Raw genomic sequence first — 56,218 nt, forward strand, 5'->3', positions numbered from 1 at the left:
CGAACCGCGCCGAACGCATAAAACGCCGGCGGGCGAAACCTCGCCGGCCGGCGTGCGCCCAAGGGCGCTGCCTTCACGTCCTTCACGGAACGATCGCGGCGGCCCCTAGCCCAGCCCCGGCGGGGAAGCAAGGTTTAACCGCTTCTACACGCCTGTCGGCGCATTGCCGGCCCATGAGCCATCCCACCAGAAACGGATCGCGCGCGCCCGCGGCACGCGCCGCCGCACCCGTGCGCGCCGCCCGCCGCGACCTGCTGACCGGCGGCATCACCGTGGCCGCGATCCTGATCTTCGCCGCCACCGGCAGCCGCGCCCTCACCGCCTTCGTGGCGCTGCTCGGCGGCAGCGGCGGCGGCATCGATGCGATGCTGGCCAGCGCGGTGCTGCTCAACATCGCGCTGATGCTGTTCGGCTGGCGCCGCTACCGCGACCTCTCGGTCGAGGTGGTCGAGCGCGCCGCAGCGGAGGATCGCGCCCGCACGCTGGCCGCCAACGATCCGCTCACCGGCCTGCTCAACCGCCGCTCGCTGGCGGAAGGCGTCGCCAGCCTGCTGGGCCGGGCCGAGCAGCGCGGCAAGACGGTGGCGATGCTGATGATCGATCTCGATCACTTCAAGACGGTCAACGATCTCCACGGCCACGCCACCGGCGACGCGCTGCTGCGCGCCGTCGCTATCGCGATCGAGGAGCTGCTGCCGCCCAACGCCCAGATCGCCCGGCTGGGCGGCGACGAGTTCGCCTGCGCCTTCCTCTACGATGCGGTGCGCCCCGGCACCGTGGACATCGTCGCCGAGCGGATCGTCGCACGGCTGGCCATCCCGTTCGAGGCCGGCGGCGTCCGCGCCCACATCACCGGCTCGCTCGGCATCGCCCGATCGGATCAGGACTGCACCACCGGCGAGGCGCTGATGCGCCGGGCGGATATCGCGATGTATGCCGCCAAGAAGGCCGGCCGCAACCGGCTCGACTGGTTCGACCCGGCGATGGAGCGGGAACTGCACGCCCGCAACGCGATCGAGGCAGGCCTGCGCGCCGGCATCCCCAAGGGCGAGATCGTGCCCTATTACGAGCAGCAGATCGATCTCGTCACCGGCCGGATCAACGGCTTCGAGGTGCTGGCCCGCTGGGAGCACCCCACGCGCGGCCTGATCCCGCCCGACATGTTCATCCCCGTGGCCGAGGATGCCGGGCTGATCGGCGATCTCTCCCTCTCCGTGATGCGGCAGGCGTTCGAGGAGGCGCGCGGCTGGGATCAGGAGCTCACCCTCTCGGTCAACATCTCGCCCGCGCAGCTGAAGGACCCGTGGCTGGCGCAGAAGATCGTCAAGCTGCTCGTCGAAACCGGCTATCCGCCGCAGCGGCTGGAGATCGAGATCACCGAGACCTCGCTGTTCGAGAATCTCGGCCTCGCCCAGTCGATCGTCGGCAGCCTGAAGAACCAGGGCATCCGGCTGGCGCTCGACGATTTCGGCACCGGCTATTCCAGCCTCGCCCACCTGCGCGCGCTGCCATTCGACCGCATCAAGATCGACAAGAGCTTCGTCATGTCGATGGTCGACAATTCGGAGAGCGCGGCGATCGTCAACGCCATCACCAAGCTGGGCGACAGCCTGGGCCTGCCGATCACCGCCGAGGGCATCGAGGACGGGGCCATCGCCGAGCGGCTGAAGGCGATCGGCTGCCACAAGGGCCAGGGCTATCATTACGGCCACCCGATACCGATCACGCAGGTCCGCAAGCTGCTGGCCGACCGCTCCCTGCTGCCGAGCGGCCGCGCAGTGGCGGCGGAGCCGGCCCGGACCTTGCGGCGAACGGGCTGACGTCGCACCGGGAGTGCCGGCGCCGAATACCCGCACCTAAATCAGCCCTCGCAGGCTGGTAGAGAGCGACGGCAAGTCCTCACAAGACGAGCGCCGCGTGTAAGCTGCGTTCGCAAGGCTGGCGCGGCCCAACCTGACAGTTTAAGAACGAGGCGTTGCTGATTCGAGACGATCGAGTATTCACCGTTACTGGCATCACACAGCCGATATGGTGACGAAACATTCCATTTCGGTTGAATGATCCCGAATACCTATCATCTCGAATTGCAGCAAGCATCGCGGATTTTCGTTTTGGGAGGGTGAGCGGTGACGATCATCGTCAAGGGTGGTGGCGAGAAGGGCCAGCCGAGCCATGTCAGCCATGAACAGGCAGGCAAATATTATGCCTCGGCCATAGCCTATCTCAGCAAATCGCCGGTCGCCAAACATGTCTACGAGGCGCTGGAGTCGCTGCCCAACGAGATCCCCGTGTTCGTCACCAATTGCGACGGCGAGGATTATTACGCCCACGCCCACGCCGGCGGCGGCTTCATCAGCTGGGATCCGCTGAGCGCGCTCGAGGTCGTCCACGGCGGCTGGCAATCGCCGGCGGTCGCCCTGATCCACGAGATGTATCATGCGTATCAGGAATATGTCCTCAAGGACATCTACCCCAACATGCCGAAGAAGCTGGTCTCCACCGGCCCGGGAACGGTGAAGGCCGAGATCAGCAAGGAGGAGGTCGACACGGTCGTGTTCGAGGCCAAGGTGTGCAAGCAGCTCGGCATGGTCGGCCACGGCAACGAAACGGCGCGCGCCTCCTATTTCCGCTGCATCTCCGCACGTCCGGTCAAGAGCCCCACCGCCACCGGCGCCTGACGCGCGGGCGGCGCATCGGCCGCTGTCGAAACGCTTTCCACGTTGGCAGGCGTTCACCTGCCCCCGAACTCGCTTCAGTCGCGCGGCACCTGCCACCGGATCGTCATCCAGTCCCTGCCGGTGACGGGAAGCCCGGCCGCGTCCCGCGCCGGCCGGTAGCTGCCCCGGGCGATCGTCAACACGCAGGCGCGCCGATCGAGCTCCGGCTTCTCCGAGGGTCGCCGCGAGGATGGCGGCTCGTTGCGGGAATGTCCAATATGCCGCGCTCGCCTTCCCGGTGCCGTCTGCCGCGATGGACATCCCTCCGCCCCGTCCCTAGATCGCGCGCATGGCGCTTCGCTTCCACAAGATGCACGGGCTCGGCAACGACTTCGTCGTGATCGACGCGCGCGAGGCGGCGGTGGCGCTGGATGCCGGCCGCGTCCGCGCGCTCGCCGACCGCCGCATCGGCGTCGGCTGCGACCAGCTGATCCTGATCGGCCCCGGCCGCGATACGGACGTGACGATGCGCATCTGGAACGCGGACGGATCGGAAGTGTCCGCCTGCGGCAACGCCACGCGATGCGTGCCCGTGCTGCTTGGCCGCGACTGCACGATCGAGACCGCCGCCGGCATCCTGACCGCCACCCTCGCCGGGGACGGCGCGACCGTCGACATGGGCGTTCCCCGGTTCGACTGGGATGCGATCCCGCTCGCATACGCGGTGGATACGATGCGGCTGCCCACCGGCTGGGGCCCGCTGGACGGGCCGGCGGCGGTGAACGTGGGCAATCCCCACCTCGTCTTCTTCACCGAGGACGCTTACGCGATCGATCTCGCCGCGATCGGCCCGGAGATCGAGACCGATCCGCTGTTCCCCGAGCGGATCAACGTCAACGTCGCCACCATCGTCGCCCGCGACCATGTGACGATGCGCACGTGGGAGCGGGGCGCCGGCCTCACCCGGGCGTGCGGCACCGGCGCCTGCGCCACCTTCGCGGCCGGCCGCCGGCTCGGCCGGCTCGACCCCGCCGTCCGGCTCGATCTGCCCGGCGGCACGCTGAGCCTCGCCGAGGGCGCGGGCGGCCGGCTGCTGATGAGCGGCCCGGCCACGCACGTCTTCACCGGCGAGACGGGCCTGTGAGCGGGCCGCAGCTCATCACGCTCGGCTGCCGCCTCAACATCGCCGACAGCGAGGCGATGCGGGCGATGGCGGCGGATCAGGACGATCTCGTCATCGTCAACACGTGCGCCGTTACGGCGGAGGCGGTGCGGCAGGCGCGCAAGGCGGTGCGCCGCGCGCATCGCGAGCGGCCGGACGCGCGCATCCTCGTCACCGGCTGCGCCGCGCAGATCGAGCCGGCGGCGTTCGCCGCGCTGGCCGGCGTGTCGCGCGTGCTCGGCACCGGCGACCAGAAGGCCGCCGCCTTCCGCTTCGCCAGACCGGGCGCGGCCGACATCGTCGTGTCGGACGTGTTCGCCGTGCGCCAGCACGCGCCGCATCTCGCCACTGCCTTCGCCGAACATGCCCGCGCCTTCGTGGGCGTGCAGACCGGCTGCGATCACCGCTGCACCTTCTGCGTGATCCCGCAGGGGCGCGGCGCCAGCCGCTCGGCGCCCGCCGGGCTGGTGGTGGATCGCATCGCCGCGCTCGTCGATGCCGGCCATGCCGAGGTGGTGCTGACCGGCGTCGATCTCACCAGCTACGGCGCGGACCTGCCCGGCGCGCCGACCCTGGCCGGCCTGGTCGAGCGGATCCTGCGGCACGTGCCGGCGCTCGCCCGGCTGCGGCTCTCCTCGCTCGATTCGATCGAGATCGACGAGCGGCTGTTCGAGGTGGTGACGGGCGAGGCGCGGATCATGCCGCACCTCCATCTGTCCCTTCAGTCGGGCGACGACATGATCCTGAAGCGGATGCGGCGCCGCCACCTGCGTGGCGAGGCGGTGCGGATGATCGCGCGGCTGAAGGCGGCGCGGCCGGAGATCGCGATCGGCGCGGACCTGATCGCCGGCTTTCCTACCGAAACCCCGGCGATGGCGGCGAACACGCTGGCGCTGATCGACGATTGCGACGTGGTGTTCGGCCACGTCTTCCCCTTCTCGCCGCGCCCCTTCACGCCGGCCGCGCGCATGCCACAGGTGGCGCCGCAGGTGGTTCGCGCCCGCGCCGCCACGCTGCGTGCCGCCGCCGCCGCCCGGCGCGCGCGCTGGCTGGCGGGCCTCGCCGGCACCACGCAGCGGGTGCTGGTGGAGCGGGACGGCCGATCCGGCCACGCCGCCAACTTCGCCCGCGTGCGCCTGACAGCGCCGTGCCCGCCCGGCGCGATCGCCGCCATCCGCATCTCCCACGTCGAGGACGATAGCTTGATCGGTTGCCCCGCATGACGCAGACGCCCCCCGCCCCGCGCGCCTGGCACGAGAAGATCCTCGGCGGCTTCCGCCGCACCTCGGACAAGCTCGGCGAGAATCTCGCCGGCCTGTTCACCAAGGCGCAGCTCGATCGCGAGACGCTGGACGGGATCGAGGAGGCGCTGATCGCCTCCGATCTCGGCCCCGCCACCGCCGCCCGCATCCGCGACCGGCTGGCCGACGAACGCTACGATCGCGACATCGACGAGGCCGGCGTGCGCGCCGTGATGGCGCAGGAGATCGCGGCCATCCTGGCCCCGGTCGCCAAGCCGCTGGAGATCGAGGCCTTTCCTCGCCCGCAGGTGATCCTGGTGATCGGCGTCAACGGATCGGGCAAGACGACGACGATCGCCAAGCTGGCGCACCTGCTGCAGGAGCAGGATTATTCGGTGATGCTGGTTGCGGGCGATACCTTCCGCGCCGCCGCGATCGGCCAGCTGAAGGTGTGGGCGGAGCGGATCGGCGTGCCGATCATCTCCGGCAAGGAGGGCGGCGACGCCGCGAGCCTGGTGTTCGAAGGCGTCAGGCAGGGCACCGAGACCGGCATCGACGTGCTGATCGTGGACACCGCCGGGCGGCTGCAGAACAAGGCCGGGCTGATGGACGAGCTGGCGAAGATCCGCCGCGTGCTCGGCCGGCTGAACCCGGCCGCGCCGCACGACGTGGTGCTGGTGCTGGATGCCACGACCGGCCAGAACGGCCTGAACCAGATCGAGGTGTTCCGCGACAGCGCCGGCGTGACCGGCCTCGTCATGACCAAGCTGGACGGCACCGCGCGCGGCGGCCTTCTGGTGGCGGCGGCCGAGAAGTTCGGCCTGCCCGTCCACGCGATCGGCGTCGGCGAGAGCCTGGACGACCTGCGCCCGTTCGACGCGCAAGAGGTGGCGCGCGCGATCGCGGGGGTCGAGGCATGAGCGAGGCGCGAAAGGAGGCGAGCCCCGGCATGCGCCTGGCGCTCGATCTCGGGCCGCTGGCGATCTACTTCCTGGCCTATTCGCTCACCGGCAAGAACATCTTCGTCGCCACCGGCGTGTTCATGGCGGCCACCTTGGTGGCGATGCTGTGGTCGCTGGCGCGCTATCGCCACGTCAGCGCGATCCAGTGGTTCTCGGCGGTGATGGTGCTGCTGCTCGGCGGCCTGACGATCTGGCTCCACAAGGAGTGGATCATCAAGGTGAAGCCGACGATCTACTATCTGACCGTCGCGGGCATCCTGCTGTTCGGCCTGCGCACCGGCCGGCCGACCTTGAAGCTGGTGCTGGGCGGCGCCTATCCCGGCCTCACCGAGCGGGGCTGGACGCTGCTCTCGCGCAACTGGGCGCTGTTCTTCGCGGCCATGGCGCTGGCGAACGAGGCGGTGTGGCGCACGACGAGCACCGATTTCTGGCTGGGCTACAAATTGTGGGGCGCGATGCCGGCGACCCTGATCTTCGCCCTCGCCAACATCCCCATGCTGATGCGCCACGGCATGAACGCCGAGGTGGAGGCCCGGGAAGGGCCGCCGCTGCCGCCGCAGGAGTGAGGCGGCGCTCTCCGCCTAGCCAGCGCGGTCAGCCGGCGGGCACCAGCAGCGCCATGAACAGCAGGGCATCACCGAGCGCCAGCGCCAGCAGCATCGATCGCGCCGCTACCCGTTCCATCGTCCGCACGCTCCGTCTCCCTCTTTCGCGAGGGGTGTCGTGGCGCCGTGACCTTGCCGGGGTTTCCCAACGCTGAAATGTTCGCCCGCGGCCGTGCACTCGGCAGCGAAGGTCGAGGGACGGGACGATCCACTTGGAGATCGTCCCTCCGCCGGGCTCAGGCAGAGACCTTGGCGGCCTTGCCGGTCGCCGTCTTCGCCGCGGCCTTCTTCTTGGGCGCGGCCTTCTTCGGTGCGGCAGCGGCGGCTGTCGCGGCCTTGGCCGGCGCCTTCTTCGGCGCTGCCTTCTTCACCGGCTTCTTGCCCTTTGGCGGTCCCTTGGCGGCCCGTTCCGCCAGCAGGGCCAGCGCCTCCTCGAAGGTCATCGTCGCCGGGTCGGCCGTCTTGGGCAGGGTCGCGTTGGTCACGCCGTCGGTCGCATAGGGGCCGAAGCGGCCTTCCATCAGCTTCACCGGCTTGCCCGTCTCCGGGCTGTCGCCGAAGCTGGCGAGCGGTTCCTTGGCGGCGCCGCGCCCTCGCCCGCCGCCCGCCGCCGCCTCGGCCAGCTTCACCACGGCCGCGTTCATGCCCGTCTCGAACACGTCGGCCGTGGTCTGCAGGCGGCCATATTTGCCGTCATGCTGCAGATAAGGGCCGTAGCGGCCGATGCTGGCGGTGATCGGCTTGCCCGTTTCCGGATGCTCGCCGATCGTGCGCGGCAGCGAGAGCAGCTTCAGCGCCCAGTCGATCGCGAAATCATCGCCCTGCGGCACGTCCTTGGGGATCGAGGCGCGCTTCGCCTCCTTGCCGTCGCCGAGCTGCACATAGGGGCCGAAGCGCCCGCTGCGCCTGGACACCTCCTCGCCCGTCGCCGGATCGGTGCCGAGCACCACCGGCCCGGCATCCGCGCCCGCGTCCGCAGCACCGCCCGCCTGCGCGAAGCGACGGGTGTATTTGCAGTCCGGATAGTTGGAGCAGGCGATGAACGCGCCGAACTTGCCGCCGCGCAGCGCCAGCTTGCCCTGGTGGCACACCGGGCAGAGCCGGGGATCGCTGCCGTCCCCCTTGTCCGGGAACAGATATGGCCCGAGGAACTGGTCGAGCGCCGCCGTCACTTCGGACGGCTTCTGCTCCATCACCTCCATCGTCTTCGGCTTGAAGTCCCGCCAGAAGGCCTCCAGCACCGCCTGCCAGCCGGCGCGCCCGCCGGACACGTCGTCAAGGCTTTCCTCCAGCCCGGCCGTGTAATCGTAGCTGACATAGCGTTCGAAGAAGCGTTCGAGGAAGGCCGTCACCAGCCGGCCGCTCTCGGCGGGGATGAAGCGGTTCTTATCCACCGTCACATATTCGCGGTCCTTCAACACCTGCAGGACGGACGCGTAGGTGGAGGGGCGGCCGATGCCCAGCTCCTCCATCTTCTTGACGAGGCTCGCCTCGGAATAGCGCGGCGGCGGCTGGGTGAAATGCTGGTCCGCGGTGACGCGCTTCTTGGCCGGCGTGTCGCCCTCCTTCAGGCGCGGCAGGCGGCGGCTTTCGTCGTCGTCACCGGCGTCGGCCTGCTTGCCGGAGCCGGCACCAGGAACGTCGTCCCGACCTTCCTCATAGAGCGCCAGATAGCCGGGGAACAGCACCACCTGTCCGGTGGCGCGCAGCGCCTGCTGGCCGATGCCGTCGGTCAGCTCGATCGTCGTCCGCTCCAGCCGGGCGGACGCCATCTGGCTCGCCATCGCCCGCTTCCAGACGAGATCGTAAAGCCGCGCATGATCGCCCGAGCCGGCCCGGTCGCGGCCGAAGTCGGTCGGCCGGATCGCCTCGTGCGCCTCCTGCGCGTTCTTCGCCTTCGTCTGGTAGATGCGGGGCTTGTCCGGCACGTAGCTGGCATCGTAGCGGTTGGCGATCGCGCCGCGCGCGGCTGAGATGGCGCTGCCGTCCATCTGCACGCCGTCCGTCCGCATATAGGTGATGGCGCCATCCTCGTAGAGCGCCTGCGCCAGCCGCATCGTGTGGCTGGCCGAGAAGCCGAGCTTGCGCGCCGCCTCCTGCTGCAGGGTGGAGGTGGTGAACGGCGGCGGCGGATTGCGCGTGAGCGGCTTGGTCTCGACGCTGGCGACGGAGAAGCGCCCGGCCTCCACCGCCGCCTTGGCCGCATCGGCGTCGCCCTTGTTGCCGATCGTCAGCCGATCGATCTTGCGGCCCTGCCAGCGCACGAGCCGGGCGACGAAACCGACCCCGTCCTGCTCCATGTCGGCCGCGACCGACCAATATTCCTGCGGCACGAACGCCTCGATCTCGCGCTCGCGGTCCACCACCAGCCGCAGCGCCACCGATTGCACGCGCCCGGCCGATTTCGCCCCCGGCAGCTTGCGCCACAGCACCGGCGAGAGGGTGAAGCCGACCAGATAGTCCAGCGCGCGGCGCGCCCGGTAGGCGTCGATCAGATCCTCGTCCAGCGCGCGCGGATGTGCCATCGCGTCGAGCACGGCCGGCTTGGTGATCGCGTTGAAGGTCACGCGGCGCACGTCTTTCGGCAACGCGCGGCGCTTGCGCAGCACCTCCTGCACGTGCCAGCTGATCGCCTCGCCCTCGCGATCGGGGTCAGTCGCCAGGATCAGCGTCTCGGCGCCTTTCGCCTCGTCGGTGATCGCCTTCAGCTGCTTGGCCTTGTCGGCGTAGTTCTCCCACTCCATCGCGAACCCCTCGTCCGGGTTCACCGATCCGTCCTTGGCGGGCAGATCGCGGACATGGCCGTAGGAGGCGAGCACGCGGTGGCCCGGCCCGAGATACTTCTCGATGGTCTTGGCCTTGGCCGGGGATTCGACGACGACGAGCTTCATCTTGACACGGGTTCCTTCGTACGTACGCGCGAGGGTGACGAGCCGGCGGCAGTGCAGTCAAGAGGGCGGCTAGCGCCGGCACGTTACAGGGTGGCGATGAACGCGGGGCGCGGGCGGTGGTTCACCGCCCCCTTCCGGGCTCGCCGTCTCAGCCCGTCACGCTCGCCCGGCCGCCGGCGTGCCGTTCCAGCCGGCCGGCGAGTTCCAGCTCCAGCAGCACCGTCTGCACGATCGCCGGCGGTAGAGCGGAGAGGCGGATGAGTTCGTCGACCGGCACCGGCACCGGCCCCAGCAGCGCGATCAGCCGCCGCCGCTCCGCGTCCGAAGGGTCGGCGGCGATCGGTGCCGGCGCGTAGCCGCCGACGCGGGCGAAGACGCCGCCGCCGATCGATCCCAACGCCTCGGCCACATCGGCGGCGGACTGGATCAGCGTCGCGCCCTCGCGGATCAGCAGGTTGCACCCCTGCGCGCGCGGATCGAGGGGGGAGCCCGGCACCGCCATCACCTCCCGCCCATAATCCCCGGCATGGCGGGCGGTGATGAGCGAGCCGGACTTCGGCGCCGCCTCCACCACCAGGGTGCCGAGCGACAGGCCGGCGATCACGCGGTTGCGATAGGGGAAGTGGCGGGCGCGCGGCTCGGTGCCGGGCGGCTGCTCGGCGATCAGCAGGCCCTGCGTCGCGATCGCGTACTGGAGGGCGTCGTTCTCGGGCGGATAGACCACGTCTATGCCGCCGGCGACGACGGCGATCGTGCCCGCCGCCAGCGATCCGGCATGCGCCGCCGTGTCGATGCCGCGCGCCAGGCCGGAGACCACGACGATGCCGCGCTCGCCAAGCTCGGCCGCCATGCCGCGCGCGAAGCGGACGGCGGCGGCCGAGGCGTTGCGCGCGCCGACCATCGCCACCGCCGGCCGGTCGAGCAGGTCAATCCGGCCGCGCACGATCAGCACCGCCGGCGCGCCGTCGATCTGCGCCAGCAGCGGCGGATAGGGGGGATGGCCGTGGAACAGGTGACGCGCGCCCAGCGCCGCGACGCGCTCCATCTCCCGCCGGGCCAGGTCCACGCCGGCCAGCGCGGGTGCCGGCCCGCCGCCGCGCCGGGCGAGATCGGGCACCGCCGCCAGCGCGCGGCGAGCGGTGCCGAAGCGGGCGATCAGCTGGGCGCAGCTGACCGGGCCGATGCGCGGCGTGCGGATCAGGCGAAGATGGGCGATCCATTCCTCGTCGCCCAGGCCGCCGCCGGGCGTCTCGCCGCCGTCAGCCAACCGGCGGCTTCGCGCCGATGCGCGGCTCCGTGCCGGCGAGCAGCCGCTCCAGATTGCCGCGATGCTTCCACAGCACCAGCAGCGTGAACACGAGGAACAGCAGCACCAGCCCGAACTTGCCGAGCACCGCCGCGCATACCGGGGTTGAGACCGCCGCCGCCATGCCGCCGACCGAGGAGATGCGGGTGACGAGCACCGCCCCCAGCCACACGGCGGCGAACACCAGCCCGCACGGCCAGCTCAGCGCCAGCGAGATGCCCAGCAGCGTGGATACGCCCTTGCCGCCGCGGAAGCGCAGCCACACCGGATAGCAGTGGCCGAAGAAGGCGCCGAGCGCCGCGAGCGCAGCATAATCGGCCGAGAAGCGCGCGGCGATCAGCACCGCCACCGCGCCCTTTGCGCCATCCAGCAGCAAGGTGAGCGCCGCCGCTGCCTTGTTGCCGGTGCGCAGCACGTTGGTGGCGCCGATATTGCCCGATCCGATCGTGCGCAGATCGCCCCCGCCGGTCGCCCGCGTCAGCAGCACGCCGAACGGGATCGATCCCAGCAGATAACCGGCCAGCAGCGCCAGCAGCGCGCCGACCCAAGGCTGAACGATCACTTCAAGGCTCCCCGATCGCCGTTCATAATAAAGGAAAATCGCGCCACCGCAATGACGCCGCCCGGCGGCTCGATTGCGTGCGCGGCGGCCGCGCCCTAGATGCGCGGTGATGGCCGACGATCGCCCGCTGCTCTTCTTCGATTCCGGCGTCGGCGGCCTTTCCGTACTGTCGCCCACGCGCGCGCTGCTGCCGGCGGCGCCGATCGTCTACGCGGCGGACAATGGCGGCTTCCCCTACGGCACCCGCAGCGAGGCCGAGATCGCGGCGCGCGTGCCGGCACTGCTCGGCCGGCTGGCGGAACGGTTCGATCCGCGCCTCATCGTCGTCGCCTGCAACACGGCCTCCACGATCGCGCTGGCGGCGGTGCGCGCCGCGCTCGATCTGCCGGTGGTGGGCACGGTGCCGGCGATCAAGCCGGCCGCCGCCCTCTCCGCCACGCGCGCGATCGGCGTGCTGGGCACGGAGGCGACGGTGCGCCAGCCCTATGTCGACGATCTCACCGCCCGCTTCGCCGCCGACTGCCTGGTGCTGCGCCACGGATCGGCCCGCCTCGTCACGCTCGCGGAGGCGGCGCTGGCGGGCGAGCCGACCGACGCGGCCGATTATGCCGCCGTATTGGCCGGCCTGCTGGACCAGCCCGGCGGCGAGCGGATCGATACGGTGGTGCTCGCCTGCACCCATTTCCCGCTGGTGTCCGATCGGCTGGCGGCCGCGGCCCCGCGCCCGATCGCCTTCGTGGACGGCGGCGCCGGGATCGCCCGGCGGGTGGCGCACCTCACCGCCGGGCAGGCGTGGCCCGATGCGCCCGGCCCCGGCACCGCCATGTTCACCGCGCCCCGGCCGATCGGTGATGGCCTGCGTGCGTCGCTGGGCCGATACGGGCTGAACCACATCGCTTTTCTCTAGGCCGGATCGACATTTAGCTTTCTGCCTGTCCGCTCCTGAGGAGGGGCTGAGCGGAGGCGAAGCCCCGTCTCGAAGGACGGCCCGTGTCCTTCGAGACGCCATTTCGACACGCTCAATGGCTCCTCAGGATGAGCGGTGTGCATAAATGCGAGCAAATCGACTTGGTTCGGTGAATGTCGATCAGGACTGGCGCGCCACCCCCTTCTTGCGAACCGTTCGCGCTGGAAATGCCCCGGGCGAACCGCTAAAAGCCCGCGCAATATCGGGGGAGTGAGCCTCTTGGACTATCAGCGCGTTTTCGCTCAGGCGATCGATCGTCTTCATGCCGAGGGCCGCTACCGCGTCTTCATCGATATCCTGCGCAACAAGGGCGCCTTCCCCAACGCCCGCTGCTTCGCCGGCCACAACGGGCCGAAGCCGATCACCGTCTGGTGCTCGAACGACTATCTGGCGATGGGCCAGCACCCCGATGTGATCTCCGCCATGGAGGAGGCGCTGCACGATGTCGGCGCCGGATCAGGCGGTACGCGCAACATCGGCGGCAACACCCACTATCATATCGACCTTGAGGCGGAGCTCGCCGACCTGCACGGCAAGGAGGGCGCGCTGCTCTTCACCTCCGGCTACGTCTCGAACGATGCGACGTTGACGACGCTGGGCAAGGTGCTGCCCGGCTGCATCATCTTCTCGGACGAGCTGAACCACGCCTCGATGATCGCCGGCATCCGCAACTCGGGCTGCGAGAAGCAGGTGTTCCGCCACAATGACGTGGAGCATCTGGAGCAGCTGCTGGCCGAGGCGGACCCGGAAGCACCCAAGCTGATCGCGTTCGAAAGCGTCTATTCGATGGATGGCGACGTCGCACCGATCCACGCGATCTGCGATCTGGCCGATCGCTATAACGCCCTCACCTATCTGGACGAGGTCCACGCCGTCGGCATGTACGGCCCGCGCGGCGGCGGCATCTCCGATCGCGAGCAGGCGGCGCACCGCCTGACCATCATCGAGGGCACGCTGGCCAAGGCCGTGGGCGTGATGGGCGGCTACATCGCCGCCGATCGCACGATCATCGACGTGATCCGCAGCTACGCGCCGGGCTTCATCTTTACCACCTCGCTGTCGCCGGTGCTGGTGGCGGGCGCGCTCGCCAGCGTGCGGCACCTCAAGCAGTCCGCCGTGGAGCGCGAAGGCCAGCAGGCATCGGCCGCCATGCTGAAGGCGTGCTTCGCCGATGCCGGGCTGCCGGTGATGCCCTCCACCACCCACATCGTGCCGCTGATGGTCGGCGATCCGGTGAAGGCGAAGAAGATCAGCGACATCCTGCTCGCCGAATATGGCGTGTACGTGCAGCCGATCAACTATCCCACCGTGCCGCGCGGCACCGAGCGGCTGCGCTTCACCCCCGGGCCGAGCCACACCGAGGCGATGATGCGCGATCTCACCCGCGCCCTCGTCGAGATCTGGGACCGCATGGAGATGCGGATCGCCGCCTGATCCGCCGTCCGGTCGATCATCGGGCAAAGCCGCCCCGGCGATGAACGCGACCCCGGCGCCGCCGCGCGCCGCGCACGACGTGACGCACGGCGATGTCGCCCGTGGCGCCGGCGCCGCGCTGCTCTCGCGGCTCGGTGCGGTCATCGAGGTCGTCGCCCAGCCCGCCTACACCCTGATGTTCGGGCTGGCGACCTACGGCCTCTACACCGTCCTCTGGTCGCTGGTCAGCCTGGTGGAGAATGTCGCCGATCTCGGCATGACCTCCGCGCTCCAGCGCGTCGTGCCGCAGGCGGCGGACGAGGCGCGCGCCGTCGCGGCGCTGCGCTCCGCGCTGCTGCTCGGCCTGATCCCCTGTACCACGATCGCCGCCTGCGCCAGCATCGCCGCGCCGTGGATCGCGGAGGTGGTCAACGTGGCGCCGGCGGATCGCCCGCCGCTGGCCACCGGCATCGCCCTGTTCGCCTGGGCCCTGCCGCTGTGGGCCTTCATCGAGATCGGCACCTCGGCCCTTCGCGCGCGCCGCGCGTTCGGCCCGGAGATCCGCCTGCGGATCGTGTGGGAGCAGATCATCCGCCTGATCGTCGCCACCGGGCTGTGGCTGGCCGGCGTCGACACGCTGGGCCTGCTGATCGCGCATCTGGCCTCGCTCACCATCACCGCCGGCGCCTGCATCCGCCTGCTCGGCCGTCACTACGACCTGCGCCTGCTGCTGCGCGGCCCGCGCGAACCGGGGATGCTGGCGCACACCGCGCTGGCCGGCCTGTCGGTACTGCCCTCGAACATCATCAGCCGGCTGTTCAGCGATGCCCCGCCGGTGATCCTGAACCTGATGATCCCCGGCGCCGGCGGGGCGACGGCGGCCGGCCTCTACGGCATCGCCCGCAAGCTATCGAGCCTGATCCAGCTCGTCCGCATGGCCTTCAGCTACGTGATGGGGCCGCTGGCCTCCGCCGTGGCGCGGCATGACAAGACCGCGATCCAGCCGCTCTACGCCTTTGCCACCCGCCTATCCACCGTGCTGGCGCTGCCGATCGCCGCCACCATCATGACCGCGGCCGACGCGCTGGCCCGCCTGTTCGGCAAGGAGGCGGCTGGCGCGGCGACCTTGCTGGTGCCGCTAGCCGTAGCGCGCGCGGTGGAGGCGGTGTGCGGGCCGGCGGGCGCCGTGCAGCAGGTGGCGAGCCGGCGGCTGCAGCCGGTGGTCAACAGCCTCTCCGGCCTGATCGTCGCCGCCCTCGCCGCCTGGCTGCTGCTGCCCGATGCGGGGCCGGTGGCGATGGCGATCGCGGTGGCCGCCGGGCTGATCGTGTCGAGCGGCTTCACCATCTGGCAGCTGAACCGCGCGGACGGGCTCAACCCGTTCCTACCGCCTTATGGTCGCGCGCTCGCCTGCTCGGCCGCCGCGTGCCTGCTGGTGGCGGCGATCATGGAGACGGCGCGGCTGCTGCCCTTCCCCGCCCGCGCCGCCCTGATCCTGCCGACCCTGCTCGGCGGCCTGTGGCTCTCGATCCGCTACGGCCTGGCCGAGCAGGACAAGGATGCCTTTGGCCGCCTCGGCCGCACCCTGCGGCTGGCGCGCCGGCCCTAGTCGCGGCAGAAGCCCTCGCCGGGCTTGATCGTCAGGCAGTCCTTCTTCTCGGCCAGCCACTTGAGGCCGGTCTCTTCGCCGCTCGTCGCGCGGATCGTCTCGCTCACGCCGTTGCGGGTAAAGCGGATCGAGTCGCCGTCGGCCACGCCGGTATAGTCGCCCTCGCTGTCCATCAGCGCGATGTGGAGACGGTAGGTGCCCGGCCGCTCGCCGGCGCCGATCTGCAGCACCAGACCCTCGACGCCGATCCAGCGGCCGACCCAGCCGTCGGTCGTCACGTTCGGCGAGGGTGCCTGCGGGTTGGAGGGCGCGGCCTCGTTCGCCACGACCATGCCGTTCTCCACCACGACATTCTCTTCGGGCGCCTTGCTGCCGCATCCGGCCAGCAGCGCGCACGTACCCAGCAGGATCGGCGTGATCCGCATGCTTCTTCTCCCCATTGTTGCGATCGCCCAACGCGCGTCCGCGGAAAAGGAACCGTGGGTGGCGCTTCGCCGCGCGCACCTCTAGGAAGCCGCCATCCGACTCAGGGATTTTGTGACATGGCCGCGACAATCGCCATCGCCTCCGATCACGCCGCCGTCGAGCTGAAGGCGATGCTGGCCGGCTGGCTGCGCGAGCTTGGGCATGACGTGATCGATCTCGGCCCGGCCACGGCGGACCGGGTGGACTATCCGGATTACGGCTACAGGCTGGCCGACGCGATCGCCGACGGCCGTGCCGCGCGCGGCGTGGCGCTGTGCGGATCCGGCATCGGCATCTCCATCGCGGTGAACCGGGCGCCGGCGTGCCGCTGCGCGCTCGTTTCCGATCCGCTCGCCGCCGCCCTCGCGCGCGAGCATAACGACGCCAACGTCATCGCCATGGGCGCCCGCCTGATCGGGCCGGACATGGCGAAGGCGTGCGTCGCGGCGTTCCTCTCCACGCCGTTCGCCGACGGTCGCCACGCCGGCCGCGTTCACAAGCTATCCTCCCCCTCTCTCGAAAGGCAGCCCGCATGAGCACCGACCCCGCAACGCTGAGCGCCGTGCAGCCGGACGGCTACTTCACCCGCAGCCTGGCCGAGGCCGACCCCGCCGTGTTCGCCGGGCTGAGCCGGGAGCTGACGCGCGAGCGGAAGCAGATCGAGCTGATCGCGAGCGAGAACATCGTCTCGAAGGCGGTGCTGGAGGCGCAGGGCAGCGTCTTCACCAACAAATATGCCGAGGGCTATCCGGGCAAACGCTACTATCAGGGCTGCGCCCCGTCCGACGTGGTCGAGAGCCTCGCCATCGATCGCGCCAAGCAGCTGTTCGGCTGCGGCTTCGCCAACGTCCAGCCGCATTCGGGCGCGCAGGCCAACGGCGCGGTGATGCTGGCGCTGACGAAGCCGGGCGACACGATCATGGGCATGAGCCTGGACGCCGGCGGCCACCTGACCCACGGCGCCAAGGCCGCCCTCTCCGGCAAGTGGTACAATGCGGTGCAATATGGCGTGCGCCGCGACGACCATCTGATCGATTTCGACCAAGTGGAGGCGCTGGCCCGCGAGCACCGGCCGCGCCTGATCATCGCCGGCGGATCGGCCTATCCGCGCGTGATCGACTTCGCCCGCTTCCGCGCCATCGCGGACGAGGTGGGCGCGATCTTCATGGTCGACATGGCGCATTTCGCCGGGCTGGTGGCCGGTGGCGCGCACCCGACGCCGTTCGGCCACGCCCATGTGGTGACGACGACGACGCACAAGACGCTGCGCGGCCCGCGCGGCGGCATGGTGCTGACCGACGACGAGGCGATCGCCAAGAAGATCAACTCGGCGGTGTTCCCCGGCCTCCAGGGCGGGCCGCTGATGCACGTGATCGCCGCCAAGGCGGTGGCCTTCGGCGAGGCGCTGGAGCCCGGCTTCAGGAGCTACGCCCGCGCCGTCATCGAGAATGCGAAGGCGCTGGCCGCCCGCTTGAAGGAGCGCGGTGCCGATGTCGTCTCCGGCGGCACCGACACGCATCTCGCGCTGATCGATCTCACCCCGCTCGGCGTCACCGGCAAGGATGCGGACGAGGCGCTGGAGCGGGCCGGCATCACCTGCAACAAGAACGGCGTGCCCTTCGATCCGCTGCCGCCGGTGAAGACCAGCGGCATCCGCGTGGGATCGCCGGCCGGCACGACGCGCGGCTTCGGCCCGGCCGAGTTCCGCGACATCGCCGACATGATCGCCGACGTGCTCGACGGCCTTGCGAAGAACGGCGAGCAGGGCGACGCCCGGGCGGAAGCCGCCGTGAAGGCGCGCGTGGAGGCGCTGTGCGATCGTTTCCCGATCTATCCGGACGCATGATGTGATCCCGGCTGCCCGACGGACCACGTAATGCGCTGCCCCTTCTGCGCGCACGAGGACAGTCAGGTGAAGGACAGCCGGCCGAGCGAGGACGGCGCCTCCATCCGCCGCCGCCGCCAGTGCGAGGGCTGTGGCGCGCGCTTCACCACGTTCGAGCGGGTGCAGCTGCGCGAACTGACGATCGTGAAGAGCGAGAACCGGCGCGAGCCGTTCGACCGGGCCAAGCTGGAGCGATCGATCGCGATCGCCTGCCGCAAGCGCCCGATCGAGCCCGGCCGGATCGAGCGCCTGGTCTCCGCCATCCAGCGCCAGATCGAGACCAGCGGCGAGAGCGAGATCCCGGCCAAGCGCGTCGGCGAGATGGTGATGGCCGGGCTGAAGGCGCTGGACACGGTGGCCTACATCCGTTTCGCCAGCGTCTACAAGGATTTCACCGAGGCCAAGGATTTCGAGGACTTCGCCGGCACCGTGGCCGAAGCGGGGCGCGAGTGACGGAGCGCCCACCCTCCAGCGCCCTTGCCCCGAGCGAAATCGAGCTTGCCCCGAGCGAAATCGAGCTTGCCCCGAGCGAAGTCGAGCTTGCCCCGAGCGAAGTCGAGGGGCCGCCCGCATCGATCGAAGCCGGGATGCGGCCCCACACATGACCTTCTGGACGTACATGCTGCGCTGTGCCGACGGCAGCTACTATGTCGGCCAGACAAGCGACCTCGAGCGCCGACTGGGGCAGCACCAGTCCGGCGAGATCGCCGGCTACACGCAGGATCGCCGACCGGTCGTACTGGTCTGGTCCGAGACGTTCCAGACGCGTGACGAGGCGCGCGCGGCCGAACACCGGATCAAGCCCTGGTCACGCGCCAAGAAGGAGGCGTTGATCGCGGGCGACTGGAGCGCGCTGCGTGCCGCTGCCATACCGCCTTCGGAGCGTGAGACGCGCGCCTCGGCTCCGCTCGGCGAGGCCCCTCGACTTCGCTCGGGGCAAGGTGGGGCGGCGGAAAGGCAACCCGCCATCGTCCTCGTGCGGCCCCAGCTCGGCGAGAATATCGGCAAGGCGGCGCGGGCCATGCTGAACTTCGGGTTGACCGACCTGCGCCTGGTCGCCCCGCGGGACGGGTGGCCCAATCCCGACGCCGGTCCTGCCGCCAGCGGCGCGGACGCCGTGCTCGCCGCCGCGCGCGTGTACGGCAGCGTGGCCGAGGCGACGGCGGACTGCGCGCATGTCTACGCCACCACCGTGCGGAAACGCGGCGTGTCGAAGCCCGTCGTCACGCCCGAGCAGGCGGCGACCGCGATGCACGCCGAGCCGGGACGGTCCGCCATCCTGTTCGGCCCCGAACGCTCCGGCCTGGAGACGGACGACGTGGCCGTCGCGCGCACGATCGTCACCGTGCCGATCAATCCCGAGTTCGGCTCGCTCAACCTCGCCCAGGCGGTGATCCTCGTCGCGTACGAATGGTCGAAGGGCGTCGCCCTCGCCTCGCCCCCCGCCACGGATCGCGCGCCGCCGGCGCCGCAGGCCGAGCTGGACGGCATGATCGCGCATCTGGACGGCATATTGGAGCGGGCCGGCTATTATTTTCCGCCCGATCGCGCCCATGTCGACAAGCGCGCGCTGCGCACGATCCTGACGAGCCCCGGCTGGAACGCCGGCGAGGTGCGCACGCTGCGCGGCGTGCTGCGGTCGATCGAGCGGGCGCTGGCCGAGCGATAGGAACACTGTCCGGAGCGAAGCCGGGCGGCCGGTCCGCTATGAAAAGGCACCGCCCCTGCCCTTTACCCCGAGCGAAGTCGAGGGGCCACCCCGATGCGTGTCTCGTGCCTCGTGTCTCGACTGCGCTCGACAGATGGATCGCGCTCGCGTCTCGACAGCTCTCGACAGGTCGGCCATGTCCCGACCGCAGTCGAGGGACGCTTACCGCGCGTCGAAGCGTTCCATCTCGTAGGCGATCGAGCCCTCGACCAGCATGTCGTACAGCGCCGCCGCCAGCGCCGGCGGAAAGCCCCTGGCCTCGGCCACCGCGCGCGCGTGATCGATCACCGCCGCCTTGCGCGGCTCGTCCCGCACCAGCTCGCGCGTGGGCTTGATCCGCGCCGCCGCGTCCATGTAGCGCATCCGCTGGGCGAACAGGCCGACGATCGCCTCGTCCAGCGCATCCACCCCGGCGCGCACCTCGGCCATGGTCGTGCAGCGGTCGGCGGGAAGGGGATCGGGCATGGGCGATCCCCTAGCGGCCCGGCCGGCCGGTGCGCAACCTTGACTTCGATCGGTAACGTGGCCATAGGCCCGCCTTCGCAATTGGCCCCGCACCCCCGGTGAAGCGGTGGCCCTGCCCTCCAGCGATGGAACCAGCAGCGCGGCGCCGGGGAGCAGACGAACGCAATTGAAGGACGGAACATGACGAAGCGCACCAGCGCCAAGTACAAGCTCGATCGCCGCATGGGCGAGAATATCTGGGGCCGGCCGAAGTCCCCGGTGAACAAGCGCGAGTACGGCCCTGGCCAGCACGGCCAGCGCCGCAAGAGCAAGGTCTCCGATTACGGCGTGCAGCTGAAGGCCAAGCAGAAGCTGAAGGGCTATTACGGCGACATCACCGAGAAGCAGTTCAAGCGCAGCTACACCGATGCGTCCAAGATGAAGGGCGATACCTCGCAGAACCTGATCGGTCTGCTGGAGCGGCGGCTCGACATGGTCGTCTACCGCGCCAAGTTCGCGCCGACGATCTTCGCCGCCCGCCAGATCGTGAACCACGGCCACATCCTGGTGAACGGCGTGAAGTGCAACATCGCGTCGCGCCGGGTGAATCCGGGCGACGAGATCACGCTTGGCACCAAGGCGCAGGAGATGGCACTGGTGATGGAGGCGCAGGGCCTCAGCGAGCGCGACATCCCCGACTATGTCTCGCCGGACGGCGCCGCCAAGATCACCTACGTCCGCGTGCCGACGCTGGACGAGGTGCCCTATCCGGTGAAGATGGAGCCGAACCTGGTCGTCGAGTTCTACTCGCGCTGATCGGGCCGGCTGGCTAACGAAGGGGCTTCGAAACTCAGGTTCCGGAGCCCTTTTTTCTTCGGCGGTCATGGCTTACGATCCGCCGCCCGGCGCTACCCCGATCGGTTCGGAGAGGCGAATAGTAGGCTGGCGACGCGGGATCGGGGCAGAATGAAGCGCATCCATATCCTGCGTTCAGTTCTGATTCTTTGCCTCTCGTCAGTCGGTCACGCTCGAGCTGGCGATCACCCGCCGCCGGGCGTGCCGTTGCGGGATCCGTCGAGCCTGCCGCCGCGCCAGCAAGACCTGGTCAGGATAGCAACTCAGCGGCTGCACGAGGCAGGAGACCGCTGGATGCGGTGCGGTAATGCGGCCGCCGTAGCGGCGTTCAACCGCGGCAGCACCCTCAACCCGAGGCAACTCGCGGAGAAGAGCGTAGATGGCTGCGCCTCGTCCCGTGCCGAGATGATGGTTACGGCACGGTCATCCGCGCAAAGCCTTGCTCCCGGCCGGAACGTCAACAGGCACGTTGGTGCCATTGTCGCTTACGAGCGACAGCAGATCATCGAAGGCCTGGCTCGGACGATCCAGATGACCGCAGACCGCATCATGCGGTAAGTCGATAACAACCCTGCCATTGAGGTAAACCGTGACGGGCTACTTGCCTGCCACCGTGCGCTTGCCGCCGATCCAGGTCTCGATCACCCGGGTGGCGCGAATGTCGCGCGGGGCGGCCTCGAAGATGTCGCGGTCGATCAGCACGAAATCGGCATAGTGGCCGGGCGTCAGGCTGCCGATGCGGTCCTCGGCGAAGCCGGCATAAGCGGCGCCGGTGGTGAAGGCCGCCATCGCCTCGACGAAGGTCAGCTTCTGCGCGGGCAGCCAGCCGCCCGCCGGCTCGCCGGCCGCATCCTCGCGGCTGATCGCGGCCGCCAGCCCCGCGAACGGGTCCGGCCGCTCCACCGGAAAGTCCGATCCAAAGGCCAGCGGCACCTTCTCGTCCAGCATCGTCCGCCACGCATAGGCGCCCGCCAGCCGCGCCGGGCCGAGCCGCGCCTCGGCCATGCGCCAGTCTGACGTCTCGTGCGTCGGTTGCATGGAGGCGACGGTGCCGTTCCTGGAGAAGCGCGGCAGGTCCGCCGGATCGACGATCTGGGCATGTTCGATGCGCCAGCGGCGATCGCCCTTGTACGTCTCGGCCAGCTCGTCGATTGCGTCGAGCACCTGCGCGTTGGCGGCGTCGCCGATTGCGTGGACGGCCACCTGGAAGCCGTCCATCGCCGCCCGGCTCATCAGGTTGCGCAGCTTGGCGTCGTCGAGGAATTGCAGGCCGCGCTGCCTGGGCGCATCGGCATAGTCCGCCTTCAGCCACGCCCCGCGCGAGCCGAGCGCGCCATCGGCGTAGAGCTTCACCCCGGCCATGCGCAGCCGCCCGTCGTACAGCCACGGCGTCGGCCCGGTGCCGGCGATGGCGGCCAGCGGCTCTATCCCGCTGGCATAGGCCATCACGCGCACGGCCAGCCGCCCGGCATCGCCGGCGCGCCGCATCACCAGCCAGTCGTCGGTGCTGGTTCCCATGTCGGCCACGGCGGTGATGCCGTTGGCTATCAGCAGCTCCTGCGCGCGGGCGAAGGCGGCGTCGCGCTCGCGCGGCAGCGGCGGCGGCACCGCTTTCTCGACGAGCGCGGTGGCCGCATCGATGAAGGTGCCGGTCGGCCGGCCGCCGGCCATCTCGATACGCCCGCCGGTGGGCTGCGGCGTCCTGGCCGTCACCCCGGCCAGCGCCAGCGCGGCGGAGTTGGCGACGGCGGCGTGACCATCCACCCGCGACAGCCACACCGGCCGGTCCGGCACCGCCGCGTCGAGATCGGCGGCCGTCGGCATGCGGCCGAGGCCCCATCGCTCCTGATTCCAGCCGCCGCCGGTGATCCAGCGCAGGTTCGGATGGTCGGCCGCCCAGCGCCGCAGCTTCGCCTGCGCCTCCGCCAAGGTCGCCGTGTCCGACAGGTCGAGCGACAGCGCCTGCATGCCGAGCGCCATGACGTGGCCGTGTGCATCGATCAGGCCGGGGATCAGCGTGCGGCCGCCGGCATCGAGCTTGTAGTCGAGCGCGGCGGTCGGCCGCTTCTCTTTGCCCTCGTACAGCCGGGAAACCTTGCCCTGGCGATCGATCAGCAGGCCGGTGAAACGCTGCACGCGCCCCTTGCCGTCAAGCGTATAGCCGTTGACATTATCGACGAGGCCGTCGGCGAGGGCCGGCGCGGCGATCGTCACGGCGGCGGCGGCGGCCGCCAGCGCCAGGCGCCTCACCGCTTGATCCTGCGCACCAACGCCGACATGTCCTGCCGCCCGCCGCCCAGCGCCTGCACCTCGGCGTAGAACTGGTCGACCAGCGCCGTGATCGGCAGCGTCGATCCGTTCACCCGCGCCTCCTCCAGGGCGAGGCCCAGATCCTTGCGCAGCCAGTCCACCGCCAGGCCGAAGTCGAACTCGTCATGCGCCATGCTGTGCCAGCCGTGGGTGAGGATCCAGCTTGCCGCGGCGCCGGTGGAGATCACCTCGAACACTTTCTCCAGATCGAGGTCGGAGGCCTGGGCGAAGCGCAGCCCTTCCGCCACGCCCTGCAGCGCGCCGACCATGCAGATCTGGTTGACCATCTTGGCCTGCTGGCCGCTGCCCGCCCCGCCGATATGGACGATGCGCAGCGCATAGGCGCGCATCAGCGGCTCGCCGGCGGCGAACGCCTTGGCCGAACCGCCGCACATGATCGAGAGCGTGCCCGATTCCGCGCCGGGCTGCGCCCCCGTCACCGGCGCGTCCAGCACCAGCAGGCCGCGATCCTTGCCCTCCACCGCCAGCTGGCGGGCGATGCGCGCCGATACCGTGGTGTGATCGATGAACACGGCGCCGCGCTTCATCGTGCGGAAGCAGCCGTCGCGGTGCATCGTCACCGCCTCCAGATCGGGATCGGCGCCGACGCAGGAGAAGACCGCGTCCGCCCCTTCCGCCGCGGCGGCCGGCGTTGGCGCCGCGCGCCCGCCATACAGATCCACCCAGGCATCGGCCTTCGCGGCGGTGCGGTTGTAGACGGTCACGTCATGCCCCGCGCGCAGCAGGTGCCGCGCCATCGGCGAGCCCATGTTGCCGAGACCGATGAATGCGATGCTTGCCATGGCGGCGGCATAACCGTGGTTTCGTCGCTCCGCCAGATGGGCTAGGGCGCGATCATGGCGACCCCTCACAAATCCGTCGCGGCTCCGACCGTACCTACGCCTTCCGCCGCCGAGATCGTCTCGATCGCGGACGTGCGGGCGGCCCATGCCCGTATCGCCGGCGCGATCGTGCGCACGCCGACGCTGCTCAGCCGCACCCTCTCCCAGCTCACCGGGGCGCGGGTGTATCTGAAGTTCGAGAACCTCCAGTTCACCGCCGCCTACAAGGAGCGCGGCGCCCTGAACAAGCTGCTGCTGATGCCGGAGGCGGCGCGCGCCTGCGGCGTGATCGCGGCCTCCGCCGGCAACCACGCGCAGGGGCTCGCCTATCACGGCGCGCGGCTGGGCATCCCGGTGACGATCGTGATGCCCAAGCAGACGCCGACCGTGAAGGTGTCGCAGACCGAGGGGCATGGCGCCACCGTGATCCTTCATGGCGAGCGGTTCGACGATGCCTATGCCCACGCGCTGACGGTGGCCGAGGAACGCGGCCTCACCTTCGTCCACCCGTTCGACGATGCGGACGTGATCGCCGGCCAGGGCACGGTGGCGCTGGAGATGCTGGCGGACGTGCCGGAAATCGACACGCTGGCGATACCGATCGGCGGCGGCGGCCTGATCTCCGGCTGCGCGACGGTGGCGAAGGCGCAGGCCGAGGTGGAAGGCCGGACGATCGAGGTGGTCGGCGTTCAGGCCGAGCTCTACCCGTCGATGTTCAACCGCATCACCGGCAGCATCCTGCCGTGCGAGGGCGACACGCTGGCCGAGGGCATCGCGGTGAAGGAGCCGGGCGTCCTCACCTCCGCCATCATCCGCCGCATCGTCGACGAGATCGTGCTGGTGAGCGAGCGCGATCTGGAGCGATCGGTGGCGCTGCTGCTGCAGATCGAGAAGACGGTGGCCGAGGGCGCCGGCGCCGCTGGCCTGGCGGCGGTGCTGGCCGATCCCGGCCGCTTCGCCGGGCGCACGGTGGGCGTGGTGCTGTGCGGCGGCAACATCGACACGCGCCTCCTCGCCAACGTGCTGCTGCGCGATCTCGCCCGCTCCGGCCGGCTGGCGCGGCTGCGCATCCGCCTGCAGGATCGGCCGGGCGCGCTGTTCCAGGTCTCGCGCATCTTCGATCAGCTCGCCGTGAACATCCTGGAACTGGCGCACCAGCGCATCTTCACCAACCTGCCGGCCAAGGGGCTGAGCCTGGATGTGGAATGCGAAACGCGCGACAAGGCGCATCTCGACCGGCTGGTCGCCGCGCTGCAAACCGCCGGGTACGAGGTGACGCCGGTGGAGCTGGCGTGATCCTTGGTCCGGGGATCCGTGCCCGTGCCTGAACAATGTGACAGGCGCGCGATTTTAACCATGAATCCTTGGTAAACGCACTTTTCAGATAAGGCTTCGCCCGCCATAGTCGTTACCTGTTGCAGCATGCGGGCGATCCCGGTGCGATCGAGCGACTTCCGATCTACAAGGGCCGAAACGAGACGTGACCGCGCAATTCCGCTTTCCGCGTTTTTTCGTGACCACGCCGTCGCCCTGTCCGTATCTTGCCGGCAAGACCGAGCGGAAGGTGTTCACCGAACTCAGCGGCCCGCACGCCGGCGAGCTGAACGATGCGCTGGGCCGCATCGGCTTCCGCCGCAGCCAGGGCGTCGCCTACCGGCCGAGCTGCATCGACTGCTCCGCCTGCGTCTCCGTCCGCGTCGTCAGCGCGGAGTTCCACCCCAATGCCAGCCAGCGCAAGCTGATGCGGCGGCATGACGACCTGGCGATCACCGCCTGCAAGCCGTGGACGACGGAGGAGCAGTTCGATCTGCTGCGCCGCTACCTCGCCGCGCGTCACCCCGGCGGCGGCATGGCCGACATGGACGAGCAGGACTTCGCCGACATGGTGGAGCAGACGCCGGTCAACACCTACGTCATCGAGTATCGCGAACCCGGCGGCCGGCTGGTGGGGGCGTGCCTGAGCGACCAGCAGGCGGACGGCCTCTCGATGATCTACAGCTTCTTCGAGCCGGACGATCCCGCCCGCCCGGGCCTCGGCACCTACATCATCCTCGATCACATCACCCGCGCTGCGCGGGCGAACCTGCCTTACGTCTATCTCGGCTACTGGGTGAAGGGATCGGCGCGGATGCAGTACAAGGTCCGCTTCAAGCCGATCGAGCGGCTGGGGCCGGCGGGGTGGCAGCGCTTCGAACCCGGCGAGACGGCGCTGGCAGCGAAGGCGCTCGCGCCGGCACGGGCATCGAGGGTCTCGGCCTAGCCGACGCGTTCGCGCGGATGCGTCGTCCGGCGGAACCCACCCCTGTTCGTCCAGCGCGGTCGTCACCCTGAACCTGATGCAGGATGACGGCTAAAGCATCCCGACATCCAGCGGATCAAGCCGGTTCGACTTGCACTTTATGCACACCGCTCATCCTGAGGAGCCATTGAGCCTGTCGAAATGGCGTCTCGAAGGATCCTTCGAGACGGGTCTTCGTCTCCGCTCAGCCCCTCCTCAGGATGAGCGGACATGCAAAAAAACCTGAATGTCGATCCGGCCTAGAGGGTCGAAATGGCTATCCGCCGACACGATCCGGCGATCACGCTCGGCCCGGCCTCACTCCACCGTCACCGATTTCGCCAGGTTGCGCGGCTGGTCCACGTCCGTGCCCTTCGCCACCGCCACGTGGTAGGCGAGCAGCTGCACCGGGATCGCATAGACGATCGGCGCGATCAGCGGGTGCACCTTGGGCATCGTGATCGTCGCCAGGCAGTCGTCGCCGGCCTCGGCGATGCCGTCATAGTCGGAGACCAGCACCACCTTGCCGCCGCGCGCCTGCACCTCCTGCATGTTCGAGACCGTCTTCTCGAACAGCGGGCCGGAGGGGGCGAGGACGATCACCGGCACATGCTCGTCGATCAGCGCGATCGGGCCGTGCTTCATCTCGCCGGCGGCATAGCCTTCGGCGTGGATGTAGCTGATCTCCTTGAGTTTCAGCGCGCCTTCCAGCGCCAGCGGGTAATCCGGCCCGCGGCCCAGATACAGCACGTCGCGCGCCTGCGCGATCGCCCCGGACATCTCTTCAATGGCAGCGTCATAGGCGAGCGCGGCGTTGATCGCGGCCGGCGCCTCGCCCAGGTGGCGGACGATGCGGCGCTCCTCCTCGTCGGAGAGGCGGCCCTTGGCGCGGGCGAGGTTCGCCGCCAGCGCCGCCAGCACGGCGAGCTGGCAGGTGAACGCCTTGGTGGAGGCGACGCCGATCTCCGGCCCGGCATGGGTCGGCAGCAGCAGGTCCGCCTCGCGCGCCATCGTCGATGTCGGCACGTTGACGACGACGGCGATCTTCTGCCCGCCCGCGCGCGCGTGGCGCAGCGCCGCCAGCGTGTCCGCCGTCTCGCCGGACTGGCTGACGAACAGGGCCAGGCCGCCCTCCTCCATCACCGGCTCGCGGTAGCGGAACTCGGACGCGTTATCGACCTCCACCGGCACACGGGCGAACCGCTCGATCCAGTATTTCGCCACCATCCCGGCATAATAGCTGGTGCCGCACGCCACGATCGTCACCCGCCGGATCGCGCCGAGATCGAAGTCGGGGATGGGCAGCGAGACGCGGCCTTCCAGCGGCCGCAGGTACGATCGGATCGTCTGCGCCACCACCACCGGCTGCTCGTATATCTCCTTGAGCATGAAGTGGCGGTGATTGCCCTTGTCGATCAGCGCCCCGGTGATGCCGGAGATCGTGACCGGCCGATCGACCGGCTGATCCTGCGCGTCGTAGATCTGCGTGCCCGCGCGCGTGATGACGACCCAGTCGCCCTCCTCCAGATAGGCGATGCGCTGGGTGAGCGGCGCCAGCGCCAGCGCGTCGGAGCCGAGATAGGTCTCGTCATCGCCATAGCCCACCACCAGCGGCGAGCCGAGCCGCGCGCCGACGATCATGTCCGGCCGCTGGCGGAACAGGATGGCGAGCGCGAAGGCGCCGCGCAGCCGCTTCAGCGACAGGCGCACCGCTTCCACCGGATCGACGCCCGCCTCCACCTGGTCGGAGATCAGGTGGGCCACCACCTCGCTGTCCGTCTGGCTCTCGAACACGCGGCCTTTCGCCGCCAGTTCGTCCCGCAGGGTCTTGAAGTTCTCGATGATGCCGTTGTGGACGATCGCCACCTCGCCGGTGGCATGGGGGTGGGCGTTGCTGGTCGTGGGGCCGCCGTGCGTCGCCCAGCGGGTGTGGGCGATGCCGACGTCGCCGGCCAGCGGCTCCGCGGCCAGCACGCGGGCGAGATTGTCCAGCTTGCCCTCGGCGCGCCGGCGATCGAGCGCCGCATCGTGGATCGTGCAGATGCCGGCCGAATCGTAGCCGCGATATTCCAGCCGCCGCAGGCCCGCCAGCAGCCGCTCCGCCACCGCGCTCTGCCCCAATATGCCGATGATGCCGCACATGCGCGTATGCTTTCCTGTATCCCCGCGCGCCTCTAGCAGCGCCGCCGTTCGCTATGATGTAAGCGGGCTGAACTTCGGTTAACGCGCTACGTCTTCGCTGCGGCCTTCTTCGCCGCCATCCGCTCGCGGAAGCGGGTCGCCCAGCCGTCCTTGTCCTGCTGCGGCGCGCGGACGATCGCCAGCGCGCCGGCCGCCACGCCGCGCGTCAGCACCGTGCCCGCGCCCACGATCGCGCCCTCGCCCACCGATACCGGCGCCACCAGCGCGCTGTTCGATCCGATGAAGGCGTTGGCCCCCACCACCGTGCGATATTTGAAGAAGCCGTCGTAATTGCAGGTGATCGTGCCCGCGCCGATATTCGCCCCGGCCCCGATGTCGGCATCGCCGATATAGCTCAGATGGTTGGCCTTCGCGCCCGCGCCCAGCCGCGCCTGCTTCACCTCGACGAAATTGCCCACCTTCGCCTTCGCGCCGATCTCCGCCCCGGGCCGCAGCCGCGCATAGGGGCCGATCTCGGCCCCGGCGGCGATCGTCGCGCCCTCGATATGGCTGAACGCGCGGATCGTCACCCCGTCCGCCACCACCGCGCCGGGGCCGAAGAACACGTTCGGCTCCACCGTCACGTCGCGGCCGATGCGCGTGTCGTGGGCGAACCACACCGTATCCGGCGCGATCAAGGTCGCGCCCTCGGCCATCGCCGCCGCCCGCCGTCGCTGCTGCCACGCCGCCTCCACCTCGGCCAGTTCGGCGCGGCTGTTGATGCCGGCGACCTCCCACGGCTCCGCCTCGATCACGGCGGACCGGCGGCCCTCGGCGGCGGCCAGCATCACGATGTCCGGCAGATAATATTCGCCGGCGGCGTTGGCGTTGCCCACCTTGTCCAGCAACCGCCACAGATCGGCGCTGCGCACCGCCATCAGCCCGGAATTGCAGAGGCCCAGCGCCCGCTCCTCCGCCGTCGCATCCTTGTGCTCGACCATCGTGTCGATCAGGCCGCCGGTCTCGGCGATGCGGCCGTAGGCCAGCGTATCGGCCGGGCGGAAGCCGAGCACCACCACCGCCGGCGCATCGGCCTCGTTCAGCCGGTCGAGCATGCGCGCCATCGTCTCCGCCCGCACCAGCGGCACGTCGCCGTAGAGGATGATGACGTCGCCCGCGAAAGCGGAGAGGAAGCCGCCGGCCTGCTGCACCGCATGCGCCGTGCCCAGCTGCGGCTCCTGCACCGCCAGCCCCACGCCCAGCGGCGCGGCCAGCCGCTCCACCTGATCGCGCCCGCTGCCGACCACCACCACGCGCGCGGCCGGCGACAGCTCGTCGACGGCGCCGAGCAGGTGCCCCAGCATCGGCCGGCCGGCGATCGGGTGCAGCACCTTGTGGAGATCGGATCGCATCCGCGTGCCCTTACCGGCGGCGAGGATGATGGCGGCGAGAGGCGGGCGGGACATGACGCCGGCTTTGCCACGTCGCGCTTGCCTTTGCCATATCGGGCGGGCCACAGGCGGCGGCATGAACCGCTTTCCCTTCGATGTCGTGGCCTTCGATCTGGATGGCACGCTGGCCGATACGGCACCCGATCTCACCGCCGCGCTCAACCACGCGCTCGGCCGGCTGGGGCGCGCGGCGGTGCCGGCCGAGTCGGTGCGGCACATGGTGGGCCATGGCGCCCGCGCGCTGCTGCAGAAGGGCCTCGCCGCTACGGGCGATGCGAACGAGGCGCTGGTGGAGGCGGGCTTCCCCATGTTCCTCGACTATTACGAGGCCCATATCGCCGACGGCACGCGCGCGTTCGACGGGCTGGAGGCCGCGCTCGACGGGCTGGCCGGCATGGGCGTGCGGCTGGCGATCTGCACCAATAAGCTGGAGGGGCTGAGCCGCCGCCTCGTCTCCGCCCTCGGCTGGGACGATCGCTTCGCGGCATTGGTGGGCGGCGACACGCTGCCGGTGCGCAAGCCCGATCCCGCACCGCTGCGCGAGGCGATCCGCCGCGCCGGCGGCGGCCGCGCCGCGTTCGTGGGCGATTCGATCACCGACACGGACACCGCCCGCGCCGCCGCCATTCCCTGCGTGGCGGTGAGCTTCGGCTTCTCGGACCGGCCGCCGCAGCAGCTGGGCGCGACGGCGCTGATCGACCATTTCGACGCGCTGATCCCGGCGCTGGAGCGGATCGGGTAACGCCGCCCCCGCCCCCTGCCCTCACCCGGACGCCGTTTCCCTGCCGTAAGCCGGGACGCCTATGCGTCGCGCAGCCCCACGCCGATGGAGGCGCGGACCTGCTCGCTCTCCGTCGAGACGACCGGGAAGGCGCAATAGTCGGCGGCGTAATAGGCGCTCGGGCGGTGGTTGCCGGAGAGGCCGACGCCGCCGAACGGCGCCTTGGACGACGCGCCGTTGGTCGGCCGGTTCCAGTTGACGATGCCGGCGCGCACGTTCGCCCAGAAGCGGTCGTAGAGTTCGGGCGCGCCGCCGACGAGAGCCGCCGAGAGGCCGTAGCGGGTAGCGTTCGCCTCGGCGATGGCGGCGTCGAAATCCGGCACGCGGATCACCTGGAGGACGGGGCCGAAAATCTCCTCGTCCGATCGGTTCGCCACGTTCGTCACGTCGATCAGCGCGGGGGTGAGGAACGGCTTGTCGGCGGCCGGACGCTGGAGATGCTTGATCGCGCGCCCGCCGCTCATGATGAGGCCGAGGAAGCGTTCCTCGATCGCGTTCGCCGCCTGGTTGTCGATCACCGGGCCCATGAACGGCGGCGGGCTGGCGTGGGGGTGATCGACGATGATGCGGGCGATCAGCTTGCAGATCTCGTCCAGCAGCGGCTGGTGGGCGCCGTCGCGCACGATCAGCCGGCGGGCGGCGGTGCAGCGCTGGCCGGCGGAGAGATAGGCGGACTGCACGGCGATCACGGCGGCCGAGTGCAGGTCCGGCGTGTCCCACATGACGAGCGGGTTGTTGCCGCCCAGCTCCAGCGCGAGAATGCGGTTCGGCGTCTCGGCGAACTGGCGGTGGAGGGCGAGGCCGCCGCGCACCGATCCGGTGAACAGCAGCCCGTCAATGTTCGGGTCGGCCGCCAGCGCCGCGCCCTCGGCCGGGCCGCCGGGCACGAAGCGGGCGACGCCGGGCGGCACGCCGGCCTCGTGCAGGCAGGCGACCAGCATCTGGCCTGTGGCCGGCGTCTTCTCCGATGGCTTGAACACGATCGCGTTGCCGGCGATCAGCGCCGGCACGATGTGGCCGTTGGGCAGGTGCGCCGGGAAGTTGAACGGCCCGAGCACCGCCAGCACGCCGTGCGGCTTGTGGCGCACGGCCGTGCGGGCGCCCATCGCGCCCTCCATCCGGCGCTGCGGCGTACGCTCCGCATAGGCCGCGATCGAGATGTCGACCTTGGCGACGACGCTCTCCACCTCGGTGCGCGCCTCCCACATCGGCTTGCCGGTCTCCCGCGCGATCAGGTCGGCGAACTGCTCGGCCCGCTGGCGGACGACGTTGGCGTAGCGGCGCATCGTCTCGACCCGCACGGAGAGCGGGCGCGAGGCCCAGTCCGGCCAGGCGGCGCGCGCGATCGCCACCTCGTCGGCGGGATCGCCAGGCATGCCGCGCCAGAGGATCTGCCCGGTGGCGGGCTCGGTCGAGACGATTTCGGGCGACGACATGGGCGCAAGCTTCTCCGCGGCGGTGGCCATCATTGCGTCAGGGCTCCTTCCCGCGCAATCACCTGCCCCGCGCGCATGGCATCACCCATTCGTCTAATCGCATCGACCTTGGCGTCGAAGGCCGACCAGTCGTCCGCCTCGGCGATGCGCGCCCAGATCGCCTCCACCTCCTCGATCGGCATGGCGCACGGCGCGGCATCGGACCAGTAGGGGTGATCCGTGGCGGTGGCCGGAGCGAAGCCGCCCACCGTCATGGCGAACAGGGCGAAGGCGTCGTCGTCGTAGCGCCGGCTCGCGCGATCGCGCAGCGTGCCGCCGCGCCAGTCGAAGAAGAAGCGATCGATCGTGACGCCGCGATCGATCGCCGCCGGATCGCCCAGCGCCGCCTCGATCCCGGCGAGCAGCGCCATATCCTCCTTCTCCGCCTTTGGCGCGATGCCCAGGCGGGCGAAGATGGCGTCGCGGAAGGCCGCCTCGAACGCCGCCGGAAACGTCTCCAGCGCCGGCACCAGCGCCTCCGGCGCGACGAGCGTGCGCAGCGCGATGGCGAGCTGCACGACATCCCAGTGGATCGCCTGCGCCTGCCGGCCGAAGGCGTAGAGCCCCTGATGATCGAAATAGGCGGCGGTGAAGCCCGGATCCCACGTCTGGGCGAAGCGCCAAGGGCCGTAGTCGAAGCTCTCCAGCGTGACGTTGATGTTGTCGCTGTTGAGCACGCCGTGGACGAAGCCCGCCGCCATGTAGCTGGCGGCCAGCCGGGCGGCGCGCGGCACCACGCGGGCGATCAGCCGCTCCACCGGCGCGTCGCCGGGCGACTCGCCGTAGAGTTGCGTCAGGCAATAGTCGACCAGCCGGGCCATGGCCTCGCCGTCGTTCAGATAGGCCAGGCGCTGGAAGGTGCCGATGCGGATGTGGCCGTGGCTCAGCCGCACCATCACCGCCGATCGGGTGGGCGACGGCTCGTCGCCGCGATGCAGCTGCTCGCCCGTCTCGATCAGCGAGAAGGTCTTGGAGGTCTCCACCCCCAGCGCCTCCAGCATCTCCGTCGCCAGCACCTCGCGCACGCCGCCCTTCAGGGTGAGGCGGCCGTCGCCGGAGCGGCTCCAGGGCGTCTGCCCAGAACCCTTGGTGCCGAGATCGAGCAGGCGATCCCGCCCGTCGCGCAGCTGGGCGAACAGGAAGCCGCGCCCGTCACCGATATCGGGATTGTACACGCGGAACTGGTGGCCGTGATAGCGCAGCGCCAGCGGCTGCGGCAGGTTGCCGGGCAGCGGCGCGAAGCGGCCGAAATGATCGATCCACGCCGCATCGTCCAGGGTGTCGAGACCCACCGCGCCATCCCACCGGCGATTGCGGAAACGCAAGATCGTCTGCGGGAAGGCCGCCGCCGCGACCGGATCGAAGAAGCCGTCGCCCAGCGCCAGGATGCGCGGATCGGGCCGGTACGGCGCTGCTTGCGGGGTGATGACCATGCCGCGATATGGGGGGTGGCAGGCAGGGGACGCAAGCATGGCGGTGTGGACGGACGGCTATTGGTGGTCCAACGACAATCTCAGGCTGCATTATCGCGACTATGCGGGCGATGCCGCGCTGCCGCCGATCCTGTGCATCCCCGGCCTCACCCGCAACGCGCGCGACTTCGCCGATCTGGCCGCGCGGCTGGCCGGGCCGTGGCGGGTGATCTGCGTGGACCTGCGCGGGCGCGGCGAGAGCGCCTATGCGCGCGATCCGATGAGCTACGTGCCGCTCACCTACCTGCACGATCTGGAGGCGCTGATCGCGCAGCTGAAGCTGGAGCGGTTCGTGCTGTTCGGCACGTCGCTGGGCGGCATGCTCTCAGCGCTGCTCTCCTCCACCGGGCGGGCGCGGGTGGCGGGCGTGCTGCTGAACGATATCGGGCCGGTGCTGGAGCCGGCCGGGCTGGCGCGGATCAAGGGTTATGTCGGGCGCAGCGCCAGCTTCCCGACATGGCTGCACGCCGCCCGCGCCATCGCCGACACGCAAGGGGCGGCCTATCCCGATTTCACCATCGAGGATTGGCTGGCCAAGGCCAAGCGGCTCTGCCGGCTCACGTCGGCCGGCCGCATCGTGCACGATTACGACATGAAGATCGCCGAGCCGCTGCGCGTGCCCGGTGGCGAATCGGGATTCGACATGTGGCCCGCCTTCGAGAGCCTGAAGGGCGTGCCGGGGCTGCTGCTGCGCGGCGCCCTCTCCGACCTGTTCTCCGCCGCGACCGCCGCCGAGATGGCGCGGCGCCTGCCCGATCTGGAGCTGGTGACGGTGCCGCGCGTGGGCCACGCGCCGGTGCTGGACGAGCCCGCCGCGCTCGCCGCGATCGATCGGCTGCTGGCGCGGGTGGCGGGCTGACCTTTCGTTCACCGCTTTCTGCGATGATGGCGCGATGACGCCGGTCCGCATCCTCCACGCCCACTCCACCTTCACCCTCGGCGGCAAGGAGGCGCGCGCCGTGCGGCTGATGAACGCGTTCGGCCCGGCGGCACACCATGTGGTGCTGAGCGCGGTGGCGGACGCCACCGGCGCGCGGCACGCGATCGATCCCGCCGTGGCGGCGGACTTGCCGGCCGATGCGCCTTCGCTCGCGGGCAAGCCGGAGCCGTTCCGCTACCGCGCGCTCGCCCGCTACATGGCCGGCTTCGATCTGGTGCTCACCTATAATTGGGGCGCGATGGATGCGGTGATGGCGCACCGCATGTTCGCGCCGCTGATGCGGCTGCCGCCGCTGATCCACCACGAGGACGGCTTCAATGCCGACGAGGCGGTGCGGCAGAAGCCCAAGCGCGTGTGGTTCCGCCGGCTGGGTCTGCCGACGGCGCGCGCGCTGGTCGTGCCGTCGGAGCGGCTGGAGCGGATCGCCCGCGAGACATGGCGGCAGCCGCCGGCGCGGATCGTGCGAATCGCCAACGGGGTGGACGTGGCGCGCGGGCTGGACCGGCCGGCGGCGGGCGCCATCCCCGGCTTCGTCCGCCGCCCCGGCGACGTCGTGATCGGCACGCTGGCCGGCCTGCGCGCGGTGAAGAACCTGCAACGCCTCGTCCGCGCCTTCGCCGCGGTGGCGGCGACGACCGGACAGGCGCGGCCCCGCCTCGTCATCGTCGGCGAGGGGCCGGAGCGTGCGGCGATCGTGGCGGAGGCGGAGCGGCTGGGCGTGGCCGACCGGCTGCTGCTGCCGGGCTTCCTGCCCGATCCGCTGCGCTATGTCGGGCTGTTCGACATCTTCGCCCTGTCGTCCGACAGCGAGCAGGCGCCGATCTCGCTGATCGAGGCGATGGCGGCCGGCCTGCCCGTGGCGGCGACCGACGTGGGCGACATCGCGGCGATGGTCTCCGCCGCCAACCGCGCGCTGATCGTGCCGGCGGACGACGAGGCGGCGCTGGCGGCGGCTTTGGCGCGGCTGACCGGCGATCTCTCGCTGCGCCAGCGGATCGGTGCGGCCAACCGCGCGCGGGCGGTGGCGACGTTCGACGAGACGGCGATGATCGCCGGCTACCGCGCGCTCTACGCGCGGGCGATCGGGCGGGAGTCGGCGCTGGCGACGTAAAGCGGGCTGTACCGCCGCTCAGTACGGCGCGGCCATTGCCTTGCGCCGGGCGCGCTCGGACACTGCTCGGCAAAAACGGTCGGATCGCCTCTCGGCCGTCGCTAGGCTGGATCGACATCGAGCTGATCAAGCCGATTTTGCTCGCATCTTATGCACACCGCTCATCCTGAGGAGCCATTGAGCCTGTCGAAATGGCGTCTCGAAGGACACGGGCCGTCCTTCGAGACGGGTCTTCACCTTCGCTCAGCCCGTCCTCAGGATGAGCGGACAGGTAAAGTTGAATGTCGATCCGGCCTAGAAGCCCAGGCCGATGCGGTTCCAGCGGGTGGCGGCGGGCCAGGTCCAGGGTGTCAGCCAGCCGGCCGACCCATCGGTCGAGAAGAAGCCCACCCAGGCGCGCCCAACGAGATTCTCCGCCGGCACGAAGCCGATGCCGCCGCCGGGCTCGGCCGGGAAGCGGCTGTCGGCCGAGCGATCGCGATTGTCGCCCATCAGGAAATACTGGTCAGCCGGCACCACGAACGTGGCGGTATCGTCGCCGGCCGTCCGGCCGAGATCGAGCACCTCGTAGCTGCGGCCGCCGGGCAGCGTCTCGCGATAGCGCGGGTAGCGGCAGACGGCGTCGCCATCGGCCCGCCGCTCCAGCCGGATGCGCGATCCGGGAAAGGGCGCGCACGGGCTGTTCGGCGACACGGGATCGAGGAAGTCGGCGATCCGCACCTTGGGCACCGGATCGCCGTTCAGGATCAGGCGGCCGTGCACCATGCGGATCTGGTCGCCGGGCAGGCCGATCAGCCGCTTGATGTAGTCGGTGCGGTTGTCCGCCGGCGTCTTGAACACGATCACGTCGCCGCGTGCCGGCACGGCGCCGCCGATGCGGCCGGAGATCGGCGCGAGCGAGAAGGGGAAGCTGTGGCGCGACCAGCCATAGGGCCATTTTGCGACGAACAGATAGTCGCCGACCAGAAGACGCGGCAGCATCGACTCGGAAGGGATGCTGAAAGGGGCGGCGAACAGGCTTCGGACCAGGATCGCGGTGACGATCAGCAAGATGAAAAAACGTACATTTTCACCCAGGCCGTCAGCTCTTTTGCGTCGGGACAAGGATTTAGCGGCCATGGCCGCGCGCTTTGGCCAGCATCGCCGCGCCGGTCAAGCGGGATGGCAACGCTTTGTCACGGCATAGACACATTCAAGACATAGGCAGGGCAGCGAGGCCTTCGAACGGCGGACGCGGCGATGACCGCAGAAAATCGGGGAAATCTGCATGCTTAATCGTGACAAGCTGGCTGTCGCCGCAGTGCTGGCGGCCGTCCTCGTTCCCGGCCAGGCGATGGCCCGCACCCAGATCCGCGCGGTGGGATCCTCCACCGTCTACCCGTTCGCCACGGCGGTGGCGGAACGGTTCGGCCGGACGAACCCGGCGGCCGGCGCGCCGATCATCGAATCGACCGGCACGGGCGCCGGCATGAAGCTGTTCTGCGCCGGCGTGGGCGAGCGCTTCCCGGACATCGAGAACGCCTCCCGCCGGATCAAGGCGTCCGAGATCAAGCTGTGCGCCGCCAACGGCGTGACGGCGATCACCGAGGTGCAGGTGGGGCTGGACGGCATCGCGCTGGCCACCTCCAAGCGATCGCCGCTGGACGCGGTGACGACGCGGGACATCTACATGGCGATCGCCAAGACGCCGTTCGGCAAGCCGAACAAGGCCAAGACGTGGAAGGACGTGAACGCCAAGCTGCCGCCGCTGCCGATCCGCGTCTACGGCCCGCCGCCGACGAGCGGCACCCGCGACGCCTTCGGCGAGCTGCTGATGACCCCGCCGTGCGAGGCGAACGCATCGATGGCGGCGCTGAAGGGATCGGACGAGGCCAAGTTCAAGGCCATCTGCACGGCGGTGCGCGAGGACGGCGCCTATATCGAGGCTGGCGAGAACGACAATCTGATCGTGCAGAAGCTGGAGGCGAACCCCGGCACCGTCGGCCTGTTCGGCTACAGCTATCTGGAGGCCAACCAGGATCAGCTGAAGGGCGTGACGATCAACGGCGTGGCGCCCACCTACGATACGATCGCCAGCTTCCGCTATCCGGGCGCGCGGCCGCTCTACCTCTACGTCAAGAACGCCCATGTCGGCGCGATCCCGGCGATCCGCGGCTACCTGGCCGAGTTCACCAAGGAGACGACGTGGGGCAAGGGCGGCTACCTCGTGCGCCGCGGCCTGATCGCCTCGCCGGATGCTATCCGGGCACGTTCGGCCGCTGCCGCGCGGGCGCTGACGCCGCTCGCCCCCGGCGCGATCAAGTAGCACCCGCCGCTCCCACCGGAGATCGCCATGACCCGTCTCTCGCAGATGCTGGCGCTGCTGGCCGGTACGGCGCTCGCCGCGCCGGCGCTCGCCCAGTCGCCGGATACCGCCGCCACCACCAGCGCCCGCACCGACGACAATCGCGAGAAGCCGCTGCAGGCGACGCCGCCGCCGCCGGCCGACCTGCCCGACCCTGACGCGCCGCCCGCGCCCCCGCCCACGGCTGCCGAGATGCAGGCGCAGACGGCCTTCCTGCAGGCGCAGATCGAGGCGATGCAGGCGCAGATCGAATCGATGAAGAAGCAGCTCGGCCAGGCGACGCCCAGCTTCAAGGGCGCTCCGCAATGGGCCAATAGCGAGGGCTTCAGCTTTAAGCCGCGCGGCTTCATGCAGTTCGATGCCGGCTATGTCTCCCTGCCCGGCAAGGGGCTGAGCGGCACCGTGGGCGGGCTGAACTACGACAATCTCGGCTGGGACACGCGGGCGCGGCGGCTGGTGTTCGGCGCGGAGGGCACGCTGCCCGGCGGCTTCGGCTACAAGGTGGAGTTCAACTTCGCCCAGGCGACCGTCGGCTACGAGGACGTGGTGCTGACCTACCAGCATCCGGGCAGCCCGATGCAGGTGACGATCGGCAACTTCTTCCCGCTCTCCGGCCTCGATTCGATGACGAGCTCGCGCCTGGGCTCGTTCCTGGAACGGACGAGTGCGGTGGACGCGTTCAACTTCAACCGCCGGCTGGGCATCGCCATCGGCTATGCGCCCAAGAGCGACCTCTACAACATCACCGCCGGCATCTTCAGCCAGGAGATCGACAACACCAACTTCCAGCGCACCGGCTGGCAGGCGAGCGTGCGCGGCGTCTACTCCCCCACGGTCGGCCCGGCGCGGCTGCACCTCGGCGCCAACTACCAGCACCGCACCGCCCCGCGCGACGGCCAGAACGTGCAGTATCGCGCCCGCCCCTTCACCCAGCTGACCGACCAGCGCTTCATCGACACCGGCCTGATCGCCGCCGACGGCGACGACATCGCCGGCGTGGAGTTCGCCGCGATTATGAAGCGCATCCACGTGACCGGCGAGGCGCAGAAGGTGTGGGTGCGCGGCTACCGCCCGGGCAGGACGTTCGGCCCGAACAACGGCGTGGGCGGGGCCGCCTTTTACAGCTCCGATCCCAGCTTCCTGAACGTGTATGGCGAGGCGGGCTACTTCTTCACCGGCGAGACGCGCGGCTACAAGGCCGGCAAGTGGGAGCGCACGAAGGTGCTGCACCCGATCACCGACGGCGGCATCGGCGCGATCCAGCTTAACGGCCGCGTCGAATATACCGACCTGACGGACAAGACCGGCGACGGACCGGCTCTGGCCGCGCCCAACTACATCAATGGCGGCCGCCAGCTGGGCTATCAGGCCAGCCTGATCTGGAACCCGATCGACTATATCCGCTTCCTCGCCCAATATGCCCACATCCGCTACGATGGCGGCCCGCGCGCGGCGACGATCGACCCGAACGGCCCGGCGCTGCTGCTGGACCGTCACTACAATGTCGACGAGTTCGGCCTGCGCGCGCAGGTGGAGTTCTAGCGCTGGCCCGCCCGCCGGCACCGTCGTAGACAGGCGCGCCATGGCGGAAGGGTGAGCGGATGGACGAGCGGGACGCGGCGCGCGAGCAGGCCTGGGATGCGATAGCGGCGGTAGAGCGGCAGTCGCTGGCGACCCTGTTCGAGCGCGAGCCCGATCGTCTCTCCCGCCTGGTCGTCGAGGAAGCGGGGCTGCGCTTCGACTTCGCCAAGACCCATCTGGATGCGGCGCTGCTGCCGGCGTTCGTCGGCCTGGCGGAGGCGGCGGGCTTCGCCGCCCGGCGCGACGCGCTGTTCGCCGGCGACATCGTCAATCCGAGCGAAGGCCGCGCCGCCGAGCATGGCGCGGAGCGCGGCGAGGGCGCGCCCGAGAGCGTTGCACGCGCGCGCGCGCTCCACGCCCGGATGCGCGCGCTGATCGACGCGATCGAGGCGGAGGCGCTGGGGCCGATCCGCCACGTGCTGCACCTGGGCATCGGCGGATCGGCGCTCGGCCCGAAGCTGGTCATCGACGCGCTCGGCCGCGAGGCGGATCGCTACGACGTCGCCATCGTCTCCAACGTGGACGGCGCGGCGCTGGACGAGGTGTTCGCCCGCTTCGATCCCGCCGCCACGCTGATCGCCGTCGCCTCCAAGACGTTCACCACCACCGAGACGCTGCTGAACGCCGAGAGCGCGCTGGCGTGGATGGAGGAGGCTGGCGTCGAGGATCCATACGGCCAGGTCGTCGCCCTCACCGCCGCGCCCGACCGGGCGATCGCCTGGGGCGTGGACGAGACGCGGGTGCTGCCCTTCGCCGAGAGCGTCGGCGGGCGCTACTCGCTCTGGTCGTCGATCGGCTTTCCGGCGGCGCTGGCGCTGGGCTGGGACGCGTTCGAGACGCTGCTGGAGGGGGCGGCGGCGATAGACCGCCACTTCCGCCTGGCAGAGCCGATGCGCAACGCGCCGCTGATCGCCGCCTTCGTCGATCTCTATTATTCCAGCGTGCGTGGTGCCGGGACGCGCGCCGTGTTCGCCTATGACGAGCGGCTGCGCCTGCTGCCGGCCTATCTGCAGCAGCTGGAGATGGAGTCGAACGGCAAGAGCGTGACGGCGGACGGCCACCCGGTGGGCCGCGACACCGCCGCGATCACCTGGGGCGGCGTCGGCACCGACGCGCAGCACGCGGTGTTCCAGCTGCTCCACCAGGGCACGCGCCTAGTGCCGGTGGAGTTCGTCGCCGCGATCGAGCCCGGCCACGCGCTGGACGAGGCGCATCACCGCCAGCTGCTGGTCAACGCCTTCGCGCAAGGGGCGGCGCTGATGGCGGGGCGGCCGCACGACGATCCGGCGCGGGCCTATGCGGGGGATCGGCCGTCCACCACCATCCTGCTCGATCGCATCGACCCGGCCCGGCTCGGCGCGCTGATCGCCTTCTACGAGAATCGGGTGTTCGCCGCCGCCACCCTGCTCGGCATCAACCCGTTCGACCAGTTCGGCGTGGAGCTGGGCAAGGAGATCGCCCGCGCGATCGAGGACGGAAGCACGGCGGGCTTCGATCCCTCCACCCGCGCCCTGATGGCGCGCGCGTTCGGGTGAGCGACGGTCCGGCGGGGCGGAGTTCCACCCCGGCCGATCAGTCTGATCGCGAATAGCCATTTGCCCTCGGCTTGGCGGCCCCCTACCTCCAGCCCAACGGTTTTCAGGAGCGACGGATGGCCCAGTACGACTATGACCTCTTCGTCATCGGCGCGGGATCGGGCGGCGTGCGGGCCGCCCGCGTCTCCGCCGCTTATGGCGCGAAGGTGGCCATCGCCGAGGAGCATCGCGTCGGCGGCACCTGCGTGATCCGCGGCTGCGTGCCCAAGAAGCTGCTCGTCTACGGATCGCACTTCGCCGAGGACCTGCACGATGCCAAGCAGTTCGGCTGGGACGTGCCGGAGTGCGCGTTCGACTGGCCGCGCCTGCGCGACAGCGTGCTGGCCGAGGTGACGCGGCTGGAAGGGATCTACACGAACACGCTCGACAGCAACAAGGTGGAGGTCATCCACGAGCGGGCGACCGTGACTGGACCGCACGACATCACCCTGGCCGGCGGGCGCCAGGTGACTGCGCGGACGATCCTGATCGCGGTCGGCGCGTGGCCGGCGCGGCCCGATTGCGAGGGGGCCGAGCACGGCATTACCTCCAACGAGGCGTTCCACCTGGAGACGATGCCGAAGCGCGTCGTGATCGCCGGCGGGGGCTACATCGCCAACGAGTTCGCCGGCATCTTCCACGGCTTTGGCGCGCACGTGACGATCGTCAACCGCACCGACCAGATCCTGCGCGGCTATGACGAGCAGATCCGCGACCGGCTGCTCCAGATCTCGATGACCAAGGGCATCGACTTCCGCTTCCACGCGCCGTTCGAGAAGGTGGAGAAGCAGGAGGACGGATCGCTGATCGTCCACACCGGCGGCGGCGGCGATCCGCTGCATGCCGACGTGCTGATGTTCGCCACCGGCCGCGTGCCCAAGACCAGGGGGCTGGGGCTGGAGGAGGCCGGCGTCGAACTGGACAAGCACGGCGCGGTGGTGGTGGACGCCGACAACAAGTCGAACGTCGACAGCATCTACGCCGTGGGCGACGTGACGAACCGCGTGCAGCTGACGCCGGTGGCGATCCGCGAGGGACAGGCCTTTGCCGACACGGTGTTCGGCAACAAGCCGCACCGCGTGGACTATACGAACATCCCCAGCGCCGTGTTCAGCCACCCGCCGATGGCCGGCGTGGGGCTGACGGAGGCGCAGGCGCGCAACAAGCTGGGATCGGTGAAGATCTACACCTCCGACTTCCGGGCGATGAAGAACGTGCTGGCCGGCCGGCACGAGCGCGCGCTCTACAAGATGATCGTCGAGGAGCAGACCGAGCGGGTCGTCGGCCTGCACATGATCGGCCCGGACGCGCCGGAGATATTGCAGGCGGCGGCGGTGGCGGTGAAGGCCGGCCTCTCCAAGCAGGCGTGGGACGAGACCGTGGCGCTGCACCCCTCCATGGCGGAGGAACTGGTGCTGATGAAGTGAGCGGCCCGGCCGTCTAGGGCGTATCGACAGGCTTTCTACATGTCCGCTCATCCTCAGGAGGGGCTGAGCGGTTTGTATGAAATACAGGTAGAACCGGCCTGATCCGGTCGATGTCGGTATGCCTTAGCGCCGCGCCTTCACCAACAGGTGGCGCGCCAGCATCAGCGGCGGCATGCGAAGCCAGTGCGAGCGGACGTAGAAGCCCAGCCGGGTCGCCCTGTGCCGCTGCCGCCCCCAGCCGTCACGCGCCAGCAGGCGGCGGGCGTAGAGCCGGTCGGCCGGGCCGGCACGCCCTGCGAGCTTCTCGTCCACCGGCGTCTCGTAGAGGCGGGTCGCCAGCCGCAGCGCCAGCGCCGTCGCGCGGCGCAGCTGGTGCCGCCCTGCCCGCTGCGCAAGATCGCTCCAGAAGCCTGGCCGGCCGCCCTGCTCGCGCAGCAGCCGGTCGATGTCCCACAGGTTGCGCAGGCCACCGGCGAGGTCGCCGTCGGCCAGCAGGTGCGCGGCGGCGTGGATCACCATGTCGGCGGGATCGAGGACGCGCAGGCCGTTCTCCAGCGCCACGCTGTCGGCGATCAGCGCCGCCGCATCGGGCGTGGGCCGCGCGGTGAGCGGCAGGATCGTGTGGTGCACGTCGATCATGCGGTCGCGCGCCGGGTGGGTCAGCGGCGGCAGCTCGTGCATCCAGCGGCGATAATAGAGATCGTCATACGCGTCCTCCTTTACCCACTCCCAACCGCTCGCACGCAGCGCCTGCTCGACTTCGTCCAGCGCGTCGCGCGGCACGAGGATGTCGAGATCGCCGATCGACCGCCCCACCCCGGCATCGAGCCCGGCCGCGACGAAGGCGGTGCCTTTCAGCAGGACCACCGGCAGCCCGAGCGGGGCGAGCGCACGGCGGGCCATCTCCGCCTCCCACAGCGCCTGCATGCGGCCATGCTCCGCCGAGATCACCGCATCGGCCAGGATCGCGGCGACCGGCGGCGGCACGGCGAGCCCCTTCAGGCGAAAGGCGAGGCTGCCGATCAGCAGCTCGGCGCGGGCGACGGTGAGCAGGCCGGTCCAGGCATCCGCCGGAAGCCCGGCGGCGCGGGCCGGATCGGCCAGCACCGCCACCAGCATCCGCGCCGGGCTCATCGCGCCATCTCCGCCCATAACCGCTCGACCAGCCGCACGGCGCCGGCGGTATCGGCATAGTCGATCGCCAGCGCCGGCACGGACCGGACCAGCCCGGTGAGCGCCGCGAATCCCGCCTCGCCGAGCGCGATATAGTTGGTCGACGCCTGCGTTAGCCGCACGAACGTCTCCACCTCGCCCATCGGCCGCACATCCTCGACATGGCCGAAGCGCGGGAACAGCAGCAGCGCCGGGCGCGCCGTCTCGCCCATCCGCGCGATCGCGTCGGCGGGCGGGCGCAGGTGGCGGACGTCGCCCTTCGGCGTGCCGGCCAGCAGCGGGCCGAGCCGGTCCGCCGCCACCTCGGCCGCCATCACCGCGATCGCCTCGTTCTTCAGGCTGATCGGGCGGGGAAAGGGATGCACCGCGCCGCTGGCGAGATCGACGAGGGCGAACTCGTCGCCGAGCAGCCGCCAGCCCCGCTCCGCCAGCAGCGCGGAGAGGGTCGACTTGCCGGCGCCCGAGTGGCCCGACATCAGCAGCGCCCGCCCGTCCCGCTCGACGCCGGAGGCGTGGAGCAGCAGCCAGCGGCGCGCGCCCAGAGCCATCTGCAGGTTCATCCCCATCTCGGCGGCGAGCAGGCCCTGCGCCAGCGGCAGCGGCGCCGCGTCCGGGATCACGTAATCGCCGCGCACCGCCACGGAGGGGCGGAGCAGGCGGCGCCACGGCCGCTCCGGCTCCAGCCGCACGGTGAAATCGGGAACGGCGCCGTCTGGCGCGGGATAGCCGGCGTAGAGCGCCGCGAGCGCCACGATCGGGCCGCGCCAGGCGGACCCCACGCGAAAGCCCACCGGCCCCACCTTCACGGCGAAGGCGTGCCTCACGCGGCGGCCACCAGCCCCGCCTCGGCCAGTTCCGCCAGCCGTGCCGCGATCACCTCCGCGATCGGCTCCTCCGTCTCGATCGCGTGGCCGGCGAGCAAGCGCGCGGCGATCGTCGCGGCATCGGCGGGGCCGTCCGCCAGCGCCGCCAGGATTTCGGGCGCGGGGGACAGCAGCACGTGGGTGGTGCCGGACGGGCGATGGTAGAGCAGGGTCATGCCCTCCGCCGACACGCTCGGCCGCAGCGCCGGCGGGTCGGCGCGGTAGAGCGTCATTGCGATGCGCCTCAGGGGCGCGGCATCTGGAGCGACTGGTAGCAGGTGAAGCCGCTCGTGCCGTTCTGCATCTTGCGGATATAGGCCATGTAGGCCCGGCTTGTGTCATAGTCCGCATTGGGGAAGTTGGCGCCCTGCATCGCCTTCTTCACCTGCTCGGCGGTGAACGGCCGGTTGGGCGCGCGGAACGCGCCCGGCGTGCCGGCGTCCACCACCCTGCCGCGCGGATCGATCCACTTGTTCGATCCCATGCGCGGATCGGGCACCGGGATCTGGCAGTTCATCACCGATCCGGCCGCCTGCGCCAGCGCCGGGCGGATCGTCACCACGGTGGACGCGGCGGCGGCGCCCAGCATCAGCCCGCGCCGCGTGGCGCTGGCGGGCACGCTGCCGGCCGCGTCCCCGTCGGTCGTCTCCGGCCGGGCAACGTCCGGTCCGCGATCATCGCCAGTATCAGTCATCGTTCCACCTTATGCCCGGCTTTGCTGCATAATAGTAAAGACGCGAAATGGCGATACGCCGGAGCCTTCTTGCGTGCAGAAGGCGATTCGACTGGCTGGATCAGGGCGTGACAGCATGAACCGACTACAGAGACTCCGGTCCGTCCTGGCGCCGCTGGCGATGCTGGCCGCGGGCTTCGTCGCCTATGCCGATCCGCGCGGCGGCATCGCGCTGGCGGCGCTCGGCTGCGGCCTCGCCTGCTGGTTCGGCCTGTGGCCGCTGCCCGCGCCGGAGCCCGTGGCCACGCCCGAGCCGACGGCCGAGCCGGGACTGGCCGAGGTCGCCGCGTCGATCAGCGAGCCGCTGCTGTTCGTCGAGCGGCACCGCGTGACGCATGCCAATGCCGCCGCCACCGATCTGCTCGGCCAGCATATCGTGGGGGAGGATGTGCGCCTGGCGATCCGCCATCCGGCGGCCGGCGCCCGGCTGTCGGCCGTGCTGAGCGACGGCGTGGCCGGCCAGCCGGTGGAGCTGGCCGGTCTGGGCGGCAGCGAGCGCCACTGGGAGATGGCGATCCACCCGCTTGGCCAGGGCGGCCTGCTGGTGCGGCTGGCCGATCGCACCGCCGCCCGCGCGGCCGAGCGGATGCGGGTGGATTTCGTCGCCAATGCCAGCCACGAGCTGCGCACGCCGCTGGCCACCCTGCTGGGCTTCATCGAGACGCTGGAGGTGGCGAACGGCCCGCAGGATTCCGCCACCCGCCTGCGCTTCCTGAAGACGATGATGGGCGAGGCGCGGCGCATGCAGCGGCTGATCGAGGATCTGATGTCGCTCTCCCGCATCGAGGCGGAGCGGCATCGCGCGCCGCAGGCCGCGGTGTCGCTCGTCGATCTCGCCGCCGAGGTGAGCGACGGGATCGCCGTCGCCCAGTCGATCGCGCGCGACCGCATCGTCGTGACGGCCGGCGCGGAAACGCCCGACGTCGCCGGCGATCGGGTGCAGCTGACGCAATTGCTCCACAATCTGATCGGCAACGCGATCAAATATGGCCGCGCCGGCGGCCCCGTGCGCGTGGGGCTGGCGAGCGAGGGCGCCACGGTACGGCTGACCGTGGCCGACGAGGGCGAGGGCATCGCGCGCGAGCATCTGCCGCGGCTGACCGAACGCTTCTACCGCGTCGATCCGGGCCGCAGCCGTGCCGTGGGCGGCACCGGCCTGGGCCTCGCCATCGTCAAGCACATCGTCGAGCGGCATCGCGGGCGGCTGGAGATAGACAGCGTCGTGGGCCGCGGCACCGTCGTCAGCGTGCGCCTGCCGGTGGCGCCGGAGGCCGTGTCATCAAAGTGCAACGCACTCGTCACACAGGACGCACCGAACCCGTCGATAGGCGATATCGAGCGCGCCTGAACGGCATCTGCGGAGGCTCCTTACGTGACCAGAACGATCCTGATGACCGGCCTTGCCGCACTTACGCTGGCCGGCTGCCAGAACAATGCGGCCAGCGGCGGCGGCGAGGCCGGCGGCGCATCGCGCGATCAGATCCGCGCGGTCGGCTCCTCCACGGTCTATCCGTTCACCACTGCGGTGGCGGAGCAGTTCGCCCGCAAGAATGCCGGCTTCAAGGCGCCGATCGTCGAGTCGACGGGCACCGGCGCCGGCATGAAGCTGTTCTGCGCCGGTGTCGGCGCACAGTTCCCGGATATCGAGAACGCGTCGCGCCGGATCAAGAAGTCCGAGGTCGAGGATTGCGCCAAGAACGGCGTGAAGGAGATCGTCGAGATCCAGATCGGCATCGACGGCATCGCCATGGCCGAGAGCAAGGCCGGTGCTGCGATGAAGCTGACGCAGGAGGACATCTACAAGGCCCTCGCCGCCGAGCCCTACGGCAAGCCGCAGACGGCCAAGACGTGGAAGGACGTGAACCCCGCTCTGCCGGCGGTGGCCATCAAGGTGTTCGGCCCGCCGCCGACCAGCGGCACGCGCGACGCCTTCGCCGAGCTGATCCTGGACAAGGGCTGTGACGCCAACCCAGAGATGGCGGCGCTGAAGAAGAGCGACTCCGACAAGCACAAGGCGATCTGCAGCAAGGTGCGCGAAGATGGCGCCTATGTGGAATCGGGCGAGAACGACAATCTGATCGTTCAGAAGCTGGTAGCGAACCCCGACGCGGTCGGCATCTTCGGCTACAGCTTCCTCGAGGAGAATGCCGACAAGCTGCGCGGCATCGCCATCAAGGGCGTGGTGCCGACCTACGAATCGATTGCCAGCTATGAATATCCGGGCGCGCGGCCGCTGTTCATCTACGTGAAGTCGGCGCACCTCACCGCCATCCCGGGTCTCAAGCAGTTCGTCGCCGAATATGCGAGCGCTTGGAACCCGGACGGCTATCTCAAGCGCCGCGGCCTGATCGCCGCGCCGGACGCGGTCCGCGCCGCGAACCTGGAGATCGCGACCAAGCTGACCCCGTTCGATCCCGCCAAGGCGGAATGACCGGATCATGTCGGGGGCCGTGCTTCTCTTCCTGATCCTCGGGCTCGGCGGCGTCGCCTGGGCGACGGCGCGGGCCAAGGCCGCCCGCTTCGCCCCGGTCGGCGGCGTGCGCGCCCACTCGCGGCCCAACTACCACGGCTGGTACGTCGCCCTGTGGGCGATCGTGCCGGCGCTGATCTTCTTCGCGGTCTGGAACAACGTGGCGCCCGGCCTGGTGATGGGCGCCGCGCTGGACAGCCCGGCCGCCGCCGCGCTGCCGCCGCCGGGCATGGAGCGCAGCGCCATCCTGGCCGAGGTGCGCGGCCTAGCGGACGGCAGCGTCGCCGCCGCCTTCAACCCCATCTCCAATACCTTGCTCGCGGCCTATCAGGCGGCGGACATGCGCTACGCGATCATCGGCACGGTCGCCGCCCTGCTGCTCGCCTTTGCCGGCGGGGCGTGGGCCTTCACCCGCCTGAACCCGCAGTTCCGCGCCCGCACGCAGGTGGAACGGGTGGTGATGGGCACGCTGCTCGTCGCCTCGCTGATCGCGATCCTCACCACCGTCGGCATCGTCGCGTCGCTGCTGTTCGAATCGCTGCGCTTCTTCGCCAAGGTGAACCCGATCGAGTTCCTGTTCGGCCTCACCTGGAGCCCGCAGACGGCGATCCGCGCCGATCAGGTCGGATCCTCCGGCGCGTTCGGTGCGGTGCCGCTATTCTGGGGCACGATCTTCATCGGCGCGATCATCGCCATGGCCGTCGCCATCCCGCTCGGCCTGATGAGCGCGATCTACCTGACGCAATATGCCCGGCCGCAGGTGCGCAAGTGGATGAAGCCGATCCTGGAGATACTCGCCGGCGTGCCGACCGTGGTCTACGGCTATTTCGCCGCCCTCACCGTGGCACCGGCGCTGCGCAGCTTCGCGGTGACGGTTGGCATATCCGGCGCCTCGTCGGAGAGCGCGCTCGCTGCCGGCCTGGTGATGGGCGTGATGATCATCCCCTTCGTCTCCTCGATGGCGGACGACAGCATCGCCGCCGTGCCGCAGTCGATGCGGGACGGGTCGCTGGCGATGGGCGCCACTACGTCGGAGACGATCCGCAAGGTGCTGGTGCCGGCCGCCCTGCCCGGCGTAGTCGGCGGCGTGCTGCTGGCCGTATCCCGCGCGATCGGCGAGACGATGATCGTGGTGATGGCCGCCGGCCTCGCCGCCAACCTCACGCTCAATCCGTTCGCCAGCGTCACCACCGTGACGACCCAGATCGTCCAGCTGCTGACCGGCGACCAGGAGTTCGACAGCGCCAAGACGCTCGCCGCCTTCGCGCTCGGCCTCGTATTGTTCCTCGTCACCCTGGCGCTGAACATCGTCGCCCTTCGGGTCGTGAAGAAATATCGGGAAGCCTATGAATAGCTCGCTCGTCGCCGGCATTCCGGCCACGGGAGCGGAACCCGCCGCCCCCGCCCGCACGCCCACCGACTGGAAGGGCGGCGCCATGCAGGGCCGCATCCGCCGCCGCTACGCGGCGGAGCGGCGCTTCCGCCTGCTCGGCCTGTCGGCGGTGGTCATCTCGGCCGGCTTCCTCATCTTCCTGCTCGTCACGATGATCGGCAACGGCGCGCGCGGCTTCACCCAGACCGAGCTGAAGCTGCCGATCGAGTTTCCCCGCTCCACGCTGATGATCGATCCGGCCGCGCTCGGCGGCGCGGGCAAGGACGCGGCCCTCGCCGCCGCCGATTTCGAGGGGGCCACCGCCGCCGCCGCCGATGCCGCTTACGGCGAGGGCGGCGCCCGCCTTTTGTCCGACGGCGCCTGGCTGAAGGTGCGCGACGCGGTCGCCGCCGATCCGGCGCTGCTGAAGGGCAAGGCCGACATCTGGGTGCCGGCCGCGACCGGCATCGATCTCGCCGCCAAGAGCGAGGCCGCGCCCGAGGACGAGGCGACCTATGCCCGGCTCTCCGGCGCGGGCGCCACGCGGACGGGCTTCAACCTGGCCTTCCTGACCAGCGCCGACTCCACCGATCCCACGCTCGTCGGCATCTGGGGCGCGCTCAAGGGATCGCTGCTGACGATGTTCGTCACCCTGGTGCTCGCCTTCCCGATCGGCGTGCTCTCCGCCCTCTATCTTGAGGAATATGCCCCGCGGAACCGCTGGACCGACCTGATCGAGGTCTCGATCAACAATCTGGCGGCGGTGCCCTCGATCATCTTCGGCCTCCTCGGCCTCGCGGTGTTCCTCAACTTCATCAACATGCCGCGCTCGGCGCCGATCGTCGGCGGCCTCACCTTGGCGCTGATGACGATGCCGGTGATCGTCATCGCCGGGCGCAACGCCATCAAGTCCGTACCGCCCTCGATCCGCGACGCGGCGCTGGGCATCGGCGCCAGCCGGGTGCAGGTGGTGTTCCACCACGTGCTGCCGCTGGCGCTGCCCGGCATCCTCACCGGCACGATCATCGGCATGGCCCGCGCCCTGGGCGAGACGGCGCCGCTGCTGATGATCGGCATGCGCGCCTTCATCTCCTCGCCGCCCGGCGGCCTGTCCGCGCCCGCCACGGTGCTGCCGGTGCAGATCTTCCTCTGGTCGGACGAGGTGAGCCGCGGGTTCGTCGAGAAGACGTCCGCCGCGATCATCGTCCTTCTCATCTTCCTGCTGCTGATGAATGGCTTGGCCATCTATCTGCGCAATCGCTTCGAAAGACGCTGGTGATGCCTGAAAAAGTCATGGCTGATAGCACCCTCAACGATCTCGCCGCGCACCAGCAGGCCGCGCCGGGCGAGACGCTCAAGATGACGGCGCGGCACGTCAACGTGTTCTACGGGCCGAAGCAGGCGATCAACGACGTCTCGATCGACGTGACGCGCGAGAACGTCACCGCCTTCATCGGCCCGTCCGGCTGCGGCAAGTCCACCTTCCTGCGCACGCTCAACCGGATGAACGACACCGTCGCCTCCGCCCGCGTGGAGGGCGAGATCACGCTGGACGGCGAGAATATCTACTCCAGCGGCATGGATGTGGTGCAGCTGCGCGCCCGCGTCGGCATGGTGTTCCAGAAGCCCAACCCGTTCCCCAAGTCGATCTACGAGAATGTCGCCTACGGCCCGCGCATCCACGGCCTCGCCGGCGCCAAGGCGGAGATGGACCGCATCGTCGAGCAGTCGCTGCGCCGCGCCGGCCTGTGGGACGAGGTGAAGGACCGGCTGAGCGAGAGCGGCACCGCGCTTTCCGGCGGCCAGCAGCAGCGCCTGTGCATCGCCCGCGCGATCGCCGTCGATCCCGAGGTGATCCTGATGGACGAGCCCTGCTCCGCGCTGGACCCGATCGCCACCGCCAAGATCGAGGAGCTGATCCACGAGCTGCGCGGCCGCTACGCCATCGTGATCGTCACCCACAACATGCAGCAGGCCGCGCGCGTCAGCCAGCGCACCGCCTTCTTCCACCTCGGCACGCTGGTGGAATATGGCGACACATCCGATATCTTCACCAATCCCCGCCAGACGCGGACCAAGGATTACATCACCGGCCGCTACGGCTGAGGAGAGTCTCATGGCGACGACGACCGGACATACCGTCAAGGCGTTCGACGACGATCTCGGCCAGCTGCGCGCGCTGGTGGCGGAGATGGGCGGCCGGGCGGAGGCCGCCATCTCCGATTCGATGCAGGCGCTGATCCACCGCGATCTGGACGCCGCCGCCCGCATCGTCGACGAGGACAAGAAGATCGACGCGATCGAGGCCGAGATCGAGCGGCAGGCGCTGCGCCTGATCGCCCTGCGCGCGCCGATGGCGGACGATCTGCGCGACGTGCTGGCGGCGCTGAAGATCTCCGGCGTGATCGAGCGGATGGGCGATTATGCCAAGAACATCGCCAAGCGCGTGCCGGTGCTGGAGGGCGCCAAGAGCATCGAGCCGCTCTCCATCCTGCCGGCCATGTCGCGCGCCGTCTCCGCGATGGTGAAGGGCGTGCTGGACGCCTATGCCGCGCGCGACCCCAACGGCGCCATCCGCGTGTGCGAGAGCGACCGTGAGGTCGACGATTTCTACAACAGCCTGTTCCGCGCGCTGCTGACCCACATGATGGAGAATACGCACACGATCACCGCGGCGACCCACCTGCTGTTCATCGCCAAGAATCTCGAGCGCATCGGCGATCATGCGACGAACATCGCTGAAATGGTCTATTTCGCCGCGACCGGGCAGCAGATGGCCGAGCGCCCGAAGGGCACCGACAGCCTGGCCCGGGGGGTCTGACGCGATGGCCCGCGCCCGCCTGCTGCTGGTCGAGGACGACGCCGCGCTCGCCGAGCTGCTGATCTGGCATTTCGAGCGCGAGGACTTCACCGTCGAGCATACCGCCGACGGCGAGGAGGCGCTGATGCTGGCGCGCGAGCAGCCGCACGATCTGGTGCTGCTGGACTGGATGATCGAGGGCGGCATCTCCGGCATCGAGGTCTGCCGCCGCCTGCGCCGCCTGCCCGATACCGCCAACGTGCCGATCATCATGCTGACGGCGCGCGGCGAGGAGGAGGATCGCGTGCGCGGGCTGGAGACGGGCGCGGACGACTACGTCACCAAGCCCTTCTCCCCGCGCGAGCTGGTCGCCCGCGTCGGCGCGGTGCTGCGGCGGGTGCGCCCGGCTTTGGCCGGCGAGCGGCTTGCCTATGCCGATATCGAGATGGACACGGTGGCCCACAAGGTGCGCCGCGGCGGCGACAGCGTGCCGCTCGGCCCCACCGAGTTCCGCCTGCTGCGCCACTTCCTCGAACATCCCGGCCGCGTCTTCTCGCGCGAGCGGCTGCTCGACTCCGTCTGGGGGCGCGAGGCGGACATCGAGCCGCGCACGGTGGATGTCCACATCCGTCGCCTGCGCAAGGCGATCAACGATGGCGGTCGCAGCGACATCATCCGCACGGTGCGCTCGGCGGGCTATGCGCTGGACGAAGAGGCGGCGTAGAGCCCTCCCCCTCCCGGCCGCCTCGCCTGACGCGTCCTCGAATGATTGCCGCCCGACGCCACGCGTCGCGCCGCTACAGCGTCCAGCGGTCCACGTCGCCGGGCAGCGCCACGCCGCGCCACATGCCCTTCAGGTCGGCGATCAGGCCGCCATCCTCGGTCAGTCCGCGCAGCGCCTCGGCGGTCAGCGCGCGGTAGCCGGCGTGGGGCACCGCGCCCAGCACCAGGTCGTAGCGCGCCTCCAGCGCCTCCGGCACCAGCGCCAGGCCATATTCGTGCGCCGCCTCCGATCCGTCCGCCAGCGGATCGTGGACGGTCACGACATGGCCCAGCGTCTCCAGCCGGCGGATCACGTCCACCACCTTGCTGTTGCGCAGGTCGGGCACGTCCTCCTTGAAGGTCAGGCCCAGCACCAGCACCGATCCGGCCTTGTGCCCGCGCCGGGCATGCAGCTGATCGGCCACCCAGCCGCCCATCTCGTCGTTGATCGAGCGGCCGGAGAGGATCACCTGCGGATCGTGGCCGATCTGCTGCGCGCGATACGAGAGATAATAGGGGTCCACGCCGATGCAGTGGCCGCCGACCAGGCCGGGGTGGAATTTCAGGAAGTTCCACTTGGTGCCGGCCGCATCCAGCACGTCCCAGATGGAGATGCCGAGGCCGGCGAAGATCTGCGTGATCTCGTTCATGAAGGCGATGTTGATGTCGCGCTGGGCGTTCTCGATCACCTTGGCCGCCTCCGCCGCCCTGATCGATGCCGCGCGGAAGGTGCCGGCGGTCGTTACCCGATCGTAGATGGCGGCGATGCGATCGGTGATCTCGGGCGTCTCGCCGGCCACCACCTTCACGATGCGGTCGATCGTGTGCTCGCGGTCGCCCGGATTGATCCGCTCGGGGCTGTAGCCGAGGAAGAAGTCCACGCCGCGCTTGCAGCCGGAGACGCGCTCCAGCTCCGCGCCGCACAGATCCTCCGTCACGCCGGGATAGACGGTGCTCTCGTAGATCACCAGCGTCTCCCGCCCCGGCCGGATCAGCGAGCCCACGGTGCGGGTGCCGCGCATCAGCGGGCCGAGATCGGGCTGGTTCTGCGCATCCACCGGCGTCGGCACGGTGACGATGTAGACGTCGGCGCCGGTCGCATCGGCCGCGCGGCTCGTCAGCAGCAGCGGGGATGCCTTCATTCGCTCGGCATCGATCTCGCGCGTGCGGTCCTCGCCCCGGCGCAGCTGGTCGATGCGGCTGCGATCGATGTCGAAGCCGGTCGTCTTGAAGCTCTCGGCCAGAGCCACCGCCAGCGGCAGCCCGACATAGCCGAGGCCGATCACGACGACGTGCGGGTCCGAAACTGCAACCATGATTCCCCCGTGGCGGCCGTGCCGCTATGCCTGCTGGTCGCCCGGCTTATCCACGCCTGTGTTTGAGTTTGCATTAACGACGCGGCACAAGGCTGGCGGCAACCCGCGCCGGGCTGCCGCGTTGGCGTCCATCATCGGGAGACACTGACCATGCGCCGCACCCTCACCCTCTGCCTGCTCGGCACTACCGTCGCCCTCGCCGCCTGCTCGATGGACGGCAAGGGCATGCGATCCGCCGGCAGCACGGCGATGGCCGCCCCGCCCGCCAGCGCCACCCTGACGAACGAGGCCGGCATGGTGATGGGCACCGCCACGTTCACGCCGGTGAAGGATGGCGTGCGCCTCGTCGTGGAGGGCAAGGGCCTCACCCCCGGCGCGCACGGCCTGCACATCCACACCGTCGGCCGGTGCGAGGCACCGGGCTTCACCAGCGCCGGGCCGCACTGGAACCCGACGAACATGAAGCACGGCAAGGATGCGCCGGGCGGCCCGCACATGGGCGACGTGCCGAACCTGATCGCCGGGGCGGACGGAACGGGCCGGCTGGAGGCGACCCTGCCGGGCACCCTCACCGGCGGCGCCACGCCGCTGATCGATGCCGACGGCGCCGCGATCGTGATCCACGCCGCCGCCGACGATTACACCACCGATCCCAGCGGCAACAGCGGCGGCCGTATCGCGTGCGGCGTCATCAACGCCGGCTGAGGGAGACGACGCGCGATCGCCCGTCGCGAGGCGGCGACCGCGCCGACCCTGCGCCGCCTGAACTGTTGTCGCGAAACCTCTTCGTGCATGGGATGGTAGCGGAGGAGGGACTTGAACCCCCGACACGCGGATTATGATTCCGCTGCTCTAACCAGCTGAGCTACTCCGCCCCGATCGGCGATGCCATCGCGGTGCGGCGCCTATAGGCACGGCTCACGCCAGGGTCAACTGGCGTCCGGCGGCGCGACGCGATAGAGCCGCGAAGGAATCGATAAGCTCGGGGAGATGATGGTGGAGCGGTACGACGTCTTGATCGTGGGCGCCGGACATGGCGGCGCACAGGCGGCACTGATGCTGCGGCAGCAGAAGTTCGCCGGCACGATCGCGCTGCTCGGCGATGAGCCGGAACCGCCCTACGAACGCCCGCCGCTCTCCAAGGAATATCTGTCGGGCGAGAAGACGTTCGAGCGCATCCTGATCCGCCCGGCCACCTTCTGGGCGGAGCGGGAGGTGGCGCTGCTGCTGGATCGCCGCGTCGTCTCGGTCGATCCGGCCGCGCACGCCGTCGTCCTGGCCGACGGTTCGTCGATCGGCTACGGCACGCTGATCTGGGCGACCGGCGGCAGCCCGCGCCGCCTCTCCTGCCCCGGCCACGATCTCGTCGGCGTGCACGGCGTGCGCACCCGCGCCGACGTCGACCGGATGATGGGGGAGCTGGACGGCGTGACCAACGTCGTGGTGATCGGCGGCGGCTATATCGGGCTGGAGGCGGCCGCCGTCCTCACCAAGTTCGGCAAGACGGTCACGGTGCTGGAGGCGCTCGACCGGGTGCTCGCGCGCGTCGCCGGCGAGCCGCTGTCGCGCTTCTACGAGGCGGAGCATCGCGCCCACGGCGTGGACGTGCGGCTGGGCGCCAAGGTGGACGGCCTCGTCGGCTTCCAGTCCGTCGGCGAGGACGAGCCCGCCCGCGTCACCGGCGTGCACATGAGCGACGGCGAGGTGCTGCCGGCCGAGATGGTGATCGTCGGCATCGGCATCGTCCCCGCCGTCGAGCCGCTGCTGGAGGCCGGCGCCGAGGGCGGCAACGGCGTGCTGGTGGATGCGCAGTGCCGCACCAGCCTGCCCGACATCTTCGCCATCGGCGATTGCGCCGCCCACGCCAATGATTTCGCGCGTGGCGCCACCATCCGGCTGGAATCGGTGCAGAACGCCAACGATCAGGCGACGCTGGTCGCCAAGACGATCATGGGCGCGGCCGACCCCTATCATGCGGTGCCGTGGTTCTGGTCCAACCAATATGATCTGCGCCTGCAGACGGTGGGCCTATCCACCGGCTTCGATGCGGCGATCGTGCGTGGCGAGCCGGCGTCGCGCAGCTTCTCCGTGGTGTATCTGCGCGAGGGCAAGGTGATCGCGCTCGATTGCGTGAACGCCACCAAGGATTATGTGCAGGGCCGTGCGCTGGTGCTCGGCGGCCTCGCCCCGCCGCCGGCGAGCCTGGCCGATCCGGCGATCCCGCTGAAGTCGCTCGCCGCCTGAGCCACGATCGCGGCGGCAGCGGAACCGCGCGCCCCTCCTCTCGTTC

General features: G+C 70.1%; 51 protein-coding genes and 1 tRNA gene. 34 read left to right on the plus strand and 18 right to left on the minus strand.

Annotated features, from left to right (window positions below; translation table 11 throughout):
• Window positions 1-173: 173 nt before the first annotated feature.
• From GNT64_RS06780 to GNT64_RS06805, 6 genes are all read left to right on the plus strand, one after another.
• Complete coding sequence (locus GNT64_RS06780; protein ID WP_156678813.1) at window positions 174-1,820, plus strand: putative bifunctional diguanylate cyclase/phosphodiesterase; 1,647 nt, start codon at window positions 174-176, stop codon at window positions 1,818-1,820.
• A gap of 306 nt (window positions 1,821-2,126) precedes the next feature.
• On the plus strand, window positions 2,127-2,678 hold the full coding sequence (locus tag GNT64_RS06785) for a type III secretion system effector protein (RefSeq protein ID WP_156678814.1): 552 nt from the start codon (window positions 2,127-2,129) through the stop codon (window positions 2,676-2,678).
• A 328-nt stretch (window positions 2,679-3,006) separates the two neighbouring features.
• A complete protein-coding gene (dapF, locus tag GNT64_RS06790; RefSeq protein ID WP_156678815.1) occupies window positions 3,007-3,801 on the plus strand; it encodes a diaminopimelate epimerase in 795 nt (264 codons plus the stop codon).
• Window positions 3,798-5,042 (plus strand): tRNA (N(6)-L-threonylcarbamoyladenosine(37)-C(2))-methylthiotransferase MtaB, encoded by a 1,245-nt coding sequence (gene mtaB / locus GNT64_RS06795; RefSeq protein ID WP_156678816.1) that lies wholly within the window; start codon window positions 3,798-3,800, stop codon window positions 5,040-5,042. The genes dapF and mtaB overlap by 4 nt, the downstream gene beginning before the upstream one ends.
• Window positions 5,039-5,980, plus strand: a complete 942-nt coding sequence (gene ftsY, locus GNT64_RS06800; RefSeq protein WP_156678817.1) for a signal recognition particle-docking protein FtsY — start codon at window positions 5,039-5,041, stop codon at window positions 5,978-5,980. Before mtaB ends, ftsY begins: the two co-directional genes overlap by 4 nt.
• Window positions 5,977-6,588: an inner membrane-spanning protein YciB gene (locus GNT64_RS06805; protein WP_231639341.1), complete on the plus strand. Its 612-nt coding sequence runs from the start codon at window positions 5,977-5,979 to the stop codon at window positions 6,586-6,588. The genes ftsY and GNT64_RS06805 overlap by 4 nt, the downstream gene beginning before the upstream one ends.
• Before the next feature lie 275 nt (window positions 6,589-6,863).
• On the opposite strand, the gene topA is transcribed toward GNT64_RS06805, so the two are convergent.
• The 3 genes from topA to plsY form a co-directional block, all read right to left on the minus strand.
• Window positions 6,864-9,518 (minus strand): type I DNA topoisomerase, encoded by a 2,655-nt coding sequence (gene topA, locus GNT64_RS06810; RefSeq protein ID WP_156678818.1) that lies wholly within the window; start codon window positions 9,516-9,518, stop codon window positions 6,864-6,866.
• A 148-nt stretch (window positions 9,519-9,666) separates the two neighbouring features.
• A complete protein-coding gene (gene dprA / locus GNT64_RS06815) occupies window positions 9,667-10,785 on the minus strand; it encodes a DNA-processing protein DprA (RefSeq protein ID WP_231639343.1) in 1,119 nt (372 codons plus the stop codon).
• Complete coding sequence (gene plsY / locus GNT64_RS06820) at window positions 10,778-11,386, minus strand: glycerol-3-phosphate 1-O-acyltransferase PlsY (RefSeq protein ID WP_156678819.1); 609 nt, start codon at window positions 11,384-11,386, stop codon at window positions 10,778-10,780. Before plsY ends, dprA begins: the two co-directional genes overlap by 8 nt.
• Before the next feature lie 109 nt (window positions 11,387-11,495).
• On the opposite strand from plsY, the gene murI reads away from it, so the two are divergent.
• From murI to GNT64_RS06835, 3 genes are all read left to right on the plus strand, one after another.
• The gene (gene murI, locus GNT64_RS06825) at window positions 11,496-12,293 is read left to right on the plus strand and encodes a glutamate racemase (RefSeq protein WP_156678820.1); all 798 of its coding nucleotides are present in this window, start codon (window positions 11,496-11,498) and stop codon (window positions 12,291-12,293) included.
• Between the two features lie 279 nt (window positions 12,294-12,572).
• Window positions 12,573-13,787 (plus strand): 5-aminolevulinate synthase, encoded by a 1,215-nt coding sequence (gene hemA / locus GNT64_RS06830; RefSeq protein WP_156681485.1) that lies wholly within the window; start codon window positions 12,573-12,575, stop codon window positions 13,785-13,787.
• 40 nt (window positions 13,788-13,827) lie between these two features.
• Window positions 13,828-15,375, plus strand: a complete 1,548-nt coding sequence (locus tag GNT64_RS06835) for a lipopolysaccharide biosynthesis protein (protein ID WP_156678821.1) — start codon at window positions 13,828-13,830, stop codon at window positions 15,373-15,375.
• Here the strand turns inward: GNT64_RS06835 and GNT64_RS06840 are convergent.
• The gene (locus GNT64_RS06840; RefSeq protein WP_156678822.1) at window positions 15,372-15,800 is read right to left on the minus strand and encodes a hypothetical protein; all 429 of its coding nucleotides are present in this window, start codon (window positions 15,798-15,800) and stop codon (window positions 15,372-15,374) included. The genes GNT64_RS06835 and GNT64_RS06840 overlap by 4 nt on opposite strands.
• Before the next feature lie 117 nt (window positions 15,801-15,917).
• Between GNT64_RS06840 and GNT64_RS06845 the strand changes: the two genes are divergently transcribed.
• From GNT64_RS06845 to GNT64_RS06860, 4 genes are all read left to right on the plus strand, one after another.
• Entirely contained in the window at window positions 15,918-16,376 is a 459-nt protein-coding gene (locus GNT64_RS06845; RefSeq protein ID WP_156678823.1) for an RpiB/LacA/LacB family sugar-phosphate isomerase, read from the plus strand.
• Window positions 16,373-17,686: a serine hydroxymethyltransferase gene (gene glyA / locus GNT64_RS06850; RefSeq protein ID WP_156678824.1), complete on the plus strand. Its 1,314-nt coding sequence runs from the start codon at window positions 16,373-16,375 to the stop codon at window positions 17,684-17,686. Before GNT64_RS06845 ends, glyA begins: the two co-directional genes overlap by 4 nt.
• Before the next feature lie 30 nt (window positions 17,687-17,716).
• A complete protein-coding gene (nrdR, locus tag GNT64_RS06855; RefSeq protein WP_156678825.1) occupies window positions 17,717-18,178 on the plus strand; it encodes a transcriptional regulator NrdR in 462 nt (153 codons plus the stop codon).
• Window positions 18,179-18,326: 148 nt separating this feature from the next.
• The gene (locus GNT64_RS06860; RefSeq protein ID WP_156678826.1) at window positions 18,327-19,394 is read left to right on the plus strand and encodes a TrmH family RNA methyltransferase; all 1,068 of its coding nucleotides are present in this window, start codon (window positions 18,327-18,329) and stop codon (window positions 19,392-19,394) included.
• A gap of 201 nt (window positions 19,395-19,595) precedes the next feature.
• Here GNT64_RS06860 and GNT64_RS06865 read toward each other — a convergent pair whose 3' ends face one another.
• Complete coding sequence (locus GNT64_RS06865) at window positions 19,596-19,898, minus strand: chorismate mutase (protein WP_156678827.1); 303 nt, start codon at window positions 19,896-19,898, stop codon at window positions 19,596-19,598.
• A 180-nt stretch (window positions 19,899-20,078) separates the two neighbouring features.
• Here GNT64_RS06865 and rpsD point away from each other — a divergent pair, with 180 nt between their 5' ends.
• Entirely contained in the window at window positions 20,079-20,693 is a 615-nt protein-coding gene (gene rpsD / locus GNT64_RS06870) for a 30S ribosomal protein S4 (RefSeq protein WP_156678828.1), read from the plus strand.
• 150 nt (window positions 20,694-20,843) lie between these two features.
• The gene (locus GNT64_RS06875; RefSeq protein WP_156678829.1) at window positions 20,844-21,290 is read left to right on the plus strand and encodes a hypothetical protein; all 447 of its coding nucleotides are present in this window, start codon (window positions 20,844-20,846) and stop codon (window positions 21,288-21,290) included.
• A 39-nt stretch (window positions 21,291-21,329) separates the two neighbouring features.
• Here the strand turns inward: GNT64_RS06875 and GNT64_RS06880 are convergent, their stop codons facing one another.
• Together GNT64_RS06880 and GNT64_RS06885 are read right to left on the minus strand one after the other, a co-directional pair.
• Window positions 21,330-22,973: an amidohydrolase gene (locus GNT64_RS06880; protein WP_231639491.1), complete on the minus strand. Its 1,644-nt coding sequence runs from the start codon at window positions 22,971-22,973 to the stop codon at window positions 21,330-21,332.
• 5 nt (window positions 22,974-22,978) lie between these two features.
• Window positions 22,979-23,845, minus strand: coding sequence for an NAD(P)-dependent oxidoreductase (locus tag GNT64_RS06885; RefSeq protein WP_156678830.1), 867 nt, complete (start codon window positions 23,843-23,845; stop codon window positions 22,979-22,981).
• A 54-nt stretch (window positions 23,846-23,899) separates the two neighbouring features.
• Between GNT64_RS06885 and GNT64_RS06890 the strand changes: the two genes are divergently transcribed.
• Entirely contained in the window at window positions 23,900-25,180 is a 1,281-nt protein-coding gene (locus tag GNT64_RS06890; RefSeq protein WP_156678831.1) for a threonine ammonia-lyase, read from the plus strand.
• Between the two features lie 184 nt (window positions 25,181-25,364).
• Window positions 25,365-26,144, plus strand: a complete 780-nt coding sequence (locus tag GNT64_RS06895; RefSeq protein ID WP_156678832.1) for an arginyltransferase — start codon at window positions 25,365-25,367, stop codon at window positions 26,142-26,144.
• A gap of 336 nt (window positions 26,145-26,480) precedes the next feature.
• Here the strand turns inward: GNT64_RS06895 and glmS are convergent, their stop codons facing one another.
• Window positions 26,481-28,304, minus strand: a complete 1,824-nt coding sequence (glmS, locus tag GNT64_RS06900) for a glutamine--fructose-6-phosphate transaminase (isomerizing) (RefSeq protein ID WP_156678833.1) — start codon at window positions 28,302-28,304, stop codon at window positions 26,481-26,483.
• A gap of 86 nt (window positions 28,305-28,390) precedes the next feature.
• The gene (gene glmU / locus GNT64_RS06905) at window positions 28,391-29,749 is read right to left on the minus strand and encodes a bifunctional UDP-N-acetylglucosamine diphosphorylase/glucosamine-1-phosphate N-acetyltransferase GlmU (protein WP_156678834.1); all 1,359 of its coding nucleotides are present in this window, start codon (window positions 29,747-29,749) and stop codon (window positions 28,391-28,393) included.
• 61 nt (window positions 29,750-29,810) lie between these two features.
• Here glmU and gph point away from each other — a divergent pair, with 61 nt between their 5' ends.
• Window positions 29,811-30,476, plus strand: coding sequence for a phosphoglycolate phosphatase (gene gph / locus GNT64_RS06910; protein ID WP_156678835.1), 666 nt, complete (start codon window positions 29,811-29,813; stop codon window positions 30,474-30,476).
• A gap of 59 nt (window positions 30,477-30,535) precedes the next feature.
• Here gph and astD read toward each other — a convergent pair whose 3' ends face one another.
• Window positions 30,536-31,951, minus strand: coding sequence for a succinylglutamate-semialdehyde dehydrogenase (gene astD, locus GNT64_RS06915; protein ID WP_156681487.1), 1,416 nt, complete (start codon window positions 31,949-31,951; stop codon window positions 30,536-30,538).
• 29 nt (window positions 31,952-31,980) lie between these two features.
• Complete coding sequence (locus GNT64_RS06920; RefSeq protein WP_156678836.1) at window positions 31,981-33,423, minus strand: protein adenylyltransferase SelO family protein; 1,443 nt, start codon at window positions 33,421-33,423, stop codon at window positions 31,981-31,983.
• A 37-nt stretch (window positions 33,424-33,460) separates the two neighbouring features.
• Between GNT64_RS06920 and GNT64_RS06925 the strand changes: the two genes are divergently transcribed.
• Both GNT64_RS06925 and GNT64_RS06930 read left to right on the plus strand, forming a co-directional pair.
• Complete coding sequence (locus GNT64_RS06925) at window positions 33,461-34,321, plus strand: alpha/beta fold hydrolase (RefSeq protein WP_156678837.1); 861 nt, start codon at window positions 33,461-33,463, stop codon at window positions 34,319-34,321.
• 34 nt (window positions 34,322-34,355) lie between these two features.
• Window positions 34,356-35,513: a glycosyltransferase gene (locus GNT64_RS06930; RefSeq protein WP_156678838.1), complete on the plus strand. Its 1,158-nt coding sequence runs from the start codon at window positions 34,356-34,358 to the stop codon at window positions 35,511-35,513.
• 294 nt (window positions 35,514-35,807) lie between these two features.
• Here the strand turns inward: GNT64_RS06930 and lepB are convergent, their stop codons facing one another.
• Window positions 35,808-36,617: a signal peptidase I gene (gene lepB / locus GNT64_RS06935; protein ID WP_231639345.1), complete on the minus strand. Its 810-nt coding sequence runs from the start codon at window positions 36,615-36,617 to the stop codon at window positions 35,808-35,810.
• On the opposite strand from lepB, the gene GNT64_RS21820 reads away from it, so the two are divergent.
• From GNT64_RS21820 to gorA, 5 genes are all read left to right on the plus strand, one after another.
• The gene (locus GNT64_RS21820; protein WP_231639626.1) at window positions 36,550-36,699 is read left to right on the plus strand and encodes a hypothetical protein; all 150 of its coding nucleotides are present in this window, start codon (window positions 36,550-36,552) and stop codon (window positions 36,697-36,699) included. The genes lepB and GNT64_RS21820 overlap by 68 nt on opposite strands.
• Window positions 36,700-36,780: 81 nt before the next feature.
• Window positions 36,781-37,818 carry a substrate-binding domain-containing protein gene (locus GNT64_RS06940; RefSeq protein ID WP_156678840.1) on the plus strand — a complete coding sequence of 346 codons (1,038 nt, stop codon included), beginning with the start codon at window positions 36,781-36,783 and terminating at the stop codon, window positions 37,816-37,818.
• A 27-nt stretch (window positions 37,819-37,845) separates the two neighbouring features.
• On the plus strand, window positions 37,846-39,399 hold the full coding sequence (locus tag GNT64_RS06945; protein WP_156678841.1) for a porin: 1,554 nt from the start codon (window positions 37,846-37,848) through the stop codon (window positions 39,397-39,399).
• A 59-nt stretch (window positions 39,400-39,458) separates the two neighbouring features.
• Window positions 39,459-40,973: a glucose-6-phosphate isomerase gene (pgi, locus tag GNT64_RS06950; protein WP_156678842.1), complete on the plus strand. Its 1,515-nt coding sequence runs from the start codon at window positions 39,459-39,461 to the stop codon at window positions 40,971-40,973.
• A 116-nt stretch (window positions 40,974-41,089) separates the two neighbouring features.
• A complete protein-coding gene (gorA, locus tag GNT64_RS06955; protein WP_156678843.1) occupies window positions 41,090-42,439 on the plus strand; it encodes a glutathione-disulfide reductase in 1,350 nt (449 codons plus the stop codon).
• A 123-nt stretch (window positions 42,440-42,562) separates the two neighbouring features.
• Here gorA and GNT64_RS06960 read toward each other — a convergent pair whose 3' ends face one another.
• Genes GNT64_RS06960 through GNT64_RS06975 form a run of 4 tightly spaced genes read right to left on the minus strand, consistent with a single transcriptional unit; the run spans window position 42,563 to window position 45,169 of the window.
• Window positions 42,563-43,573, minus strand: a complete 1,011-nt coding sequence (locus GNT64_RS06960; RefSeq protein WP_156678844.1) for a nucleotidyltransferase domain-containing protein — start codon at window positions 43,571-43,573, stop codon at window positions 42,563-42,565.
• Window positions 43,570-44,436 carry an HprK-related kinase A gene (locus tag GNT64_RS06965; protein WP_156678845.1) on the minus strand — a complete coding sequence of 289 codons (867 nt, stop codon included), beginning with the start codon at window positions 44,434-44,436 and terminating at the stop codon, window positions 43,570-43,572. The genes GNT64_RS06960 and GNT64_RS06965 overlap by 4 nt, the downstream gene beginning before the upstream one ends.
• Window positions 44,433-44,708 carry an HPr-rel-A system PqqD family peptide chaperone gene (locus tag GNT64_RS06970; protein WP_156678846.1) on the minus strand — a complete coding sequence of 92 codons (276 nt, stop codon included), beginning with the start codon at window positions 44,706-44,708 and terminating at the stop codon, window positions 44,433-44,435. Before GNT64_RS06970 ends, GNT64_RS06965 begins: the two co-directional genes overlap by 4 nt.
• An 11-nt stretch (window positions 44,709-44,719) precedes the next feature.
• Window positions 44,720-45,169 (minus strand): hypothetical protein, encoded by a 450-nt coding sequence (locus GNT64_RS06975; protein ID WP_156678847.1) that lies wholly within the window; start codon window positions 45,167-45,169, stop codon window positions 44,720-44,722.
• Between the two features lie 115 nt (window positions 45,170-45,284).
• Here GNT64_RS06975 and GNT64_RS06980 point away from each other — a divergent pair, with 115 nt between their 5' ends.
• From GNT64_RS06980 to phoB, 7 genes are all read left to right on the plus strand, one after another.
• Window positions 45,285-46,556, plus strand: a complete 1,272-nt coding sequence (locus tag GNT64_RS06980) for an ATP-binding protein (protein WP_156678848.1) — start codon at window positions 45,285-45,287, stop codon at window positions 46,554-46,556.
• Between the two features lie 42 nt (window positions 46,557-46,598).
• A complete protein-coding gene (locus GNT64_RS06985; RefSeq protein ID WP_156681488.1) occupies window positions 46,599-47,639 on the plus strand; it encodes a PstS family phosphate ABC transporter substrate-binding protein in 1,041 nt (346 codons plus the stop codon).
• Window positions 47,640-47,646: 7 nt separating this feature from the next.
• The gene (gene pstC / locus GNT64_RS06990) at window positions 47,647-49,032 is read left to right on the plus strand and encodes a phosphate ABC transporter permease subunit PstC (RefSeq protein WP_156678849.1); all 1,386 of its coding nucleotides are present in this window, start codon (window positions 47,647-47,649) and stop codon (window positions 49,030-49,032) included.
• A complete protein-coding gene (pstA, locus tag GNT64_RS06995) occupies window positions 49,025-50,329 on the plus strand; it encodes a phosphate ABC transporter permease PstA (protein WP_156678850.1) in 1,305 nt (434 codons plus the stop codon). The genes pstC and pstA overlap by 8 nt, the downstream gene beginning before the upstream one ends.
• A gap of 80 nt (window positions 50,330-50,409) precedes the next feature.
• Window positions 50,410-51,156 carry a phosphate ABC transporter ATP-binding protein PstB gene (pstB, locus tag GNT64_RS07000; protein ID WP_231639493.1) on the plus strand — a complete coding sequence of 249 codons (747 nt, stop codon included), beginning with the start codon at window positions 50,410-50,412 and terminating at the stop codon, window positions 51,154-51,156.
• 10 nt (window positions 51,157-51,166) lie between these two features.
• Window positions 51,167-51,871: a phosphate signaling complex protein PhoU gene (phoU, locus tag GNT64_RS07005; protein WP_156678852.1), complete on the plus strand. Its 705-nt coding sequence runs from the start codon at window positions 51,167-51,169 to the stop codon at window positions 51,869-51,871.
• A gap of 4 nt (window positions 51,872-51,875) precedes the next feature.
• On the plus strand, window positions 51,876-52,574 hold the full coding sequence (gene phoB, locus GNT64_RS07010) for a phosphate regulon transcriptional regulator PhoB (protein ID WP_156678853.1): 699 nt from the start codon (window positions 51,876-51,878) through the stop codon (window positions 52,572-52,574).
• A 73-nt stretch (window positions 52,575-52,647) separates the two neighbouring features.
• On the opposite strand, the gene GNT64_RS07015 is transcribed toward phoB, so the two are convergent.
• The gene (locus tag GNT64_RS07015; RefSeq protein ID WP_156678854.1) at window positions 52,648-53,928 is read right to left on the minus strand and encodes a nucleotide sugar dehydrogenase; all 1,281 of its coding nucleotides are present in this window, start codon (window positions 53,926-53,928) and stop codon (window positions 52,648-52,650) included.
• Between the two features lie 150 nt (window positions 53,929-54,078).
• Between GNT64_RS07015 and GNT64_RS07020 the strand changes: the two genes are divergently transcribed.
• Window positions 54,079-54,633 carry a superoxide dismutase family protein gene (locus tag GNT64_RS07020; RefSeq protein ID WP_156678855.1) on the plus strand — a complete coding sequence of 185 codons (555 nt, stop codon included), beginning with the start codon at window positions 54,079-54,081 and terminating at the stop codon, window positions 54,631-54,633.
• 93 nt (window positions 54,634-54,726) lie between these two features.
• Here GNT64_RS07020 and GNT64_RS07025 read toward each other — a convergent pair.
• A tRNA-Met gene (locus tag GNT64_RS07025) sits at window positions 54,727-54,803 on the minus strand.
• Between the two features lie 115 nt (window positions 54,804-54,918).
• On the opposite strand from GNT64_RS07025, the gene GNT64_RS07030 reads away from it, so the two are divergent.
• Window positions 54,919-56,172: an NAD(P)/FAD-dependent oxidoreductase gene (locus tag GNT64_RS07030; RefSeq protein WP_479683745.1), complete on the plus strand. Its 1,254-nt coding sequence runs from the start codon at window positions 54,919-54,921 to the stop codon at window positions 56,170-56,172.
• The last annotated feature ends 46 nt before the right edge of the window (window positions 56,173-56,218 follow it).

The organism is Sphingomonas profundi, from assembly GCF_009739515.1.
Lineage (GTDB): Bacteria > Pseudomonadota > Alphaproteobacteria > Sphingomonadales > Sphingomonadaceae > Alterirhizorhabdus > Alterirhizorhabdus profundi.

What these genes read in the sequence shown, in the direction of transcription:
- dapF (WP_156678815.1), top strand. Translation starts at nt 3,007, where the DNA reads ATGGCGCTTCGCTTCCACAAGATGCACGGGCTCGGCAACGACTTCGTC.
- GNT64_RS06980 (WP_156678848.1), top strand. Translation starts at nt 45,285, where the DNA reads ATGAACCGACTACAGAGACTCCGGTCCGTCCTGGCGCCGCTGGCGATG.
- pstB (WP_231639493.1), top strand. Translation starts at nt 50,410, where the DNA reads ATGACGGCGCGGCACGTCAACGTGTTCTACGGGCCGAAGCAGGCGATC.
- GNT64_RS06970 (WP_156678846.1), bottom strand. Translation starts at nt 44,708, where the DNA reads ATGACGCTCTACCGCGCCGACCCGCCGGCGCTGCGGCCGAGCGTGTCG.
- GNT64_RS06920 (WP_156678836.1), bottom strand. Translation starts at nt 33,423, where the DNA reads ATGGTCATCACCCCGCAAGCAGCGCCGTACCGGCCCGATCCGCGCATC.
- GNT64_RS06805 (WP_231639341.1), top strand. Translation starts at nt 5,977, where the DNA reads ATGAGCGAGGCGCGAAAGGAGGCGAGCCCCGGCATGCGCCTGGCGCTC.
- astD (WP_156681487.1), bottom strand. Translation starts at nt 31,951, where the DNA reads ATGTCGTCGCCCGAAATCGTCTCGACCGAGCCCGCCACCGGGCAGATC.
- murI (WP_156678820.1), top strand. Translation starts at nt 11,496, where the DNA reads ATGGCCGACGATCGCCCGCTGCTCTTCTTCGATTCCGGCGTCGGCGGC.
- GNT64_RS06890 (WP_156678831.1), top strand. Translation starts at nt 23,900, where the DNA reads ATGGCGACCCCTCACAAATCCGTCGCGGCTCCGACCGTACCTACGCCT.
- GNT64_RS07015 (WP_156678854.1), bottom strand. Translation starts at nt 53,928, where the DNA reads ATGGTTGCAGTTTCGGACCCGCACGTCGTCGTGATCGGCCTCGGCTAT.
- glmS (WP_156678833.1), bottom strand. Translation starts at nt 28,304, where the DNA reads ATGTGCGGCATCATCGGCATATTGGGGCAGAGCGCGGTGGCGGAGCGG.
- topA (WP_156678818.1), bottom strand. Translation starts at nt 9,518, where the DNA reads ATGAAGCTCGTCGTCGTCGAATCCCCGGCCAAGGCCAAGACCATCGAG.
- glyA (WP_156678824.1), top strand. Translation starts at nt 16,373, where the DNA reads ATGAGCACCGACCCCGCAACGCTGAGCGCCGTGCAGCCGGACGGCTAC.
- pstA (WP_156678850.1), top strand. Translation starts at nt 49,025, where the DNA reads ATGAATAGCTCGCTCGTCGCCGGCATTCCGGCCACGGGAGCGGAACCC.
- GNT64_RS06845 (WP_156678823.1), top strand. Translation starts at nt 15,918, where the DNA reads ATGGCCGCGACAATCGCCATCGCCTCCGATCACGCCGCCGTCGAGCTG.
- GNT64_RS06925 (WP_156678837.1), top strand. Translation starts at nt 33,461, where the DNA reads ATGGCGGTGTGGACGGACGGCTATTGGTGGTCCAACGACAATCTCAGG.
- GNT64_RS06865 (WP_156678827.1), bottom strand. Translation starts at nt 19,898, where the DNA reads ATGCCCGATCCCCTTCCCGCCGACCGCTGCACGACCATGGCCGAGGTG.
- nrdR (WP_156678825.1), top strand. Translation starts at nt 17,717, where the DNA reads ATGCGCTGCCCCTTCTGCGCGCACGAGGACAGTCAGGTGAAGGACAGC.
- pstC (WP_156678849.1), top strand. Translation starts at nt 47,647, where the DNA reads ATGTCGGGGGCCGTGCTTCTCTTCCTGATCCTCGGGCTCGGCGGCGTC.
- phoB (WP_156678853.1), top strand. Translation starts at nt 51,876, where the DNA reads ATGGCCCGCGCCCGCCTGCTGCTGGTCGAGGACGACGCCGCGCTCGCC.
- rpsD (WP_156678828.1), top strand. Translation starts at nt 20,079, where the DNA reads ATGACGAAGCGCACCAGCGCCAAGTACAAGCTCGATCGCCGCATGGGC.
- GNT64_RS07030 (WP_479683745.1), top strand. Translation starts at nt 54,919, where the DNA reads ATGATGGTGGAGCGGTACGACGTCTTGATCGTGGGCGCCGGACATGGC.
- GNT64_RS06835 (WP_156678821.1), top strand. Translation starts at nt 13,828, where the DNA reads ATGAACGCGACCCCGGCGCCGCCGCGCGCCGCGCACGACGTGACGCAC.
- GNT64_RS06975 (WP_156678847.1), bottom strand. Translation starts at nt 45,169, where the DNA reads ATGACTGATACTGGCGATGATCGCGGACCGGACGTTGCCCGGCCGGAG.
- GNT64_RS06860 (WP_156678826.1), top strand. Translation starts at nt 18,327, where the DNA reads ATGACCTTCTGGACGTACATGCTGCGCTGTGCCGACGGCAGCTACTAT.
- glmU (WP_156678834.1), bottom strand. Translation starts at nt 29,749, where the DNA reads ATGTCCCGCCCGCCTCTCGCCGCCATCATCCTCGCCGCCGGTAAGGGC.
- GNT64_RS06985 (WP_156681488.1), top strand. Translation starts at nt 46,599, where the DNA reads ATGACCGGCCTTGCCGCACTTACGCTGGCCGGCTGCCAGAACAATGCG.
- GNT64_RS06930 (WP_156678838.1), top strand. Translation starts at nt 34,356, where the DNA reads ATGACGCCGGTCCGCATCCTCCACGCCCACTCCACCTTCACCCTCGGC.
- gorA (WP_156678843.1), top strand. Translation starts at nt 41,090, where the DNA reads ATGGCCCAGTACGACTATGACCTCTTCGTCATCGGCGCGGGATCGGGC.
- gph (WP_156678835.1), top strand. Translation starts at nt 29,811, where the DNA reads ATGAACCGCTTTCCCTTCGATGTCGTGGCCTTCGATCTGGATGGCACG.
- GNT64_RS06945 (WP_156678841.1), top strand. Translation starts at nt 37,846, where the DNA reads ATGACCCGTCTCTCGCAGATGCTGGCGCTGCTGGCCGGTACGGCGCTC.
- GNT64_RS06885 (WP_156678830.1), bottom strand. Translation starts at nt 23,845, where the DNA reads ATGGCAAGCATCGCATTCATCGGTCTCGGCAACATGGGCTCGCCGATG.
- GNT64_RS07020 (WP_156678855.1), top strand. Translation starts at nt 54,079, where the DNA reads ATGCGCCGCACCCTCACCCTCTGCCTGCTCGGCACTACCGTCGCCCTC.
- GNT64_RS06960 (WP_156678844.1), bottom strand. Translation starts at nt 43,573, where the DNA reads ATGAGCCCGGCGCGGATGCTGGTGGCGGTGCTGGCCGATCCGGCCCGC.
- ftsY (WP_156678817.1), top strand. Translation starts at nt 5,039, where the DNA reads ATGACGCAGACGCCCCCCGCCCCGCGCGCCTGGCACGAGAAGATCCTC.
- GNT64_RS06940 (WP_156678840.1), top strand. Translation starts at nt 36,781, where the DNA reads ATGCTTAATCGTGACAAGCTGGCTGTCGCCGCAGTGCTGGCGGCCGTC.
- phoU (WP_156678852.1), top strand. Translation starts at nt 51,167, where the DNA reads ATGGCGACGACGACCGGACATACCGTCAAGGCGTTCGACGACGATCTC.
- GNT64_RS06780 (WP_156678813.1), top strand. Translation starts at nt 174, where the DNA reads ATGAGCCATCCCACCAGAAACGGATCGCGCGCGCCCGCGGCACGCGCC.
- GNT64_RS06840 (WP_156678822.1), bottom strand. Translation starts at nt 15,800, where the DNA reads ATGCGGATCACGCCGATCCTGCTGGGTACGTGCGCGCTGCTGGCCGGA.
- pgi (WP_156678842.1), top strand. Translation starts at nt 39,459, where the DNA reads ATGGACGAGCGGGACGCGGCGCGCGAGCAGGCCTGGGATGCGATAGCG.
- GNT64_RS06875 (WP_156678829.1), top strand. Translation starts at nt 20,844, where the DNA reads ATGAAGCGCATCCATATCCTGCGTTCAGTTCTGATTCTTTGCCTCTCG.